At 55.7% G+C, this 57671-nt stretch carries 52 protein-coding genes and 1 riboswitch (1 of these 53 running past the window's edge); of the genes, 31 read left to right on the top strand and 21 right to left on the bottom strand.

The window, feature by feature from the left end; genetic code table 11:
* Both pip and typA read right to left on the bottom strand, forming a co-directional pair.
* A protein-coding gene (gene pip, locus QKW35_RS15235; protein WP_282354423.1) for a prolyl aminopeptidase crosses the window boundary here: on the bottom strand, nt 1–746 show its 5' portion. Its footprint begins 205 nt before the window's first position; only the first 746 of its 951 coding nucleotides appear in the window; it begins with the start codon at nt 744–746; its stop codon lies off the left edge, out of view.
* A 95-nt stretch (nt 747–841) separates the two neighbouring features.
* Nucleotides 842–2659, bottom strand: a complete 1818-nt coding sequence (gene typA / locus QKW35_RS15230) for a translational GTPase TypA (protein WP_282354421.1) — start codon at nt 2657–2659, stop codon at nt 842–844.
* Between the two features lie 509 nt (nt 2660–3168).
* Here typA and glnA point away from each other — a divergent pair.
* The 4 genes from glnA to trmL all read left to right on the top strand — a co-directional run bounded on the left by glnA (nt 3169) and on the right by trmL (nt 8029).
* Entirely contained in the window at nt 3169–4575 is a 1407-nt protein-coding gene (gene glnA, locus QKW35_RS15225) for a glutamate--ammonia ligase (protein ID WP_282354419.1), read from the top strand.
* A gap of 409 nt (nt 4576–4984) precedes the next feature.
* Entirely contained in the window at nt 4985–6052 is a 1068-nt protein-coding gene (glnL, locus tag QKW35_RS15220; protein ID WP_282354416.1) for a nitrogen regulation protein NR(II), read from the top strand.
* Complete coding sequence (gene glnG / locus QKW35_RS15215; RefSeq protein WP_282354414.1) at nt 6036–7469, top strand: nitrogen regulation protein NR(I); 1434 nt, start codon at nt 6036–6038, stop codon at nt 7467–7469. The genes glnL and glnG overlap by 17 nt, the downstream gene beginning before the upstream one ends.
* A 95-nt stretch (nt 7470–7564) precedes the next feature.
* The gene (trmL, locus tag QKW35_RS15210; RefSeq protein WP_282354412.1) at nt 7565–8029 is read left to right on the top strand and encodes a tRNA (uridine(34)/cytosine(34)/5-carboxymethylaminomethyluridine(34)-2'-O)-methyltransferase TrmL; all 465 of its coding nucleotides are present in this window, start codon (nt 7565–7567) and stop codon (nt 8027–8029) included.
* An 8-nt stretch (nt 8030–8037) separates the two neighbouring features.
* Here the strand turns inward: trmL and QKW35_RS15205 are convergent, their stop codons facing one another.
* On the bottom strand, nt 8038–8574 hold the full coding sequence (locus QKW35_RS15205) for an MEKHLA domain-containing protein (protein ID WP_282354409.1): 537 nt from the start codon (nt 8572–8574) through the stop codon (nt 8038–8040).
* Nucleotides 8575–8620: 46 nt separating this feature from the next.
* Here QKW35_RS15205 and QKW35_RS15200 point away from each other — a divergent pair, with 46 nt between their 5' ends.
* Both QKW35_RS15200 and QKW35_RS15195 read left to right on the top strand, forming a co-directional pair.
* On the top strand, nt 8621–8941 hold the full coding sequence (locus tag QKW35_RS15200; protein WP_282354406.1) for a hypothetical protein: 321 nt from the start codon (nt 8621–8623) through the stop codon (nt 8939–8941).
* A gap of 46 nt (nt 8942–8987) precedes the next feature.
* Nucleotides 8988–9863: a M14 family zinc carboxypeptidase gene (locus QKW35_RS15195; protein ID WP_282354405.1), complete on the top strand. Its 876-nt coding sequence runs from the start codon at nt 8988–8990 to the stop codon at nt 9861–9863.
* Between the two features lie 74 nt (nt 9864–9937).
* On the opposite strand, the gene secB is transcribed toward QKW35_RS15195, so the two are convergent.
* From secB to QKW35_RS15180, 3 genes are read right to left on the bottom strand one after another with little or no spacing between them, the layout of a single operon-like run.
* On the bottom strand, nt 9938–10417 hold the full coding sequence (secB, locus tag QKW35_RS15190; protein WP_282354404.1) for a protein-export chaperone SecB: 480 nt from the start codon (nt 10415–10417) through the stop codon (nt 9938–9940).
* Nucleotides 10418–10444: 27 nt separating this feature from the next.
* Nucleotides 10445–10699 carry a glutaredoxin 3 gene (gene grxC / locus QKW35_RS15185; RefSeq protein ID WP_282354403.1) on the bottom strand — a complete coding sequence of 85 codons (255 nt, stop codon included), beginning with the start codon at nt 10697–10699 and terminating at the stop codon, nt 10445–10447.
* A gap of 3 nt (nt 10700–10702) precedes the next feature.
* Entirely contained in the window at nt 10703–11116 is a 414-nt protein-coding gene (locus tag QKW35_RS15180; protein WP_282354402.1) for a rhodanese-like domain-containing protein, read from the bottom strand.
* A gap of 230 nt (nt 11117–11346) precedes the next feature.
* Between QKW35_RS15180 and gpmI the strand changes: the two genes are divergently transcribed.
* From gpmI to QKW35_RS15160, 4 genes are read left to right on the top strand one after another with little or no spacing between them, the layout of a single operon-like run.
* Nucleotides 11347–12900 (top strand): 2,3-bisphosphoglycerate-independent phosphoglycerate mutase, encoded by a 1554-nt coding sequence (gene gpmI, locus QKW35_RS15175; RefSeq protein WP_282354401.1) that lies wholly within the window; start codon nt 11347–11349, stop codon nt 12898–12900.
* Between the two features lie 30 nt (nt 12901–12930).
* On the top strand, nt 12931–14103 hold the full coding sequence (locus QKW35_RS15170; protein WP_282354399.1) for a murein hydrolase activator EnvC family protein: 1173 nt from the start codon (nt 12931–12933) through the stop codon (nt 14101–14103).
* A gap of 27 nt (nt 14104–14130) precedes the next feature.
* Nucleotides 14131–15441 (top strand): S41 family peptidase, encoded by a 1311-nt coding sequence (locus QKW35_RS15165; RefSeq protein ID WP_282354398.1) that lies wholly within the window; start codon nt 14131–14133, stop codon nt 15439–15441.
* Nucleotides 15442–15482: 41 nt separating this feature from the next.
* Nucleotides 15483–16295, top strand: coding sequence for a divergent polysaccharide deacetylase family protein (locus QKW35_RS15160; protein ID WP_282354396.1), 813 nt, complete (start codon nt 15483–15485; stop codon nt 16293–16295).
* Here QKW35_RS15160 and QKW35_RS15155 read toward each other — a convergent pair.
* The 6 genes from QKW35_RS15155 to coaBC form a co-directional block, all read right to left on the bottom strand.
* The gene (locus tag QKW35_RS15155) at nt 16263–17039 is read right to left on the bottom strand and encodes a sulfite exporter TauE/SafE family protein (RefSeq protein ID WP_282354394.1); all 777 of its coding nucleotides are present in this window, start codon (nt 17037–17039) and stop codon (nt 16263–16265) included. The genes QKW35_RS15160 and QKW35_RS15155 overlap by 33 nt on opposite strands.
* Nucleotides 17040–17127: 88 nt before the next feature.
* A complete protein-coding gene (gene slmA / locus QKW35_RS15150) occupies nt 17128–17733 on the bottom strand; it encodes a nucleoid occlusion factor SlmA (RefSeq protein ID WP_282354392.1) in 606 nt (201 codons plus the stop codon).
* A gap of 12 nt (nt 17734–17745) precedes the next feature.
* Nucleotides 17746–18645, bottom strand: a complete 900-nt coding sequence (argB, locus tag QKW35_RS15145; RefSeq protein ID WP_282354390.1) for an acetylglutamate kinase — start codon at nt 18643–18645, stop codon at nt 17746–17748.
* Nucleotides 18646–18711: 66 nt separating this feature from the next.
* On the bottom strand, nt 18712–20100 hold the full coding sequence (locus QKW35_RS15140; RefSeq protein ID WP_282354388.1) for a phosphomannomutase/phosphoglucomutase: 1389 nt from the start codon (nt 20098–20100) through the stop codon (nt 18712–18714).
* Nucleotides 20101–20125: 25 nt separating this feature from the next.
* Nucleotides 20126–20581 (bottom strand): dUTP diphosphatase, encoded by a 456-nt coding sequence (gene dut / locus QKW35_RS15135; protein WP_282354384.1) that lies wholly within the window; start codon nt 20579–20581, stop codon nt 20126–20128.
* Between the two features lie 10 nt (nt 20582–20591).
* The gene (gene coaBC / locus QKW35_RS15130) at nt 20592–21797 is read right to left on the bottom strand and encodes a bifunctional phosphopantothenoylcysteine decarboxylase/phosphopantothenate--cysteine ligase CoaBC (RefSeq protein ID WP_282354382.1); all 1206 of its coding nucleotides are present in this window, start codon (nt 21795–21797) and stop codon (nt 20592–20594) included.
* A gap of 442 nt (nt 21798–22239) precedes the next feature.
* Between coaBC and radC the strand changes: the two genes are divergently transcribed.
* The 3 genes from radC to QKW35_RS15115 all read left to right on the top strand — a co-directional run bounded on the left by radC (nt 22240) and on the right by QKW35_RS15115 (nt 27595).
* Nucleotides 22240–22914: a RadC family protein gene (radC, locus tag QKW35_RS15125; protein ID WP_282354380.1), complete on the top strand. Its 675-nt coding sequence runs from the start codon at nt 22240–22242 to the stop codon at nt 22912–22914.
* Nucleotides 22915–23072: 158 nt separating this feature from the next.
* Nucleotides 23073–24464 (top strand): efflux RND transporter periplasmic adaptor subunit, encoded by a 1392-nt coding sequence (locus tag QKW35_RS15120; RefSeq protein WP_282354379.1) that lies wholly within the window; start codon nt 23073–23075, stop codon nt 24462–24464.
* Entirely contained in the window at nt 24461–27595 is a 3135-nt protein-coding gene (locus QKW35_RS15115) for an efflux RND transporter permease subunit (RefSeq protein ID WP_282354376.1), read from the top strand. Before QKW35_RS15120 ends, QKW35_RS15115 begins: the two co-directional genes overlap by 4 nt.
* 54 nt (nt 27596–27649) lie before the next feature.
* On the opposite strand, the gene QKW35_RS15110 is transcribed toward QKW35_RS15115, so the two are convergent.
* Both QKW35_RS15110 and QKW35_RS15105 read right to left on the bottom strand, forming a co-directional pair.
* A complete protein-coding gene (locus tag QKW35_RS15110; protein ID WP_282354374.1) occupies nt 27650–28498 on the bottom strand; it encodes an HDOD domain-containing protein in 849 nt (282 codons plus the stop codon).
* Nucleotides 28495–31257 carry a bifunctional diguanylate cyclase/phosphodiesterase gene (locus tag QKW35_RS15105; protein ID WP_282354372.1) on the bottom strand — a complete coding sequence of 921 codons (2763 nt, stop codon included), beginning with the start codon at nt 31255–31257 and terminating at the stop codon, nt 28495–28497. The genes QKW35_RS15110 and QKW35_RS15105 overlap by 4 nt, the downstream gene beginning before the upstream one ends.
* Before the next feature lie 413 nt (nt 31258–31670).
* On the opposite strand from QKW35_RS15105, the gene rpmB reads away from it, so the two are divergent.
* Entirely contained in the window at nt 31671–31907 is a 237-nt protein-coding gene (gene rpmB, locus QKW35_RS15100) for a 50S ribosomal protein L28 (protein WP_282354370.1), read from the top strand.
* Nucleotides 31908–31918: 11 nt separating this feature from the next.
* Complete coding sequence (rpmG, locus tag QKW35_RS15095) at nt 31919–32086, top strand: 50S ribosomal protein L33 (protein WP_282354367.1); 168 nt, start codon at nt 31919–31921, stop codon at nt 32084–32086.
* 376 nt (nt 32087–32462) lie between these two features.
* Here rpmG and QKW35_RS15090 read toward each other — a convergent pair whose 3' ends face one another.
* Complete coding sequence (locus QKW35_RS15090) at nt 32463–32642, bottom strand: hypothetical protein (protein WP_282354365.1); 180 nt, start codon at nt 32640–32642, stop codon at nt 32463–32465.
* Between the two features lie 277 nt (nt 32643–32919).
* Between QKW35_RS15090 and QKW35_RS15085 the strand changes: the two genes are divergently transcribed.
* Nucleotides 32920–33345 carry a hypothetical protein gene (locus QKW35_RS15085; protein ID WP_282354363.1) on the top strand — a complete coding sequence of 142 codons (426 nt, stop codon included), beginning with the start codon at nt 32920–32922 and terminating at the stop codon, nt 33343–33345.
* A gap of 72 nt (nt 33346–33417) precedes the next feature.
* Complete coding sequence (gene rlmF, locus QKW35_RS15080; RefSeq protein ID WP_282354361.1) at nt 33418–34398, top strand: 23S rRNA (adenine(1618)-N(6))-methyltransferase RlmF; 981 nt, start codon at nt 33418–33420, stop codon at nt 34396–34398.
* 8 nt (nt 34399–34406) lie between these two features.
* Here the strand turns inward: rlmF and QKW35_RS15075 are convergent, their stop codons facing one another.
* Nucleotides 34407–35822: an aminotransferase-like domain-containing protein gene (locus QKW35_RS15075; protein WP_282354359.1), complete on the bottom strand. Its 1416-nt coding sequence runs from the start codon at nt 35820–35822 to the stop codon at nt 34407–34409.
* Between the two features lie 142 nt (nt 35823–35964).
* Here QKW35_RS15075 and QKW35_RS15070 point away from each other — a divergent pair, with 142 nt between their 5' ends.
* The 8 genes from QKW35_RS15070 (at nt 35965) to thiC (ending at nt 45002) form a co-directional block, all read left to right on the top strand.
* The gene (locus tag QKW35_RS15070; RefSeq protein WP_282354356.1) at nt 35965–36843 is read left to right on the top strand and encodes a DMT family transporter; all 879 of its coding nucleotides are present in this window, start codon (nt 35965–35967) and stop codon (nt 36841–36843) included.
* Nucleotides 36844–36898: 55 nt separating this feature from the next.
* The gene (gene mutM / locus QKW35_RS15065) at nt 36899–37711 is read left to right on the top strand and encodes a bifunctional DNA-formamidopyrimidine glycosylase/DNA-(apurinic or apyrimidinic site) lyase (RefSeq protein WP_282354354.1); all 813 of its coding nucleotides are present in this window, start codon (nt 36899–36901) and stop codon (nt 37709–37711) included.
* Nucleotides 37712–37722: 11 nt separating this feature from the next.
* Complete coding sequence (locus tag QKW35_RS15060; RefSeq protein ID WP_282354352.1) at nt 37723–38628, top strand: alpha/beta hydrolase; 906 nt, start codon at nt 37723–37725, stop codon at nt 38626–38628.
* Nucleotides 38629–38715: 87 nt separating this feature from the next.
* Nucleotides 38716–39243: a phosphatase PAP2 family protein gene (locus tag QKW35_RS15055; RefSeq protein WP_282354349.1), complete on the top strand. Its 528-nt coding sequence runs from the start codon at nt 38716–38718 to the stop codon at nt 39241–39243.
* 4 nt (nt 39244–39247) lie between these two features.
* Nucleotides 39248–40285: an MJ1255/VC2487 family glycosyltransferase gene (locus QKW35_RS15050; RefSeq protein WP_282354347.1), complete on the top strand. Its 1038-nt coding sequence runs from the start codon at nt 39248–39250 to the stop codon at nt 40283–40285.
* A 38-nt stretch (nt 40286–40323) separates the two neighbouring features.
* Nucleotides 40324–41253 (top strand): EamA family transporter, encoded by a 930-nt coding sequence (locus tag QKW35_RS15045; RefSeq protein ID WP_282354345.1) that lies wholly within the window; start codon nt 40324–40326, stop codon nt 41251–41253.
* Between the two features lie 843 nt (nt 41254–42096).
* Nucleotides 42097–42196, top strand: a riboswitch (TPP riboswitch).
* A gap of 61 nt (nt 42197–42257) precedes the next feature.
* Nucleotides 42258–43079 carry a bifunctional hydroxymethylpyrimidine kinase/phosphomethylpyrimidine kinase gene (thiD, locus tag QKW35_RS15040; protein ID WP_282354343.1) on the top strand — a complete coding sequence of 274 codons (822 nt, stop codon included), beginning with the start codon at nt 42258–42260 and terminating at the stop codon, nt 43077–43079.
* Between the two features lie 42 nt (nt 43080–43121).
* Complete coding sequence (gene thiC / locus QKW35_RS15035; RefSeq protein WP_282354341.1) at nt 43122–45002, top strand: phosphomethylpyrimidine synthase ThiC; 1881 nt, start codon at nt 43122–43124, stop codon at nt 45000–45002.
* A gap of 591 nt (nt 45003–45593) precedes the next feature.
* Here thiC and QKW35_RS15030 read toward each other — a convergent pair.
* Together QKW35_RS15030 and QKW35_RS15025 are read right to left on the bottom strand one after the other, a co-directional pair.
* Entirely contained in the window at nt 45594–45854 is a 261-nt protein-coding gene (locus QKW35_RS15030; RefSeq protein WP_282354340.1) for a DUF5062 family protein, read from the bottom strand.
* Nucleotides 45855–45993: 139 nt separating this feature from the next.
* Nucleotides 45994–46458 carry an aminoacyl-tRNA deacylase gene (locus QKW35_RS15025; protein ID WP_282354339.1) on the bottom strand — a complete coding sequence of 155 codons (465 nt, stop codon included), beginning with the start codon at nt 46456–46458 and terminating at the stop codon, nt 45994–45996.
* 112 nt (nt 46459–46570) lie between these two features.
* Between QKW35_RS15025 and QKW35_RS15020 the strand changes: the two genes are divergently transcribed.
* Nucleotides 46571–47461, top strand: coding sequence for a CHAD domain-containing protein (locus QKW35_RS15020; RefSeq protein WP_282354338.1), 891 nt, complete (start codon nt 46571–46573; stop codon nt 47459–47461).
* Nucleotides 47462–47542: 81 nt separating this feature from the next.
* Nucleotides 47543–48184 carry an MBL fold metallo-hydrolase gene (locus tag QKW35_RS15015; protein ID WP_282354337.1) on the top strand — a complete coding sequence of 214 codons (642 nt, stop codon included), beginning with the start codon at nt 47543–47545 and terminating at the stop codon, nt 48182–48184.
* On the opposite strand, the gene QKW35_RS15010 is transcribed toward QKW35_RS15015, so the two are convergent.
* The 3 genes from QKW35_RS15010 to pfkA form a co-directional block, all read right to left on the bottom strand.
* The gene (locus QKW35_RS15010) at nt 48185–48796 is read right to left on the bottom strand and encodes a DUF502 domain-containing protein (RefSeq protein ID WP_282354336.1); all 612 of its coding nucleotides are present in this window, start codon (nt 48794–48796) and stop codon (nt 48185–48187) included.
* Nucleotides 48797–48928: 132 nt separating this feature from the next.
* Entirely contained in the window at nt 48929–50083 is a 1155-nt protein-coding gene (zapE, locus tag QKW35_RS15005; protein WP_282354334.1) for a cell division protein ZapE, read from the bottom strand.
* A 34-nt stretch (nt 50084–50117) separates the two neighbouring features.
* Nucleotides 50118–51122 (bottom strand): 6-phosphofructokinase, encoded by a 1005-nt coding sequence (gene pfkA / locus QKW35_RS15000; RefSeq protein ID WP_282354332.1) that lies wholly within the window; start codon nt 51120–51122, stop codon nt 50118–50120.
* Nucleotides 51123–51296: 174 nt separating this feature from the next.
* On the opposite strand from pfkA, the gene aceK reads away from it, so the two are divergent.
* From aceK to QKW35_RS14980, 4 genes are all read left to right on the top strand, one after another.
* Nucleotides 51297–53024: a bifunctional isocitrate dehydrogenase kinase/phosphatase gene (gene aceK, locus QKW35_RS14995; RefSeq protein WP_282354330.1), complete on the top strand. Its 1728-nt coding sequence runs from the start codon at nt 51297–51299 to the stop codon at nt 53022–53024.
* Between the two features lie 192 nt (nt 53025–53216).
* Entirely contained in the window at nt 53217–54197 is a 981-nt protein-coding gene (locus tag QKW35_RS14990) for a TAXI family TRAP transporter solute-binding subunit (protein WP_282354329.1), read from the top strand.
* A 103-nt stretch (nt 54198–54300) separates the two neighbouring features.
* Nucleotides 54301–56829: a TRAP transporter permease gene (locus QKW35_RS14985; RefSeq protein WP_282354449.1), complete on the top strand. Its 2529-nt coding sequence runs from the start codon at nt 54301–54303 to the stop codon at nt 56827–56829.
* A gap of 20 nt (nt 56830–56849) precedes the next feature.
* The gene (locus QKW35_RS14980) at nt 56850–57275 is read left to right on the top strand and encodes a universal stress protein (protein WP_282354328.1); all 426 of its coding nucleotides are present in this window, start codon (nt 56850–56852) and stop codon (nt 57273–57275) included.
* The last annotated feature ends 396 nt before the right edge of the window (nt 57276–57671 follow it).

Below are 57671 nucleotides of genomic sequence, written 5' to 3'. Positions count from 1 at the left end.
GTGTTGTCCAGTAGCTGGTTCTCTTCCATAAAGGCGTGGTTGATGAAGTAGTGTGCCTCGATGCGGGCCATCGCCAGCGCCACATGCGGATCGGCAAAGTGGTCGACCATATCGCCGTTCGGATCCAGCGTTGAGCAGCGGCCTTCCCAGACCGACCAGGCTTTGGCGGCGGACATGCGGGCGATCTCGTTGTCCGATGTAAGCAGGTCGTAATAGGCGCTGAGCAGGTCGCCGCGCTTCTCTTCCGGAATCACTTTTTCGTACTCCTGCCAATAGTCCGGGAAGATAACACTGGCACCACGTTGATAGAACCAGTGCACATCCTGCCGGCGGCAGAGGAAGATGCCACGCAGGATCATACCGGAGACCCGTTCCGGATGGGTCTGGGCATAGAGAAGGCTGAGGGTGGAACCCCAGGAGCCACCAAACAGCAGCCACTGGTCGATCTTCAGCGTGGTACGGATCGTTTCCATATCGGCCACCAGAGCCTGGGAGTGGTTGTCGGTCAGTTCGGCGTGGGGCAGCGAACGGCCACAGCCGCGCTGGTCGAACAGAATGATCCGGTATTTTTCCGGATCGAAAAAGCTGCGGTGGGCAGGAGAGGTGCCGCCACCCGGGCCGCCGTGAACAAACAGGACCGGGATGCCGTGTGCATTGCCGCTTTCCTCCACATAGAGGGTGTGGCGCTCGTCGACGGCAATCATGTGTTCGGCGTAGGGGTGGATGTCGGGGTACAGCTTGCGCATGGGCTCTCCTTAGGCTTGTCTGGCTCAAGTATAGGCTGCGCCCCGGGCATAAAAAAGGCAACCGATTGGTTGCCTTTTCATGATGTAGAGTCTGCTTACTTCTTGGCGCGCTTACGCTCGTTCTCTTTCAGCAGTTTCTTACGCAGACGGATGTTGTTCGGCGTTACTTCTACCAACTCGTCGTCTTCGATGAAGTCCAGCGCCTGCTCCAGGGTGAAGCGTACCGGTGGGGTCAACTGGATGTTTTCATCCGAGCCAGACGCACGAACGTTGGTCAGCTGCTTGCCCTTGGTTGGGTTAACGGCCAGGTCGTTGTTGCGGCTGTGGATACCCAGGATCATACCTTCGTACACTTCGATGTTTGGATCGATCGCCAGGCGGCCACGGTCCTGTAGGTTCCACAGGGCATAACCCAAGGCCTTGCCGGTTACCATGGATACCAGTACACCGTTGATACGGCTGACCACGTCACCTTCCTTCACCGGACCGTAGTGGTCGAAGATGGAGGTCATGATGCCGGTACCGGAGGTCATGGTCAGGAACAGGGAGCGGAAACCGATCAGACCACGGGATGGGATCATGAAGGTCAGGCGTACGCGGCCTTTACCGTCCACTTCCATGTTGGTCATGTCGCCTTTACGTTTACCCAGCTCTTCGATCACAGAGCCCTGATGCTCGTCTTCAACGTCGATCATTACCAGCTCGTACGGCTCCTGAATCTCGCCGTCGATCTCTTTCTGGATAACTTCCGGACGGGATACACCCAGCTCGAAGCCTTCACGACGCATGGTTTCGATCAGTACGGACAGGTGCAGTTCACCACGGCCGGATACTTTGAATTTTTCTGGGGTTTCACCATCTTCAACACGCAGCGCCACGTTGTGGATAAGTTCACGCTCGAGACGGTCTTTGATGTTACGGCTGGTGATGAACTTACCGTCCTGACCTGCAAACGGAGAGTCGTTTACCTGGAAGGTCATGGAAACGGTTGGCTCATCTACACTCAGGGCCGGCAGTGCTTCAACGTTGTCCGGGTGGCAGATGGTGTCGGAGATGTTCAGCGCATCGATACCGGTGATACAGATGATGTCACCCGCAGTCGCCTTTTCAACTTCGACACGTTCCAGACCGTGGTAGCCCATGATCTTCAGTACACGGCCGGAACGGATCTTACCTTCGCGGTCGATCACTTTAACCGGGGTGTTGGTACTCACGCTACCGCGGGTCACACGGCCCACACCGATAACACCTACGTAGCTGTTGTAGTCCAGCGCGGAGATCTGCATCTGCAGCGGGCCGTCAACGTCTACTTTTGGTGCTTCTACGTGCTCAACGATCGCTTCGAACAGTGGCGTCATATCTTCCGCCATCTCTTCCGGGTCGTTACCGGCGATACCGTTCAGGGCGGATGCGTATACAACCGGGAAGTCCAGCTGTTCGTCGGTTGCACCAAGGCTGTCGAACAGGTCGAATACCTGATCCATTACCCAGTCAGGACGTGCGCCAGGACGGTCGATCTTGTTGATTACAACGATCGGACGCAGGCCCTGGTCAAACGCTTTCTGTGTTACGAAGCGGGTCTGAGGCATTGGGCCGTCTACGGCATCAACCAGCAGGCAGACGCAGTCAACCATGGACAGTACACGCTCTACTTCGCCACCGAAGTCCGCGTGCCCAGGAGTGTCCACAATGTTAATGCGGTAGTCATTCCATTTGATGGCGGTGTTTTTCGCCAGAATGGTGATGCCGCGCTCTTTCTCCTGGTCGTTGGAGTCCATGATGCGCTCGGTGCCCTCGTCGCGGCGACCCAAGGTGCCTGACTGAGAAAGCAGTCCATCGACCAGGGTGGTTTTACCGTGGTCAACGTGAGCGATGATTGCGATGTTACGCAAGTTGTCGATGTTAGAAGACATGTTAACTATTCAACCGGATAATGGAGTGAAATCAGTACACAGGTGTGTCTGTCATAAAAACGAACCCGGCACTGCCAAGCAGTACCGGGTGTTTATTTTGCGCGCATTATACATGGATTGTGATGACAGAACCTCATATCCGTAGCGCGAATGCTATTTTCCTGATCGCTTTTTGAGCGGCGGCTTTTGATGCAGGTAAACAAAACCCGATATCGATGCTGCAAAAGAGAGCACTTTAAAAAAGGTTGGAGTATTATATTTCCGCTACTACAAAGCGGATGTGTATGACAAATCCAGTGCTTTGCACCAATGTGGTGCGTCATGATTGGTCCTTGCATTGTATTGGTGCAAAGAAGGGCGGAGCGCTGGTTAGGAATGTCCCAAAAATAAGCACTTACGAGCGATTTCAGTGCTGGCACGCTACTTGCTAAGTGTATTGGCAAGTAACGAACATAAGCTCAGCACTGCATACTGCGAGTCTGGCAAATTCTAATAGTGGAGAAAGCCAAATGTCAGAGAAGACTCTGAATCTGATCAAAGAAAGCGAAGCGAAGTGGGTTGACCTGCGTTTCACCGATTCTCACGGTAAAGAGCAGCACGTAACGATCCCAGTTTCCGACATGGGTGACGACTTCTTCGAAGAAGGTAAAATGTTTGATGGTTCCTCCATCTCCGGTTGGAAAGGCATCAACGATTCCGACATGATCCTGTTGCCGGATGACAGTGCTTCTGTGCTGGATCCATTCTCTGAAGCAACCACTGTTATCGTACGTTGTGACATCGTAGAGCCTGCGACAGGCCAGGGTTACGAGCGTGACCCACGTTCCGTTGCTAAGCGTGCGGAAGAGTACCTGAAGTCTACCGGTATCGCTGACACCGCTATGTTTGGTCCAGAGCCAGAGTTCTTTGTATTCGACGAAGTTAAATGGCACGCTGACATCTCCGGTTGTGGTTACACCATTTCTTCCGAAGAAGCTGCTTGGGCGTCCAGCCACAACGTTGAAGGCGGCAACATCGGCCACCGTCCACGCGTTAAAGGCGGTTACTTCCCGGTTCCTCCAATCGATTCCCTGCACGACCTGCGTGCCGCTATGTGTGACGCGATGGAAGCGATGGACCTGACTGTAGAAGTACACCACCACGAAGTAGCAACTGCTGGTCAGTGTGAAATCGGTGTAGGTCCTAACACCCTGACTGCGAAAGCAGACGAAGTACAGGTACTGAAGTACTGCGTACACAACGTCGCTCACGCATACGGTAAAACTGCTACCTTCATGCCTAAGCCGCTGGTAGGCGACAACGGTTCCGGTATGCACGTACACATGTCCCTGTCTAAAGACGGTGTGAACCTGTTCTCTGGCGACGCTTACGCGGGTATGTCTGAAACTGCTCTGTACTACATTGGCGGTATCATCAAGCACGCTAAAGCACTGAACGCGCTGACCAACTCCTCTACTAACGCCTACAAGCGTCTGGTACCAGGTTTCGAAGCACCAGTAATGCTGGCGTACTCTGCACGTAACCGTTCTGCTTCCATCCGTATCCCATACGTGACCAACCCGAAAGCACGTCGTGTAGAAGCACGTTTCCCTGACCCATCTGCTAACCCATACCTGTGCTTCGCTGCACTGATGATGGCAGGTCTGGACGGAATCGAGAACAAGATCCACCCTGGTGATGCTGCTGATAAAGACCTGTACGACCTGCCAGCTGAAGAAGCGGCAGAGATCCCTCAGGTAGCGGCTTCCCTGGAAGAGGCTCTGAACGCTCTGGAAACAGACCGTGAGTTCCTGACTAAAGGTGGCGTATTCACTGACGACATGCTGGATGCATTCATCGCGCTGAAGCGTGAAGAAGTTGAGAAAGTGAACATGACTACTCACCCGGTAGAGTTCGACCTGTACTACTCCGTATAAGGTCTCGCTACTGAGTTAAGAAAGCCTCCTTCGGGAGGCTTTTTTTTCGTCCGTACAAAGCCAATTGTCCGATCTGTGAATCCAATGAAATATGGAGAGGATTCAATTCCGGCTGCAGTAGATCATGTTTGGCAGGGATTGCGGGGCAATTTCGGGGCAGGATTGTTTTTGTGCACTAAAATAGTGCATAAGATATGGGCGTGGTCATAGGGCTTGTGGCGACATGCTATGCAAAAGGGCTCGGAATGTACGCAGATTGGGCGGTTTTTGTCCTATTTGCGTGTTTGTGACCTTTAGGTCATGAAATGCATAAAGCTGGTTTGGTTTTTGCATTTTCATAAGTAACAGAAAACGGGGCGCTAGAGCGTACCGGGGTGAGAGAGGCTCAATACCGATGCTGGTTAGTGAGATGTACAAAAAGATACTGGAGAATCTGGGGACAGCCGTGGTGCTGCTCGATGGACAGCTGTATATCCAGTATATGAACCCGGCTGCCGAGATGTTATTGGCGGCTAGTGCGCGTCAGTTGCGCCGCAGGGATCTCACCGATTGGTTTGGTATCGAGCAATCGCAGATAGACGGTCTGCATGAGTCACTGCAGAGTGGCCATCCGTTTACGCGTCGAGAGGCAAAACTACGGAACCTCTCCGAGCAGATTCTCACGGTCGATTACACGGTGAATCCGCTACCGATGCCCGGTGAAAACTGGTTATTGCTGGAAATTGAGGCTCGTGATCGCCTGATCCGCATTGAGCGTGAAGAGGAACTCCTGACCCGTCATGCCACCGCGCAGATGCTGGTGCGAGGGCTGGCACACGAGATCAAGAACCCACTGGGTGGCTTGCGCGGTGCCGCACAGCTGCTCGAGCGGGAACTGGATGATATCTCTCTGCACGATTACACCCAGGTGATCATCGAAGAAGCCGATCGCCTGCGCAACCTGGTCGACCGGATGCTGGGGCCGCGTAAGTTGCCGGACATTGCTGATGTAAACATTCACGCCATCCTCGAGCGGGTGTGCAGTCTCGTGGCGGCTGAGAGTGGCGGCAGTGTCGAGCTGGTACGTGATTACGACCCAAGTATCCCAGAGTTCCGCGGTGATGCGGAGCAGTTGATCCAGGCCATTTTGAACATCGTGCGTAACAGCATGCAGGCCCTGCAGAGCAGCCATACGGAAAAGCCAGTAATCCGCTTACAGACCCGTACCTTGCGCCAGATTACCCTCGGCACCGAGAGGCATCGATTGGTGTGCAGCGTGCGTATCGAGGACAACGGCCCGGGTATCCCGGAGGAGCTGTTGAGTCAGATCTTTTATCCGATGGTTAGCGGTCGCGCGGATGGCTCCGGTTTGGGGTTGTCGATTGCCCAGTCGATCATCAACCAGCATCACGGTCTGATCGAGTGTGAGACCCGTCCTGGCCGAACCCTGTTTGAACTATTTATCCCTTTGGAGCTGAACCATGAGTCTGTCAGGTAGTGTTTGGGTCGTTGACGACGACCGCTCAATTCGTTGGGTGCTGGAAAAAGCACTGTCCGCAGAAGGTATCAATAACACCGTATTCGACAGTGCTGATGTGTTGATTCAGGCGTTGGAGCGCCAAAAGCCGGATGCGATCATTAGTGATATCCGTATGCCGGGTACAGATGGCCTCGCATTGCTGGATCATATCCAGACCCGTTATCCACAGATCCCGATCATTATCATGACGGCACATTCGGACCTGGATTCTGCCGTCGCTTCCTATCAGGGTGGGGCCTTCGAATACCTGCCGAAGCCGTTTGATGTGGATGAGGCCGTAGCCCTGGTTAAGCGTGCCCTTGAGCATGCCCTCGAGCAGCAGAAGCAGGTCGAGGCACAGTCGACAGAACCGGAAACCGAGATCATCGGTGAAGCGCCGGCGATGCAAGAGGTGTTTCGGGCGATCGGGCGATTATCCCAGTCCAATATCACTGTCCTGATCAACGGTGAATCGGGTACCGGTAAGGAACTGGTAGCCCACGCACTGCATACCCACAGTCCACGTCGTGATGCGCCGTTTATCCCGCTTAATATGGCGGCGATTCCCCACGATTTGATCGAGTCCGAGTTGTTTGGCCACGAGAAGGGGGCTTTTACCGGGGCGGCGGCTGCGCGCCGCGGGCGTTTCGAACAGGCTGACGGCGGCACCCTGTTCCTAGATGAGATCGGTGATATGCCGGCCGATGCCCAGACCCGTCTGCTGCGTGTGCTGGCGGACAGTGAGTTCTATCGCGTGGGTGGTCATACCCCGGTGAAGGTGGACGTGCGTATTATTGCCGCGACCCACCAGAACCTGGAAAAATTGGTGCAGGAAGGTCGCTTCCGTGAGGATTTGTTTCATCGCCTTAACGTGATTCGCATCCACCTGCCAACGTTGTCTGAGCGACGGGAAGACATTCCGCGCCTGACACGCCACTTTCTCAACAGCTCCGCCGAAGAGTTGGGGGTCGAGCCGAAGATTCTCAGCAGCGAAGCCGAAACCTATATGTGTGGCTTGCCCTGGGCAGGTAACGTGCGTCAGTTGGAAAACACCTGTCGCTGGCTTACCGTAATGGCCTCCGGGCGTGAGGTACTGGTCTCCGACCTGCCGCCTGAACTGCTGGAGGCGGAAGCGGCTCAGACCACGACCACGGGAAACAACTGGCAGGGCGCATTGCGCAACTGGGCTGATCAGCAGTTGTCGCTGGGGCAGAGTGGTTTGCTGGACGAAGCGGTGCCTGCCTTTGAGAAGATCATGATTGAGACTGCGCTCAAGCATACGGCAGGGCGTCGGCGTGATGCCGCCAACCTGCTGGGCTGGGGACGCAACACCCTGACCCGCAAGATCAAAGAGCTGGACATGGATGTGGGTCACAACAGCGCTGATCCTGAATAAGCATGCTCTCAACAGTCAGGGGCTGTTGAACCACGGCAGCCCCTGACTTACACTCCCGCCACATCTTTTTCTCTGCTATCACTGCGGGTATCACCATGTTGCACGTCGTCCTGTTTGAGCCTGAAATCCCACCTAACACCGGCAACATCATCCGTTTGTGTGCCAATACCGGGTTTCAACTTCATCTGGTCGAGCCGCTGGGTTTTGACTTTGACGATAAAAAACTGCGTCGGGCGGGACTCGACTATCACGAGTTTGCGGCAGTAAAAGTGCACAAGGATCTGGATGCGGCGTTGGCGGCGATCCAGCCCCAGAACGTCTGGGCGTTGACCACTAAAGGAAGTCGCAACCACTGTGACGCGCAGTTTCAGGCGGGTGATGTACTGCTGTTCGGTCCGGAGACCCGTGGCTTGCCTGCGGAGGTACGTGATGCACTGCCGCAGGAAACCCTGTTACGCCTGCCGATGAAGGAAGAAAGCCGCAGCCTCAATCTGTCCAATGCCTGCGCCATTGTGGTGTACGAGGCATGGCGTCAGCTTGATTTTGAAGGTGGTAAGTAAGTGTTTGCTTACTGCTCGCCGCTCTTTGAACTGGCTGCGGACGCTCCAAGCGCTGTCCACTCGCTGAAAGTGGCTGCCTGTCCGCAATAGTGGTCGTCTGCATCAGTCAGGTTCCAAACCACAGTTCTGCCCAGTGCGAAACGTTTCCCGGTTTTGCTGATGCGGATACCCTGATAGTCGTCGATATAACCATCGCGCTGCACCCGTTCCAACATCGCGGCGCGTACCTCGCGCAGGTCCGGTTCGGCGGAGTATCGTGAGGGCATGCCGATAATCTCCTCCCATTCCAGCTCCCACAGCTGCTGCGCAGCCCGGTTGGCGTAGGTAAAGCGTGGGTCACTGTCGCCGTCGTGGGTGAGTACCACATAAGGCGCGTCATAGAGCGCCCGGGCTAATGTCTCTGCGGATGCGTGAGCAGGCAATCCGGCTAATGGATACTGTAAACGCGCCTGGAAACTCCGGATAATGGTGTTGGAAAGTTGGATAATCAATTCGCTTTGCCAGGGCTGCATAGGGATCATGGAATCCTTGTCATGATTAAGCATGGACTGAGATACTACCGCTCTATATGAATAGAATGAACCTTAAATCATGAAGCAGGATGCTATAATCCTCACCCAGTTCGACCCTATAGCGTCGTCGCCAGACTGCCTTGCGGCAGTTGATCACCTCGGCGGACGGATTCTCTTTCAGGCAGGTGTTTCCCAGCGCGTGAATATTCTGGCGCTGCAGCAACAGCTACTACCCTGTGTAGTGCTGGTGGATGGATTGCAACAACTGGCCGACTTCAAACAGGCTTCAGCAGATAGCATGATCAGTATCCTGCCGATGACGGCGGGTGAAGTTAATGCTGTATTGCAGGCCGGGGCGGCAGACAAACTGTTGCGCATGGCGTGTGGAGAATCGGCCTGAACTCTCCTCAGGTTCGCGTTGATTGATTTTAGATGTAGGTACTAAGATGAGGGTGATCGTTTCCCTTCTCGCGCTGTTGTTGTTCAGTGTGCCGTTATATGCGGCACGGCCAGCTACCGGTGCCGATGAAGTGGAGCAGATGTGTAAGAAGATCAGTGACCGTCTGGCCAGTGTCTCTTACAAAGAGTGCTCCAGTGTTCATTTCTACCAGCCGCGTTTTTTCTCCGCCAATAACCTGCCGATTCTGGAAGCCCACTATGCGGCCAGGACCGGTACCAAGAATCCGGTGCGTGTCCTGTTTATCGGGGGGATTCACGGTGACGAGCTGTCCAGTGTCAGTGTGACGTTCAAGTGGCTGAACACCCTGAACAAACATCACAGCGGAGCGTTCGACTGGCACTTTGTGCCGCTGGCCAATCCGGACGGGTTGATGCGTCGTCCGGCGACCCGTGTAAACGCTAACAACATCGACCTCAACCGCAACTTCATTCCGGCCGAGGCTGAGTTGACTCCGTTGGAGTACTGGAAGCAGCAGGCGAAGATGCGTAAACGTTACTATCCGGGGCGGGCGCCGTTGAGTGAGCCGGAAAGTAAGATGATCCATAAGCTGATTGAGGAGTACCGTCCGACGGTAATCGTGTCGGTGCATGCGCCGCACGGTATGCTGGATTTCGACGGCGACAAGCAGCCGCCGCAGCGTTTGGGACCGTTGTACCTGCGTCACTTGGGGACCTACCCGGGCTCTCTGGGTAATTACGGCTGGTACGTTAAAAATACCCCGGTGCTGACCATCGAGTTGCAGCACGCGGGTATCATGCCGCCAGCACAGGATATCAGCAAGATGTGGGTGGATCTTGTGCGTTGGGTGCGTTACAAATCGAAGCCTGGGGATCAGCTCGCCGAAGGTGGTGAAGAGCAGTAAGTCTGCCCGCAGGCCATGCAGATACAAAAAAGCCGGCGCAGTAGCACCGGCTTTTTTATGGCGAACACGGACGCTTAGTGCGCGTTGCCTTCTGCCTGAGCCTGCTGCTGTGCCAGCTGCTGAGCGTACAGGGCATCGAAGTTTACCGGTGCCAGCATCAGCGGAGGAAAGCTTGCTTTGGATGCCATGTTGTCGACCGCTTCACGTGCGTATGGGAACAGGATGTTCGGGCAGAACGCACCCAGGGTGTGGTGCAGTTCGCCTTCTTCCAGGCCCGCGATAGTGAAGATACCTGCCTGCTGGATCTCTGCCAGGAAAGCAGTTTCGTTGTCGTTCTTCACCGTTACGGTCAGTGTCAGAACCACTTCGTACGCGCCTTCACCCAGCTGCTGGGTGCGGGAGTTCATGTCCAGGTTAACTTCTGGCTGCCAAGGCTTGGTGAATACTTCTGGCGCATTTGGGGATTCCAGAGACGCGTCTTTCAGGTATACACGCTGTACGGCAAACTGTGGTGCCTGTGCTTCAGCCTGCTGGTTCTGTTCGTTCTCAGACATCGTAAGATCCTTTCAATAGAAGTTGTGTTATTCGGCGAGCAAGGCGTCGAGTTTACCCTGATGCTCTAAGGCAAATAGGTCGTCGCAACCGCCCACATGGGTATCGCCGACAAAAATCTGCGGTACGGTGTGGCGCCGGGCACGGGCCATCATCTCCTGACGGGCACCGGCTTGGCGGTTTACGTCGATTTCGGTGTATTGCACGCCCTTGTGATCCAGCAGCATTTTGGCGCGGATGCAAAATGGGCAGATCGCAGTGGTGTAAATCAGCGTGTCTTTCATGGCTTATTTAACCACTGGCAGTGACTGGCCTTTCCATTCGGTCATACCACCGGACAGGCGCATTACATTGGTGAAACCTGACGCCTTCAGTTTCTTGGTTGCCGCACCCGCAGTCTGACCCAGGTTGCAGACAACAATGATCGGCTTCTCTTTGAATTTGTTCAGTTCGTCGATGCGACGATCCAACTCCGCCATCGGGATGTGGCGTGCGCCGGTAATGCGGCCGGTATCCCACTCTTTCTTTGGACGGATATCCAGGATTACTGCGTCTTCTTTATTGATCATCTGGGTGGCGATGGCCGGTGTTACGGCTTTGCCGGCACGGCGGCTTTCGTTCCACAGCAACATGGCCAGGGTCAGCAACCAGGCTGAAACCAGAAGGACATGGTTACCAATAAACTCAATCACTTGTTCCATCATTTTTCCCGACTCGGAGGACCGCTTGGGTCTGGCGTTAAATCAAAGCCGGTAAGTATACAACGCGATCAGGACCGGGATAAGACGGTTAGTCAATTTCTCTCCAATTGTCCGATCTTTTCTTTTATATAGGTCTTTTTCATGGTGTGAGTCGTTCGCGTTCAGGCACCGAAATGCGTAGAATAGCGGGCAATCTGAACTCATTTGATGGCGATAAAACAAGAACCGTTATGACGAACGCGCGCGCACCTAAAGCTCTTATCATCCTGGATGGTTTCGGTATCGAATCGTCCGAGTCTTCCGCAATCGAAGCTGCGAACACGCCGGTATGGGACAACCTGCTGGCAACCAGACCTGTTTCCCGTATTGCCACCTCCGGCATGGCGGTGGGTTTGCCGGAAGGACAGATGGGGAACTCCGAAGTAGGGCACATGAACATCGGTGCAGGCCGTACCGTGTACCAGAACTTCACCCGTATCTCCAAGGCGATCGACGACGGCGACTTCTTTGAAAATGAAGTGCTGGTCGCCGCGATGGACAAGGCGATTGCTGCGGGTAAAGCGGTTCACCTGCTGGGCCTGCTCTCTCCGGGTGGTGTGCACAGCCACGAAGAGCACATCCTGGCGCTGATCGATATGGCCGCCAAGCGCGGTGCCAAGGCGATCTACATGCATGCGATTCTGGATGGCCGTGATATGCCGCCACGTTCTGCCGAACCGTCCCTGCAGAAGGTGCAGGCTAAATTTGCAGAGCTGGGACTGGGTGGTATCGCCACCGTTGTCGGTCGCTACTTCGCCATGGACCGCGACAACCGTTGGGACCGTGTTCAGCTGGCCTTTGATGCGATGACCCAGGGTAAGGCGCCGCAGACTGCACAGTCGGGCACCGAAGCGCTGGCGGCGGCGTACGCGCGTGAAGAAAACGACGAATTCGTGCAGGCAACCGTGATTACCGATGCATCCGGCGCACCGCTGGCGACAGTGGAAGATGGCGATACCCTGATCTGCGCCAACTTCCGTCCGGACCGCGCCCGCGAAATCACCCGCAGCTTTGTGGAAGGTGACGCGTTCACCGGTTTCGAACGTGCCGTTAAACCGGCACTGAGCGAATACGTGATGATGACTGAGTACGCGGCTGATATCGACACGGCGTGTGCGTACCCTCCGCTGAAGATCTCCAACGATCTCGGGGAATACCTGTCCGGCCTGGGCAAAACCCAGCTGCGAATCGCCGAAACCGAGAAATATGCGCACGTCACCTTCTTCTTCAACGGCGGTCAGGAAGACGTCTACCCAGGTGAAGAGCGTATTCTGGTGCCAAGCCCAGACGTTGCAACCTACGACCTGCAGCCGGAGATGAGCGCACCGGAAGTGACCGCGAAGCTGGTTGAAGCGATCAAGAGCGGCAAATTCGACCTGATCGTCTGCAACTACGCCAACGGCGACATGGTCGGCCACACCGGTGTCTTTGACGCCGCAGTGAAAGCGGTTGAAACGGTGGACGACAGCATTCGTCAGGTACTGGAAGCAATGGCTGAAGTGGGGGGCGAAACCCTGATCACCGCCGACCACGGTAACGTGGAGATGATGGTTGACCCTAAATCCGGGCAGCCCCACACCGCGCACACCATCTGGCCGGTTGCGCTGGTATACGACGGCCCGCGTGCTGGCGAGATCAGCCTGAAAGACGGTGCTTTGTGTGATCTGGCGCCAACCCTGTTGGATCTGATGGCGCTGGAACCGCCGGCAGAGATGACCGGCAAGTCCCTGCTTGTTGCCAAATAAGCGGCAGGCCGGATCAGGATGGAGCCGTACTTGACCCGGCATGCAGGGGGAGGTGGAGCACTGAGCGTTTTCGCCAGAATCTGCCTGCCGCTGTTACTCCTCTTTTCCCTGACGTCTGTGGCGTACGCCGCAGACGGCCAGGCCTCCGAAGCCCAGATTCGCAAGCTGAAAAAGGATATTGCGAGCCTGCAGAAACAACTCTCCAAGAGCGAAGGAGAGGCGTCCAGCCTTAGCAGCCAGCTGCGTAAAAGCGAACTCTCGATCGCGCGTATCAGCAAGCAGATTCATGCCCTCGATAAGCAGCTTTCCCGTCTGGGGGCTCACGCAGGTTCCCTGGAGGGCAAGCGTGATGCCCTGCGCAAGGAGTTGAACAAGCGGGCAGTATCGATCAGCCAACAACTGCGCGAACAGTACAAACTGGGAGAACAACCCTGGTTGCAGGTGCTGCTGATGCAGAAGGACCCGGAAGAGCTGTCCCGTATGATGCGCTACTTCGGTGCGATCAACAGCGAACTGGCGGGGCAGATCAAAAGCTTCAAAATCCGTCTGGCACAGCTGAACAATACGGAAACCGAGCTGTCCGACACAGAGCAGAAGATGGTGGTGAAACGCCGTCAGCTGAAACTGGAAAAAAACGACCTCGAACAGAACCGTGCTGAGCGCGCTAAAACGCTGGCGGCGATTCGGGGTGAGATCAAGTCGGATCAACAACGGCTCACCCGCCTGAAGGCGGATCGTGAGCGTATGGAAAAAGTGCTGAAAGAGGTGCGGCGGGCCATCGATAAGGTTGCGCTCGACCGTGACGGCCAGGCGTTCCGCGAACTTAAGGGTAAACTGCCATGGCCGGTGAGCGGTAAGATCCGGCGTAGCTTTGGTAGCGTATCGGACAATATCCGTTATGATGGAGTCTGGATTGCGACGAAGGCGGGACGTGACGTTAAAGCTGCCCACCACGGACGAGTGGTGTTCTCTGACTGGCTGCGCGGCCATGGTTTGGTGATGATTATCGACCACGGTGGCAATTATCTTTCCCTTTACGGCTACAATGAAACACTACAGCGTGAAGTGGGGGATTGGGTCTCTGCCGGTGAAACCATTGCCACCGTTGGTGCTAGCGGTGGCCGCAGTGAGCCGGGGCTCTATTTTGCGATCCGATATAAAGGAAAGGCGACCAACCCGAAACGCTGGCTGGCAAAACAATAGCCGCTTCCGGATGATAAGGAACAGAATATGAAATTGCGCAAGGCAGTGCAGACCGCACTGCGTTCACTGGTGATGGCTTCCCTCTGTGGTGTGGCGTTTAACGCCGTAGCAGAAACTCCGGCTGCACCGCAGGAACCCGCCAAGCAGCTGCCACTGGAAGAGTTGCGTCTTTTTGCCGAAGTATATGACCGCATCAAAAATGCCTACGTAGAGCCGGTCGATGATGCCAAGCTGCTGCAGGATGCCGTGCGCGGTATGCTTGCAGGTCTGGATCCCCACTCCAACTACATGGACGCCGAAGAGTTTGAAAGCCTGCAGGTGCACACCAGCGGTGAGTTTGGTGGCCTGGGGATCGAAGTGGGTATGGAAGAGCCTTATATCCGCGTCATTACCCCTATCGACGATACCCCGGCGCAGCGTGCCGGTGTAAAAGCGGGGGACCTGATCACCCAACTGGACGACAAGCCCGTTGCCAGCATGACGCTGGAGGAAGCAATCAACCTGATGCGTGGTGAGCCGGGTGAGCCGATTATCCTGACCATCCTGCGTGAGGGGCGTGAAGCGCCGCTGCAGATCAAGGTGGTGCGTGACATTATCCACGTCGCGAGCGTGAAAAGCCGTCTGCTTGAGCCAGGTTACGGTTACCTGCGTATTACCCAGTTCCAGGTGAATACCGGTAAGGAACTGACGCGTCAGCTCGAGACGTTGCGGGAAGAGGGCGAACTCAACGGTCTGGTGCTGGATCTGCGCAACAACCCGGGTGGTGTGCTGCAGGCCGCGGTGGATGTGAGCAATGCGTTCCTGTCCGAAGGCACTATCGTATATACCGAAGGCCGTTTGCCGAACTCTGACCAGCTGTTTGAGGCCAACAGTCAGACCGTGGCGGCAGACCTGCCACTGGTGGTGTTGATCAACGGTGGCTCTGCGTCGGCATCCGAGATTGTCGCCGGTGCCCTGCAGGACCAGAAGCGTGCAGTGATCATGGGGACCGACAGCTTTGGTAAGGGGTCTGTACAGACGATTCTACCGCTGGCCAAGGACCGTGCGATCAAGCTGACGACGGCACGCTACTTCACCCCGAACGGTCGCTCCATTCAGGCACAGGGCATTGAGCCGGATATCGACGTGGCGAACGCCGAGCTGAAACCGCTGGACAGTGGCGTTGAGCACCTGAAAGAGAAAGACCTGAGTGGCCACTTGGAAAACGGCCAGAACAACGAGAGCGAAGCTAGCCTCAGCCGGGTGCAGGATAAAGCCCTGTTGCGGGACGATTTCCAGTTGTTTGAAGCGCTGAGCCTTCTGAAGGCGCTGTCGATTGTGAAGTTACAGGATAAGTAAACTTGATCTCATTAGGGACGCTGGGCCTAAGGCTCAGCTTTTTGCTGTGGATAACAGCTTTTTCAGGGCTCCTTCAGGCGGAGGAGTCCGACTTCGAACCACGGATGGTGCTGATCATTGATGATATGGGTTACAACCTGGCAAAAGGGGAGGCTGCTCTGGCCCTGCCTGGCGCAGTAACCTATTCAATCCTACCTTATACCCCCTACGCCAAACGTTTCGCCCAAGCCGCCCATGAGAGCGGACGTGAAGTGATGTTGCACGTGCCGATGGCCAATACCCGTGCTAAGGCGTTGGGGCCCGGTGCGCTCACAGTCGACATGCAGCGCGATGCGTTGCAGGCGGGCCTGAATGAGGCGCTGGATGCAACACCGTATGTCAGCGGTGTGAACAACCACATGGGGAGCCTGTTGACCAGTATGGAAGAGCCGATGAGCTGGGTGATGGAAACCCTGAAGGCACGGGATCTCTACTTTATTGATAGCCTGACCACGGTGAAAACCGTGGGCTGGAAGAAAGCGCGGGAGGCTCAGGTGCCCTACCTGAAACGCCACGTGTTCCTTGATCACCAGATCGATGAGGCGTTTATCGACGGACAGTTTAAGCGTGCACTGGGCGTTGCAGAACGGTTTGGTTTTGTGGTGGTGATCGGGCATCCTTACCCGGAGACCTCCAGCTATCTGGCGAAAACGCTGCCGACCCTGCGCGCCAAAGGTATCCGCCTGGTGCCGGCTTCGTCCATTGTGAATCCCAGCATCAAGCGATATTTGACGGAAAGGGCGCAAAATAAGGTCCAGCTGGCCGTGGCCACTCAGGTGTCGTCAGAACAGCAGGGCGAGACCGTCACCGATTAACTTGATCCCCACCATCACGGTCAGGGTCTCGAAGGCCCGTTTGACCAGTTTGTTACCACGGCTGATTGCCAGATGCGCCCCGGTGTAGGAGCCGATAACCGCCCCCACCAACAACGCCGGCAGCCAATCCCATTGGGGTGGCTGCTGCAGCGCCACGGTTAGCGCACCGGATGAGTTCCAGAACAACCCCACCAGAATCAGCACGTAGGTGACGGCACGTTTGTAGTCGAAGCCAAACCAGAACACCAGCCACAGGGTGACAAACAGGCCGGTGCCCGAGGTCAGAGAACCGTTCAGGAAGCCGATCAGAAACAGCGCCGCGCCACCGGCCATCAGACCGTTGCCTTCCCGGTTACGTGGCTGATACTCCATGCCCAATTGTTTCTTGGAAAAGGAGTAAACCCCTAATCCTGTCGTCAGGATGCCGAGCGCCAGAATGGTCCAGGCTTCCGGCAATTGCAGGATCACGTAGGCCCCCAGAACAACCCCCGGCAGGCCCCAGGCGAGGATATACCCGCAGAAGCGGTAGTCCAGCGAACCTTCGCGCAGGTGACGCAGGGTAGCGCCGATGCCCAGCGCGACACTGGCAATCTTATGGGTCGCCAGGGCCACCGGAAAACTCAGTCCCAGAAACAGTAATACCGGCAGCTGTAGCAATCCGGCGCCACCGCCCGCCATCGCCGAAAGGCCGTTGGCAAAGAGTGAGAGGGTGAATAGCAGTAGCTGATCCAGTATCAGATCCATGGGATATTGGGCCCGTCAGGTAGTTTGCGGTGGTGGTAAAGATAGATACGGGAGGCTGAGGCCTCCCGTATTGGATTGAGCTAAGCGGTTAAACCGCTGGGCGGAATACCGCAGCAGCCAGACGTGGCCACTGGTCATCCCATTGCTCGGTTGGGCTGCGCTTGAATTCGCTGCGCACAAACTGGCGGATACGGCCTTCAGCTGCGGCCATCAGCAGGTTGGCGCTGGCGCCCGGGGTGATCTGCGTACGCAGGCCTTCGCGGGCTTCCGCTTCGCGCAGTACCTGTTTGATCTGGGTTTCCAGGCGTTCGAAGAACTGGTTGACGCGGGTGCGCAAGCGATCGGTTTCGCCGGACAGAGCGTCGCCGGTCAGGATGCGGGCCATGCCGGGGTTCTTCTGTACGAAGGCCAGCAGCAGAGTGAGGATCTGCTCACACTGACGCACGCCGTCGGCCTCCGATTTGGTGATCATGCTCACGCGGGTGAAGACGGTGTCTTCAATGAAGCCGATCAGGCCTTCAAACATGCGTGCCTTGCTTGGAAAGTGGCGGTACAAAGCCGCTTCCGATACACCCACCTCTTTCGCCAGTGCGGCAGTGGTGATGCGGGCACCCGGGTTGACTTCCAGCATCTGGGCCAGGGCCTGCAGGATCTGCTCGTAACGGGATACTTTCTGTTTCTCTTGTGCGGTCATTCCCGGTCCTTACTACGAACGGTTGGTAATCAGCGTACCCACACCTTCATCGGTGAAGATCTCAAGCAGGCAGGAGTGTGCCACACGGCCGTCGATGATGTGGGAGCTGGTTACGCCGGATTTAACCGCACCCAGCGCGCAGTCGATCTTCGGCAGCATGCCGCCGTAGATGGTGCCGTCTTCGATCAGCTCGTCCACCTGCTTGGTGGTCAGGCCGGTCAGTACGTTGCCGTCCTTATCCAGCAGACCGGCGATGTTGGTCAGCAGGATCAGTTTTTCCGCCTGCAGCACCTCGGCAACCTTACCGGCTACCAAGTCAGCGTTGATGTTGTAGGAGTCGCCGTTTTCGTCCACACCGATCGGTGCAATCACCGGGATGATGTCGGACTGGGCCAGCATATCCAGCACCTTCACGTTCACCTGCGCAACTTCACCCACGTGACCGATATCGATGATTTCAGGGGCTTCCATCTCTGGGGTCTTGTGCTTCACTTTCAGCTTGCGGGCACGCAGCAGCTGGCCGTCTTTACCGGTCAGGCCGATGGCACTGCCGCCGTTGGCGTTGATCAGGCCTACGATCTCTTTGTTGACCATGCCGCCCAATACCATCTCCACCACGTCCATGGTTTTGGAGTCGGTGACACGCATGCCGTTGATGAAGTGGGATTCGATGCTCAGCTTGTCCAGCAGATTACCGATCTGCGGGCCACCGCCGTGAACCACGATCGGGTTGATACCGATCAGCTTCATCATCACGATGTCACGGGCAAAGCTGTTCTTCAGTTTTTCATCGGTCATGGCGTTGCCGCCGTATTTGATGACGATGGTCTTGCCGACGAAACGCTGGATGTATGGCATCGCTTCGCTGAGAACCTCAGCGGTGGTCATGGCTTCTATACGATTAAGAGGCATTTTTTATTGTCCTTCTGTACGCAGAAGTGCCCGGTACCTCAGAGTAGCGGGCACTTGGGATCAAACTCAGTCCTGTGGGATGGTCAGGGACGCATCAACCTGAGACAGGCGTTGTTGGAACTGGTCGCGAATACGCTCCAGGGCGGTTTCTGATTCTGCCTCAAAACGCAGCACCAGAACCGGTGTGGTGTTGGACGCACGGATCAGGCCCCAACCGTCCGGGTAGTCGACGCGCACACCGTCTATACGGTTGGCCTCACCACCTTCAAACTCCAGGGCCTGCAGACCTTCGATGATGCTGAACTTGCCTTCGTCGGTCACATCGATGTTCAGCTCCGGGGTGCTCACATCTTCCGGATACGCATCAAACAGGGCGTCGGCGTCCTCCTCACGGCTGGCGAGGATCTCCAGCAGGCGCACAGCGCTGTAGAGACCGTCGTCGAAGCCGAACCAGCGTTCCTTGAAGAAGATGTGGCCGCTCATTTCGCCTGCCAGCAGGGCGCCGGTCTCTTTCATTTTGCCCTTGATCAGGGAGTGGCCGGTTTTCCACATGGTGGCCTTACCGCCTGCGTCGCGAATCACGTTGGCCAGTAGACGAGAGCATTTCACGTCGAAGATGATCTCTGCGCCCGGGTTGCGGCTCAGGATGTCTTCGGCAAACAGCATCATGACGCGATCCGGGTAGATGATCTTGCCCTGAGGGGTGATGACGCCCACACGGTCACCGTCGCCGTCAAACGCCAGGCCCAGGTCGGCGCCGATCTCTTTCACCTTGGCGATTGCATCCACCAGGTTCTTCGGCTTGCCCGGATCCGGGTGGTGGTTCGGGAAGGTGCCATCCACTTCACAGTACAGCGGCGTGACGTCGCAGCCCAGTTTCTCGATCAGGCCCGGTGCGATGTCGCCCGGGATGCCGTTACCGCAGTCCACAACCACTTTCAGTGGGCGCGCCAGTTTTACGTCGGACAGCACGCGCTCCTGGTACTGCGGGCGCACATCCTGCTCACGTATGCTGCCTTCGCCTTCGGAGTAATCCTTTTCGATAATGCGGCGTTTCAGTGTCTGGATATCGTCGCCGGACAGGGTGTGGCCGTTGATCATCATCTTGAAGCCGTTGTAGTCACTTGGGTTGTGACTGCCGGTGATCATCACGCCGGTGCACTGCTCGTCGTGATTGGCGGCGAAGTAGAGCAGTGGGGTTGGCACGTAGCCGTTGTCGATTACGTTGCAGCCACCATCGGTCAGGCCCTGGCTCAGCAGGTTTTTCAGGTGGGGGCTGGACAGGCGACCGTCGGCTGCCACATTGATGGTGTTGACCTTTTGGCTCAGCGCTTCGGCCGCGAATGCTCGACCCAGGTGGTACACGGTATCGTCGGTCAGTGCGGTGCCTACAATGCCGCGAATGTCGTAGGCCCGAAAGATGGTCTGATCGAGATCCTTAAGTTGGTAACGCATGGTGCAATGTCCTTTTGAAAAATGATTAATGGCGACCCGAGGAGCCAAAGCCGCCTTCACCGCGGTGGCTGTCACTGAATTCGTCTACAACTTCAAAGTCAGCCTGGACCACAGGGACCAGTACCAACTGGGCAATCCGTTCGCCCGGCGTAACTTCAAATGTGGTGTGGCCACGGTTCCAGCAGGAAACAAACAGCTGGCCCTGGTAGTCGGAATCGATCAGGCCCACCAGGTTGCCCAGCACGATGCCGTGTTTATGACCCAGGCCGGAACGCGGCAGGATCATCGCGCACAGGTTGGGGTCTTCGATATGGATCGACAGGCCGGTTGGGATCAGCTCGGTCTGACCCGGTTCCAGGGTCAGGGTCTCATCCAGACACGCGCGCAGGTCGAGGCCGGCTGAACCCGGTGTGGCGTATTCTGGCAGGGGAAACTCGGAGCCAATGCGAGGGTCGAGCAGTTTAACTTGTAGTTTCTTCATGGCCTGACAATCAGCGTACTTTGTAATAAGACTGGGCGATATGGGCGATCAGCTGACCGGCCAGCTGGCGTTTGGAGGCCTGAGGCAGTTCCAGGTCGGCATCGGCGGTTACCAGGGTGACGGCGTTCTCGTCGCTGTTGAAGCCGATATCGCTGCGGGATACGTCGTTGGCCACGATCATGTCCAGGTTTTTGCGCTCCAGCTTGCCGCGGGCGTAACTGAGAACATCCTGGGTCTCGGCGGCAAAACCGACGGTAAACGGTTTATCTGCGCGGGAGGCCACGGTTGCCACGATGTCCGGGTTTTTCACCAGGTGCAACTCCATGATCTCTTCATTACCCTTCTTGATTTTGTGCTCGGCAATCGCTGTGGGGCGATAGTCGGCGACGGCAGCGGAGGCGATAAAAATATCGCACTGCTCCAGACCGTCCAGGGAGGCGGCCAGCATATCTTCAGCCGACTGTACGGATACGCGCTCGACGCGGTCAGGGGCGGCCAGGTTGACCGGTCCACTGATCAGCTTCACTTTGGCGCCGGCGTCGATTGCGGCCTCTGCCAGCGCGTAACCCATCTTGCCGGAGCTGTGGTTGGAGATGTAACGCACCGGATCCAGCGGTTCGCGGGTTGGGCCGGCGGTGATAAAGACAGTCTTACCGGTCAGTAAACCACGCTCGAATTGGTGCGCGGCCAGCTCGGCCAGTTCAACCGGCTCCATCATGCGGCCTGGGCCGGTGTCGCCACAGGCCTGTTCGCCGCTGGCTGGGCCGAACAGCTTCACGCCACGGGCTTCCAGTTTCTTCGCGTTTTCCTGGGTCGTATCGTCACGCCACATCGCCTGGTTCATAGCCGGCGCCAGACAGATCGGCGCATCGGTGGCCAGGCATAGGGTGGTCAGCAGGTCGTTGCCCTGACCGGCGGCCATACGGGCCATAAAGTCGGCACTGGCAGGGGCGATCAATACCAGGTCGGCCCACTTGGCCAGCTCGATGTGGCCCATGCCCGCTTCCGCTTCGGTATCCAGCAGGTGCAGATGCACCGGATTGCCGGACAGTGCCTGTAGCGTCAGTGGGGTGATAAACTCGGTCGCTGCCGGGGTCATCACTACCCGAACATCAGCACCGGCGCCCTTCAGCAAACGGGTCAGTTCAGCGCTTTTATAGGCGGCAATTCCACCGGTAATACCTAAAACAATTTGTCGGTTAGTAAGTCTCTGCATACCGTGCAACCACGATCAACTGTGAATTCTGTAAAGAGCGTGTAAGATACCATTTCAGCGTAGGGCCTGTTAATACTCATTGTATTTATTGCTGCTGGAGATCATTTTTGTCTCCGGCAAGGCGAAAGGAGCGAGGTTTAGTGTTCTAAATAAGCGAGTTTCAACGCAGCAGGAGGCAAAAATGACCCCAGCCCTTCGGGTTGCGGCTAAAAAAGCGCCCCTCATCGTAGCTCGTCTCTTATTTGGAATAACCAAACCACGTTCCTCGTGCCTTGATGGACGCTTTTTTAGTCACAACAGCAGCAAATCAATGAGTGTTAAAAGGCCCATGTAGAGCAGGAAGCCTATTAATACGCAGCAGGTGGTGTCCATCGGGTCGCAATGACCGGTATCAAATTTGTTTGGGCACAGTCTCCCTGCAGACCATGACAAGGAGGTGAATATGTCAATTCGTGACTGGCCGGAAGGTGAGCGGCCCCGTGAAAAACTACTCAATCTGGGCGCGCATGCCCTGTCGGATGCCGAACTGCTGGCTATCTTTCTACGTACCGGGGTGGCCGGGAAAAGTGCTGTCGATCTGGCGCGGGAGCTGTTGACCTCGTTTGGTGGTTTGCGCCCGTTGCTGGAGAGTGGTGCGGATGATTTCTGTGCTGCCCACGGGCTGGGGCCAGCTAAATACGTGCAATTGCAGGCAGTGCTGGAGATGGGAAGGCGACACCTGGCCGCCTCTCTGGAGCGGGATTCTGCGCTGGAAAGCCCCGACGCCGTGCGCGCATATCTTTCCTCCCGCCTGCGTCATGAGGCCCGTGAAGTCTTTGCCTGCCTGTTTCTCGACAACCGCCACCGGGTGATCCGCTTTGAACCGATGTTCTTTGGCACCATCGATGCCGCGTCGGTCTATCCGCGTGAAGTGGTGCGACGGGCGTTGGAGCACAATGCGGCCGCTCTGATTCTGGCCCATAACCACCCCTCTGGTGTAGCGGAGCCGAGCCGTGCCGACAAGCAGATCACCGACCGCCTGGTACAGGCATTGGGGTTGGTGGATATCCGGGTGCTGGATCATATGGTGGTGGGTGACGCCGAGGTGGTGTCGTTTGCCGAGCGTGGACTGATCTAAGAATAGGTCTGAGGATCGCTTGATTCAGCGCATCGGGGTGTTCCTCAACGATGTAAAGTTTAGTTAAAACAGAGATATTTAAGCGCCCGCTGATATATAACTATGCTGAACTATGTGCTGTTACTCCCTTTTTCGGCTGCTGTTGATTGGAATCGACGATGAAAAAACTGCTGCAAACCCCTGCTATCCTGCTGATTGTCCTGGCCTTGGGCATTGGTCTCACGGTCATGATGGTGAAGAGCAAACCTCCAGTGCAGCACAACAACACCCAGATGAAACCCCGTACGGTGGAGGTGATCTCGGTTGAACCCGTGCCGTTCCGCGCCCGTGTGCGTGCCTACGGTAACGTTGAGCCAGCCATCAGTTTGCAGAGCAAGGCTGAGCTGAACGGAAAAATTACCTATCTGCACCCGGAGCTGAAGCAGGGTGGCAGTATTGCCGCCGGTACCGTGGTGGTGCGGATCGAGGTGGATGACTTCCTGGTTTCCCTCAAGCAGAGTGAGGCAGATCTGCAGTCCAGTGAGTCGGCGCTGAAGCAGATCCAGGAGGAGCAGCGCACCACGGCCCGGTCCCTCAAGCTGGCACAGGAAAATCTGCGGGTGGGTGAGAAAGAACTGGCCCGTGTGCAGGATATCTGGAACAAACGCCTGATCGCCCGTTCCACCCTGGATGCGGAGGAGCAGAAGGTGATCCAGCTGCGTCAGTCGGTGAGTGATCTGCAGGGCCAGATGAACACCTACGCCAGCCGGATTGCCGCCGAGAAAGCCAAGATCACCCGCGCCCAGGAGCAGGTTAAAGGTCAGAAGACAACCCTGGGACGCACCGAGGTCACCATGCCGTTTGATGCCCGTGTCGGCGATGTGCCGGTGGAGCAGGGTGAGTTTGTCACTGCGGGTACCTTGTTGTTTGAAGCCCTTAACCTGGACGGCGTAGAGATCAACGCCCAGGTGCCGGTGAGCCAGATGCGCGGTTTGGTGGCCCCGCTGGGTAACCGGGAGGTCAATCTGGATGTGACCAATCTGTCCAACATCCTGAAGGCGATGCAGCTGCAGGCGGAGGTGACGTTGGTGGGGGATCCGCAGCAGGCCCGCTGGCAGGCTGAGGTGCTGCGCCTGTCCGAGTCGATTGATCCCCAGCGCCGTACCCTCGGCATCGTGGTGGCTGTGGATAAACCCTACGAAAAAGTGATTCCGGGAGTGCGTCCGCCGCTGATCAAAGGGATGTTCACCCGCGTTGAAATCTACACGCCCCCCCGCGATGCGTTGGTAATCCCATACAAGGCGCTGCATCAGGGGCGGGTGTACCTGGTGGATGCAGAGGGCAAGCTGGAGATCCGCCCGGTTGAGGTGGCACTGTTGCAGGGGGAGCTGGCGCTGATCAAAAGTGGCCTCAGCGCTGGCGAGCACCTGATCGTTAATGACCTGATTCCGGTTATTCCGGGTATGCCGCTGACCGCACAGGTGGATGAACAGCTACAGCGAAATCTGCGGGAACAGGCGTCCGGTACCGGCTCACAGGGTGAACCGGCTGAAGGAGCGGTGGCACAATGATCCGCTATTTCACAGCCCATCCAACCGCCGCCAACATTCTGATGGTGGTGATTTTGCTGTTGGGCGCGGTGGCGCTGCCATCGTTGAATAAAGAGACCTTCCCGGAAGTGAAGCAGAATAAGGTGCAGGTGACGGTGCCCTATCCGGGGGCCAGTCCATCCGAAGTGGAAGAGGGGATCTGCAACCGTCTGGAGGACGCCACCGACGGCATCAGCTTTCTGGAAGAGCAAGCGTGTGAGGCTCGTGATGGCCTAGGCACCCTGACCCTGGATATGCAGGAAGCGGGTGACATTAAGCAGTTCCTGGATGACGTTAACGCGGCCGTCGATGGAATCACCGAGTTTCCGGATAATGTGGAAAAGGCAGTGGTGAAAGAGCTGGGCCGTACCGAAGCGGTGCTGAGTGTGGCAATCACCGCCGACCTGACCCAGCCGGAGCTGAAAGCGTTGGCGGAGTATTACCGTAACCGCTTGCTGGCCTTGCCAGACGTGCCGATCGTTACCGTGAGTGGGTTCTCCGATCACGAACTCAGCGTGCTGCTAAAGCCCGAAGTGTTACGCCAGTACAACCTCAGCGTACAGGATGTGGCCGACCTGATCAGTGCTCAGGCGCTGGATCTGCCGGCCGGTGTGCTGGATGCCAGCGCGGGTTCCTATCAGGTCCGTTTTGAAAACGAGCGCCGTACTATCCGGGAGCTGGAGGAGCTGATTATCCTCAACAGCGAAAAAGGCGGTCAGCTGCGTTTGGCGGATATTGCCCGCATCGAGGATAACTTCTCCGACGAGGAGAAACGCACCGAGCTGAACGGCCACCCCGCGGCACTGATCCAGGTGAGCAAGAACAAAACCGACGATACGCTCACCGTCTACAACGCGGTTAAAGCCTTTGTGGATCAGGAGAACGCTCGCCTGCCGGAGGGTGCCCGCTTGGTAATCACCCAGGATGCGGCCTCTATCGTAAAGGACCGTCTCAATCTACTGCTCACCAATGGCTGGCAGGGTTTGCTCCTAGCCACGTTGGCCCTGTTTATGTTCTTCGCCTGGCGCTATACCTTCTGGGTGGCGATGGGGCTGCCGATCTCCTTCCTGGGTGGGTTGGTGGTGATGAGCACCTTTGGTATCAGCATCAATATGATCTCGATGGTGGCGCTGCTGATGGCGATCGGCATCCTGATGGACGATGCGATCGTGTTGTCGGAGAGTATCGAGAGCGAATTCCGCAAAGGCAAAGACGCGCTGAATGCTGCAATCGACGGCGTGAAAAAGGTGGCGCGGGGGGTGTTCTCCTCCTTTGTTACCTCTGCCATCCTGTTTGGTAGCCTGCTGTTCCTGAAAGGGGATATGGGGCAGATCCTCGGTGTGCTGCCGGTGGTGCTGCTGTCGGTGTTGACGATCAGTCTGGTGGAAGCCTTCCTGATCCTGCCGCACCACCTCAAACACTCATTGGAACACCGCGCCCAGGACCAAAAATCTATGTGGCGTGACAAGTTTGAACGTGGCTTTGAACATCTGTGTGAGCGTGTCGGGCGCCTGGCCGATCTGGCAATTGCCTACCGTTATCTCGTGGTGGGGCTGGTGTTGGTGAGCTTTGTTTTCTCGGTGGGTTTGATGGCTGCCGGGGTGGTGAAGTTCAAGGGGTTCCCGGATATCGAGGGTAACCGGCTGGAAGCGCGGGTGCTGATGCCGCAGGGCACACCGTTTGTCCGTACCGAAACCGTGGTCAGCGAACTGTTGCTCAGCCTGGATCGTTCCCTGGCTCAGTTGCCGCCGGAACCGCAGGGGGAGCTGGTTAAAAATGTACAGGCCTCCTTCAGCCAGAACGCTGATGCTAACGAGGAGGGCGGTCATCTGGCCACGATCAGCCTGGACCTGCTGGATGCGGAGAAACGTCAGACCTCGCTGGTGGAGTTGATGCGTCTGTGGCGTGAAAGCTCGCCGCTGTTCCCGGACGCGGTGGCGATCCAGTTTAAGGAACCGCAGTTTGGCCCGGCCGGGCAGGCTATCTCGATCCGCCTGCAGGGTGATGATTTGCAGCAGCTATCGCACGCCAGTTGGGCGCTGCAGACCTGGCTCAAGGGGTACGACGGCGTTTCCAACATCATGGATGACCTGCGACCAGGAAAGCCACAGCTTAACGTGCGCTTGCTGCCCGGGGCGCTGGATTCAGGCATTGATGCCCGCGATCTGGCCAACCAGCTGCGTGCTGCCTATCAGGGGGTGAAGGTCAGTGATATCTATCAGGGGCGCGAAGCCTACGAAGTGACCGTTAAGCTGGATAGTGACGAAGCACAGGCGCTGAGCGACTTTGAAAACCTGGTGCTGTTTAACAAGTCAGGCGTTGATATCCCGCTCAGTGCGGTGGCGTCAGTACAGGAAGAGCGTGAATTCTCTCGTATTAAACGTATCAATCATCAGCGTACAGTGACGATATCCGGCGATGTGGACGCGGAGATCGCCAACACCGGCGAGATCATCACTGATACCCGCAACCGCTTTTTGTCCACGTTGCAGCAGCGTTACCCGGATCTGACCTTCAGCCTGGAGGGCGAAGTAAAGAACAATCAGGAGACCAGCGGATCGGTGTTGATCGGTTTTGTGTTGGGCATCGTGGGGGTATTCCTGCTGCTCAGCCTGCAGTTCCGTAATTACAAGGAACCGCTCATCGTCCTGCTGAATATCCCGCTGGCGCTGATCGGGGTCATCTGGGGCCATATGCTGATGGGGCTTAATCTGAGCCTGCCCAGTATGATTGGTTTTGTCTCCCTGGCCGGAGTGGTGGTGAACGACTCGATCCTGCTGGTGGAGTTTGTAAAGATCCGCTCGCGCGAAGGGTTGAGCCTGCATGATGCGGCCGGTCAGGCGGTGCGTGATCGCTTCCGTGCCATCTTCCTTACCTCGGTGACCACGGTGGCAGGCATGTTGCCGCTGTTGTCGGAAACCAGTCTGCAAGCACAGGTGCTGGTGCCGCTGGTGGCCAGCGTAGTGTTTGGCATGATCACCTCCACCCTGCTGTTGTTGCTGGTATTGCCGGCGGCCTATGCGATCCTTGAGGACTTTGGTTTTACCGAGATCGACGAGTCGGGCACGGGCAATCCCGATGCAGAGAATGCATCGGGGCTGACCACTGCCTGACGCTGTGGTCAGCCGTGTGAACGGGAGCAGAGAGTGGGTTTGAATCGATAAGGATTAAGCCAGGAACAGCGTGCTGGCCAGCTCGTTGATGTGTGGATGCAGTTTTTCCAGGCGGCGGTACTCGGCACGCAGGTCACCGAAGCTGATGCCCAACGCGTCGTTCTCCAGCGGGGCCAGGCTGTCCGGTGTGGCCTTACCCAGCTGTCTGATCAGTGCTTTGCTCAGACGGAGCAGTTCCGAGCCTTGCCACAGATCATCCCGGTAGTGTGGATCATTCTGGTGGGCCAGAACCCGAGTGATCGTATCCGGCAGTTGCCAGGCGTCGCAAAGGGCTTCGGCAGCTACGGCATAATCAAATCCACAAGTGCGGATCAAAGCTTCGCTGACGCTGATGCCGTTGTCCTCCAATGCAAGTGTCAGGGCTGCCTGGGTCTCCTCCGGCATACTGTCTGCCAACCAGAGCAATCCCAGGTTGTGCAGCAGTCCCATGGTACGCATCGTTTGGCTGCATAGCGGTTCAGGCAGCTCCGTGGTACTGAGTCCGAATGCTGCTTCCGCGATTAACATTGAATCCTGCCAGTACTGCACCGGCGAGAACAGCGGGCAGCGGTTGGGATTAAACGGTGCCGAGACGATCAGTGCGATGCTGGTGCTGCGCACCACATTAAAGCCAAGACGCGTGCAGGCATCGGGCAGGCTGGTAACTTCACGGGTAGTCGCGGCCCAGGCAGAGTTGGCTAAGGCGATCAGACGTGCACTGATGGTGGGGAATCGCTCAATGACGGCTGCCAGTTGGTCAAAAGGAATGGTGTCATCTGACAGCTGCTGCATCAGTGTGGCCGCCCCTGGCGAGATAACAGGCAGGCGCAGAGTTTTGCCCCGCAGGGTGAGCGTGTCGGTCATATGATATGGATTCCTTTCTCGGCCGTATCGACAGCGGATTCTTTCGGATAGAGTGATTGATCGCCTGACGGCAGTTCCAGTGCCGGAACCGGGTGGCAGAAGTAATAACCTTGTACCAGATTGCAGCCCACGCCATGCAGAATGCGCGCTTGTTCCAGGGTTTCTACTCCCTCGGCGACTACCTTAGCGCCAAATGCGTGTGCCGCACCGACAATCGTGCCCAAAAGAATAGCAGCCTCTGGTTGTTCTGCGAGTGGTGTAATGAACGAACGGTCTATTTTAATCGTGTCGATCTCCAGTTGCTGCAGCAGCTGCAGCGATGAATAGCCGGTGCCAAAGTCGTCAACGGCTACGTGCACACCCATGCGGCGTAGGGCCGATGCATTGGCCTGACCGGCCTGAGTTTGCAGGATGCGGGTCTCGGTGATCTCCAGTTCCAAATACTCCGGGGGCAGCCCGGAGCGGAGTAATGCGTTTCTTACTGTGGGAAGCAGTTCCGGATCTTCAAAATGCAGCGGGGATATATTGACCGCGATGGTGAAACGCTCGCGACCACTCTGGGACCAGCGCTGCGCTTGAGTACAGGCGGTATTAAGCACCCACTCGCCTAAGGCGTCGATAATGCGAAGTCGTTCGGCGGTTTCGATAAACTGCAACGGCATAATCAGCCCCTTTTCCGGATGGCGCCAGCGCACCAGGGCCTCCACCCCTTTCAGGGTGCCGGTCTGCAGGCAGATCTGCGGCTGATAATGCAGCTCCAGCTGGTTGTGCTCGATAGCGTACCGCAGTTCCTGCTCCATCTGCAGGCGTTCCATGGCCGCTTCGGTCATATGGGGTTGGTAGCAGGCGTATCGGTGTTTACCGGCAAACTTGGCAGAGTACATGGCGCTGTCGGCTGCTCTGAGCAGGCTGGTGCTGTCTTCACCGTCTTCCGGGAAGTAGGCGATGCCAATGCTGGCCCGCGGCGTGACGGTGCGAATACCCAGGTCAACCGGGCTGCTGATCTCCTGTAAGATACGTTGCGCCGCGGCCGGGGCGGAATAATCGCCGGACAGGTCGTTGATCAGAATACAGAACTCATCACCGCCCAGGCGGGCCGCGAAGTCGGAACTTCGCAGTTCCAATCGAAGACGCTCGGCTACCTGTTGCAGTAAAACGTCGCCGGTTTCGTGCCCCATACTGTCATTAACGTCTTTGAAACCGTCCAGATCGATGTAGAAGATCGCCAGCCTGTTGTGCTGACGTCGGGCCAGGGAAATCTCCCGGTGTAACTGGTCCATAAAGTTGGAGCGGTTGGCCAGCTCGGTCAGCGGGTCGAAATAGGCCAGCTTTTGTATCCGCTTTTCGTTTGCCATCTTAGTGGTGACATCCCGAGCCACGGCGAAGATCAGGCGGTCACCAGGTGCGGCGGTGCCGCGCCAGCTCAGCCAGCGGTATTCACCGCTGCGGGTGCGGTAACGGTTGCGGAAGTCGGTGATGGTTTCGCCTTGCTGCAGGCGGTGCATCACTTGCTGGGAGCTGAGCAGGTCGTCAGGGTGGATCAGTTCCTTGAGCGGTGTCTGTAGCAGATATTCCTGATCGAACTTTAAACCGGATACCCAGGCTCGGTTGATCTGTTTGAAGTAGCCGTCGAAGCTCACCACGCAGAACATATCCACCGACATGTCAAAAAACGCGTCCACTTCGCTTTCTGCAAACTGGAGGCGTTTTCGCGTGTCTCGGGAGGCAAGGATGTCTTCCAGCAGTCTTGCAGCACCAGCCCCCAGTGCTAAACCCAACAACACAATCAGGACCGCTGTGGCGTATTGCTCCATCCAGGTCAGTACTAGTGGGCGTGCAGTGATCAAATGCCAGTAGCGTCCACCCACGGTGAAGGTTACAGATGCTTCCTGCGGTGGTTGGTCGTGTGTACTGTGGTCTGCGGGGGCGGTTACGGTGCTGTAGAGCAGGTCGGCCGCGGCGAGAGGATTTGGTTGCGCCAGCTCGGTGCTGCCCGCGTCATACAGGCTGAACGGCAGGATCTGTTGACTTTCCTGGGTCAGGATTTGCTGCAACGCATAGCTGATGGTGAAACCCGCAGGAATGAAGCCTATGTGGGCGTCCCTGCGTTCCTGAAGGGTTTGTGTCGGCATTCCTGCCGCGTAAACAGGGTTGAGCAGTAAGACGCTCTTGATATCACTGTCAGCATCCTGGGAGAGTACCACCGGCGCTGACATGATCGGGCGGCCGCTGTCACGAGCGCGCTCAGCAGCATGGCGGCGTGTGGGCAAGGCCCATAGATCGAATCCATAGACTTTATCGTTCCCTGCGCGGGGTTCTACCAGTGTGGCGGGGAAGTACTCTTGCCGCAGACCTTCAGGCGCCACCGTGAACGTTGGATATCGCAAGTATTGGCGTTCCGGGTCCCTGGCGAGACGTTTAATCAGTAACGGTAGGTCGTCAACACCGATACGCGGAGCGTAAGCAACGGCGCGCACTGCCGGGAATTGCCCGAAAAGGTCGGCATTGTAGAGGTAATTTCGAAACTCGTATGCGCTGAGATCTGGGTGGGTGGATGCCAATCCCCGTATCCCATCGATAGCGACAAAAAAGCGTTTCATCTGGGTCTGGATATGGCCTGCGAGGGATTCGGCCTGGTAACGAAATTCGCGCGCGTGTGCATCCTTTTCATAGCTGTATGCTACATGGGCCACCCACGCTGAGACCACTAAGAACAAGGTGACCACGGATAGCTGGCGCAGAAACTTTGAACTAGGCATACAGCGAAACATCCTGCTTGTCGATGATTGTTACCTGGCTGGATCAGGCGCAAATGGCTGGTCGAAATCTGCGCTAATGTTGCTACCGAGTCTACATCAAATGGGGGTATCCCCGCACGTTACATTTGTATAAGGAACGATAAGACGCTGATCTCAGTCAGGGATGCAGAGTTCAGTACCGCGACACCAAATGCGGTGTCGACGATAAATCATGCGGAAAGACTGGTGCTAACCATTGGATCGTGTATAATTTGCCGCCTTCTTGCCCCACTCCGGTATGGTATTCTGTCTCCGTATAGGACGCTCCGCCTGAGAAATAGCATGTTGTGAGCCTGAGAGTGCAGGTGTTGAACGCTGTTTCAATAAATATCCGGTGAGAAGTATACGAAACATTTATAAAAGGGTTTTTAGCAATGGCTAAAGTATGCATGGTAACTGGCAAGCGTCCAGTAACCGGGAACAACGTTTCCCACTCTCAGCGTAAGACTCGTCGTCGTTTCCTGCCTAACCTGCACTGGCACCGTTTCTGGGTAGAAAGCGAAAACAAATTCGTACGCCTGCGTGTATCTTCTAAAGGTATGCGTATCATCGATAAAAAAGGTATCGATGTTGTTCTGGCTGACATCCGTGCCAACGGCATCAAAGTTTAAGGAGCTGGATCATGGCTAAAGGTACTGTTGATAAGATCAAACTGGTTTCCTCTGCGGGCACCGGTCACTTCTACACCACTACTAAGAACAAGCGTAACACTCCGGACAAGTTCGAATTCAAGAAATACGACCCGGTTGTTCGCAAACACGTGATCTACAAAGAAGCTAAAATCAAATAAGATTTTTCTTCAGTTAAAAAGCCCGGCCATGGTCGGGTTTTTTTGTGCCTGAAAGACAGGGGCTGACACCGGGATGCAGGGAATAAGCAAGACCGGGAGCTAGATTGCTATGCGGGTCACAAGGGGTGGCTGTACCAGAGGCAAATAAAAAGGAGTGGATACAGCACCACTCCTTTTTACGTTCACTACTGAAGCGACTTACTTCGCTTTTTTCAGCAGCTTTTTCAGCTTTTTCAGTTTGCCTTCGTGCTTAGCGATTTTAGCCTGGCGTGCTTTGATATCTTTCTTTACTGCTTTAACTTTAATCTTAGCCATGATCTAGAGCTCCTTAGTGTGAGTTGCGTCAAGCATTGGTAAAGGCAGCTGAAACGGTGCTTCAGCTGCCGGAATCGGTACCATGTTCCGCGACAAAGTCGCGAATGAATCGACGTATTTCACGAGCAGCACTGGTATCCAACTCTTCACACAACGAAACGAAGTTGTCTCGTTCCTGATCATTGATACGAATGACCAGTTGGCTATTCTTCTTTGCTTTCTTCTTTTTTGTTCCTGGCATCTAATTCTGACCTCAGGCCGGTGTCCTTGCAGTGGCTAAAGAATAAAGCAAATCGTGTAGATACCCAACGTATATCGTTTGTACATCGAATGTATATACGTTTTATAGCAATAGGTTTTTGCTATTTCAAACCTTTCAGGCAGGTTTCATGAAACTGTAGTAAAGGTTGATCGATATTCAACCTGGTCTTTGGCCTTGCATTCTCGCACTTCGGGTTTTGGCCTATATTGAGGCTGTTTGGCACCGGGGATCAGCAGTTAAGGTGAGGCATTAAAAAATGGAGCTGGGACGTAAGTTAAAAGTTTACTATTTCACGGCCGTATTCAGTGTGGCCTTCTCGCTGGTCGGGTTTAGTTATAACGCTTGGCGGCTGGAGGCGACAGAGGATAACAGCAATATCCGCATGGCAGCGTTTGAGGTACTGAATAACCTGTCTGAGCTGGAGCAACTGGTATTTGCTGCACACTACGATCATGACCGGGTCGCGGGGAATCCGCGCAAAGGCTGGGTCAAGGTAGGGCTGATACACGACCTGAGCAGTCTGATCAGCCCCGAAGTGGGGAATAAGGCGGAGCAGCTGCGTAAAACCTGGGGCGGAAGTTGGGATGCGCTGGGCCGTGACGATGCTGCAGCCAACGCGGTTGTGGGGGAAATTGATGCGGTGCGGGCAGAGATCAAGATGGTGATCAAGGATCTGAAGTAAACCGGGGGCGTTCCGGTATCCTTGCCCCCCCCCTTTCCCAAGCGATGGCTGGTACAATAGGAGTCTGTCTGTTTGAGCGGTAATCCAATGGCCCCCCGAGCTTCCAAACCAGTATCCCGCAAACCGGGTTTACATTCCCGCAATCCACATGCGGGACGCTACGACCTACCAAAATTGATTGCAGCCTGTCCCGAGCTGGAGCCGTTTGTGGCTGAAAACCGGTGTGGCGACCTGTCGGTTGATTTCGCCGATCCTGCTGCGGTGAAAGTCCTGAACAAAGCGCTGTTAATCCACCACTACGGTTTGCTGCACTGGGATATTCCGCCCGGTTATCTGTGCCCGCCGGTGCCGGGGCGCGCCGACTATATTCACCATCTGGCAGATCTACTGGCCCGCGACAACGGTGGCGAGGTTCCGGTGGGACGTGGCATCCGGGGGCTGGATATCGGTACCGGTGCCAACCTGATCTATCCGATTGTCGGCCAACGCAGTTACGGCTGGGCTTTTGTGGGAACGGAGATCGACCCGCTGGCAACGGCTTCTGCGAAACTGATCAGTGAGGCCAATCCGGTATTGAAAGGTGCTATTCGCCTGCGGCAGCAGAAGCAACCGCAGCAGATCTTCAACGGTGTGATTAAGCGTGATGAGCTGTTCGACTTCACCCTCTGTAACCCACCGTTTCATGCCTCTGCAGAGACAGCGGCCGCTGGAACCCGTCGCAAGCTAAAGAATCTGGGCCTGGATAAGACTGCGAAGGCTAAACCCACGCTGAACTTTGGCGGTCAGAACAACGAGCTATGGTGTCCGGGGGGCGAGTTGGCTTTTGTGCGTACCATGGTGGAGGAAAGCCAGGCTTTTGCCGGCCAGGTGTGCTGGTTTACCAGCCTGATCGCCAATGGGGATAACCTCTCACCCCTGAAAAAAACACTCAAGCAGGCGGGGGCGGTCTCTGTTGAAGTGATTCCGATGGGGCAGGGCAACAAGGTCAGTCGTATCCTGGTGTGGAGCTTCCTGAGTGAGGACGACCGCCGGCAATGGGCGGCATCCCGCTAACGATGCTGTCAGCCTGCACGCTGTATCTCCGAACGGACCAATTCACTCACCCGGATCAGGGCGTTACGGATCTCGCTACTGCCGTTATACACCGAGAAATTCAGGCGGATGCAGTGGCGGTAGATCCCCTCGGTTGAAAACAGGCTACCCGGTGTAATGGCGATCTTTTCGGCCAGTGCCTGTTGGTAGATGCGGTCACCGTCACAGCCTTTGGGTAGCTCCAGCCAGCACAGGTAACCGCCCTCCGGGTGGGAGTAGATCAACTCGCTTGGCATGCAGCGGTTCATATCTCCTGCAAACAGTTCCCAGCGTTGTTTATAAGTGCGCTTAATCCGGCGCAGGTGTCGGGCAAAGCGGCGCTCGGCCATAAACTCCGCGCACGCTTCCTGAATCAGACCGGAGGAGGCCAACGTGGTGACGTATTTGAAGTAGTTCACCTCCTCGTAGAACTTGCCGGGAATTACCCAGCCCAGGCGGATATCGGTGTCCAGCGTCTTGGAGAAGGAGCTGCACAGAATCACCCGGCCATCACTGTCCAGTGCCTTGAGAGGCGGTGCGCGGTGGCTTTGGTAGTTGAGTTCACCAAACACATCGTCCTCGATAATGGGCAGTTGATACGGGGCAGTGAGTGCCATCAGCTTTTCCTGATGACTGCGCTGCACCTGGAAGCCCAGCGGGTTGTTGATGTTGGGGTTGAGCAGCAGGGCCTTGACCGGCCACGCCTTCAATAGTTTTTCCAACAAAGACAGGTTGATCCCCTCACCGGGAATCGTGGGCACTTCCAGCACTTTCAGGCCCAGGGCTTCGATACACTGCAGGGTGCCGTAAAAGCTGGGTGATTCCACGGCGATGATGTCACCGGGCTGGGCCACAGCCCGCAGGCTCAGACTGATCCCCTCCTGGGTGCCGTTGCAGATGATGATCTCCTGCGGCTGGCAGCTAAAGGCGGTCTCGCTTATATGGTGTGCCAGTCGGGCACGCAGCAGATCACTGCCGGGTGGAGGCTGGTAGTGACTGATCGCAGGCTGGAAATGGGCGCGGGCCCGGGCGTTGCGCGCCACGGTTTTATACAGCTGGGTACGCGCCGGAAAGCGGGTGTCCGGATCGGCGCTGCCGAGCGGTTGCAGATCAGACTGGGACGCTGCACGGATCACGTTCAGTGCCAGCGCACCCAATGTAACCGGGCGGGGTGTCGCCGACAGCTCCGGTTGAGGCTGACTGTGGCTGACAAAGAAGCCCTGGCGGGAACGGGGCTCGATCAGTCCCTCGGCTTCCAGCTGCTGGTAGGCATGGATCACCGTGTTTTTGCTGACCGCCAGACGCTCGCTCAGGCTGCGCAGGGAGGGCAGAGGTTCGCCTGGACGCAGTTGGCTGCTCTTGATCTGCTCCCGAAGGTGGTGGGTGACCTGTTCATAACGTTTCATGGGTACAGTAGGTCATTAATGTTTATAAATGGCAATTAATAAGTGTCTGTACCCATGTTTTTAGATTGGTGCTGTGCCTTTAAAGCAGTCCTCGCAGCCCGTACATTGGCGGCTGAGTTCAATATTTGCAGCGGATTGGGTTATGGGTGAATTACAGAAACGTTGGGTACAGGCAGTGCCCTTTGTGTTTGTCGTGCTTTGGAGCACCGGTTTTATCGGTGCCAAGTACGCCGGCCCCTATATCGAACCGTTTCATGTTCTGCTGATCCGCATGCTGCTCACGTTGATGGCCTTTGGTGCCCTGGCGCTGGTCCTGAAATCGCGCTGGCCGTCGCCGGTACAGGCGATGCACCAGATGGTGACCGGCTTTCTGGTACATGCGACCTATCTGGGGGGGGTGTTTGCAGCGATTGAATGGGGCATGCCTGCGGGGGTGACTTCCCTCATCATGGGGCTGCAGCCCCTGCTGACGGCGCTGATGAGCTGGCAGTTGATGGGCGAAACCCTGCGTCCCAAGCAGTGGTCGGGCCTGGTGATCGGTTTTATCGGCGTTGCGCTGGTGCTGGCCTCAGGTGAACAGGGCGGGCAGTTCGAAGTGGAGTGGTCGACCATGAGCGCAGCCATTGCCGCGCTGGTAGCGATCTCCGTGGGTACGCTCTACCAGAAGCGCTTTGGCGGCGGCACCGACCTGATCACGGGGGCGTTCTACCAGTACCTGATGACCGCAATCGCCATGGCGGTGCTGGCGTTCAGTTTCGAAACCGGTCATATCGACTGGCAGCCCGAATTGATTGCTGCGTTGCTGTGGATGGTGTTTGGTTTGTCGGTCAGCGCCATCCTGCTGTTGATGCTGATGATCCGCGAGGGGGAATCTGCGAAGGTGGCCAGTTACTTCTATCTGGTGCCGCCGCTCACCGCGATCGAGGCCTGGTTGCTGTTTGATGAGACTCTCAACCTGATGGGGATGATGGCAATCGGCATTACCGTACTGGGGATCTACCTGGTGCTGCGCCGCGCCTGACGTTGTCATATAGATCGGGTATGATGGCCTGCCATTGTTCATTTCATGATCCATCATGCCCGAATTACCTGAAGTAGAAACCACCCGACGGGGCATTGAACCCCATGTGGTGGGGCGAAAAGTTTCCACTCTTGATGTGCGCCAACCCCGTTTGCGTTGGCCCGTTCCTGCTGAACTCAGCGCTCTGTTACCCGGCAAAACAGTAGAAGCGGTGAAGCGCCGGGGTAAATACCTGATCCTTCAGTTTGATTGCGGTTGCCTGATGGTGCATCTAGGCATGTCCGGCAGCTTGCGCGTCGTGGAACGCAGCAAAGAGCCCGGCAAGCACGACCATGTGGATCTATGTCTGAGTGACGGCAAGGCCCTGCGTCTGACCGATCCGCGCCGCTTTGGTGCAGTGCTGTGGCAGGGTGCGAATGAGGTGCACGAGCTGCTTGCCCATCTGGGGCCGGAGCCGCTCAGCGATGAATTTGATGATCAATACCTTCTGGCCAAAGCCAAAGGGCGCAAGACCGCGATCAAAACCTTCCTGATGGACAGCAAGATTGTGGTGGGTGTGGGTAACATCTACGCCAACGAGGCGCTGTTTGCCGCCGGTATCCACCCCAAACGTGCTGCCGGTCAGATATCAGCAGCACGTATAAACCGGCTGGTGTACGAGGTCAAACGTGTACTGGCCGCCGCGATAGCGCAGGGTGGTACAACCCTGAAGGACTTTGTCGGTGGGGATGGTAAACCGGGGTACTTCAAGCAACAACTGAACGTCTATGGCCGGGCAGGTGAGCCCTGTGTGAGCTGTAAGAACCCCTTAAAAGAGATTCGTCTGGGGCAGCGGTCTACGGTCTACTGTAGCCACTGTCAGCGCTAGGAACTGAACATATGAACGTACGTGTACGCCACGCGGCGCTGACGCAGGAAGGAAGTGAGGATCGGGAACGCCTGCGGGATAAACTACAACTACAGCCCTGGCTGGAGAAACGCCAGGCCTTCCGGCTGGGCAGCGATGGGGTGCACTGCGAACTGTACGAATATGACGTGGCGGCGCCAACGGTTATTTTCCTGCCGGGCATCGGAACCTACTGTGAACTGTACGCCGAGATGCTGGGAAAACTCAGCGCGCGTGGTTTCAATGTGGTGGGTATCGACCTGCCGGGGCACGGTTATTCCGGTGGGCCACGCGGCCTGTACACAGTGCCTCAGGTATGTGACTACGTTTCCCAGTTAATCGATCATCTGCAGCAGCGTTTTGATGGCCCGTTTGCGGTGTTTGGTTACTCTATAGGTGCTTTGCTGGGGCTGGCGGCAGCGGAGCAGGACGAGCGTCTGAACGCGGTCCTGTGCGGTACGTTGCTGCTGCCGGATATCGCCCCGGACTTTGTGCATCAGATGGGTTGGCAGTGGACCCATGCCAGCGCCATGTTCTTCCCGTTACTGAAAGTGCCACTGCGGACGTTTGTCGACTTCGAACTGCTGCTGGCCAGTCATCCTGCCGGTGAGGAGATCAACAATGACCCGCTGGTGGTGTTCGACTATCCCCTGCGTACCCTCTCCAGTGTGTTTTCCCAAACCTGTGGCGTGCTGAAGCGAGTGTATCCGTTCAGGAGTGCAATCATCCACGGCGACCGTGATGAAGTGTTGCCGCTGATGTACTCAAAACGGGTGGTGGAGCAGTGCAAACACCCGTTTGAGCTGCTGGAAATGGAGCGCTCCGGGCACATGGTGCCCTGGCTGCGTACCGATAAGCTGGTTGATATCGCCGCTAACTGGTTGTTGGATAACCTGTAATCAAAGCGTAAGAAGGGATTCACCGGACTGTCACCTGTGTGAACCACACTGCTCACCAAATACACAAGGTTATATTTGGTGGCAGCCATGAATACCCTGCGCAAAATTACCAGCTACGACGCCATTGCTTTCTACTGGTGTCACGGCTTCACCCAGATGCCACGCCTGGCAACCATCAGTCGCCTGATCTCCCGCCTGGGTGACGGAGGCCTGTATCTGGCGCTTGGCCTCTCCCTGGCCCTGCTGGAAGTGCAGGACGGTGAAGCGTTCCTGATGGCCGGTCTGCTGGCCTTTGTAATTGAGCTGCCACTCTATCTGGTTCTCAAGAACACCATCAAGCGGGACCGTCCGTGTCACCGCTTCGACAACTTTGACGCGTTTATCGTACCGTCCGACAAGTTCAGCTTCCCATCCGGTCACGCTGCTGCGGCCTTTGTCTTTGCAACTGTTTTCAGCCACTTCTACCCATCCATGCTGGAGTTGAGCTACAGCATTGCTGTATTGATCGGCCTGTCGCGCGTGATGTTGGGGGTGCACTACCCAACCGACATCGCTGCCGGTGCCGTACTCGGTGTGAGTTGTGCGGTGGTGGCGCTGAGTCTATTCGGAATCTGATCGTATGCGAGTTCTTTACGGGGTACAGGCGACAGGTAATGGGCATATTACCCGTGCGCGCGTGATGGCACCTGCGTTGAAAGCCGCCGGTGTGGAAGTGGACTACCTGTTCAGCGGCCGCCCGGCGGATCAGCTGTTCAATATGGAACCGTTTGGCGATTACCTGACGCGTGAAGGGCTCACCTTCGTGCAGCGTGACGGCCAGGTAAAGGTCTGGGATACCCTGCGTAAGAACAATGTTTTGCGCTGCTGGCGGGATGCCAATGCCCTCGACCTGAGCAGCTACGATCTGGTGATCACCGACTTTGAGCCCGTTACCGCCTGGGCGGCTAAACGTAAAGGGGTACCGTCGGTCGGCATCGCGCATCAGTATGCGCTTTGTTACCCGATACCGGGTCATAACCACCATGTGCTGTCTCGCCTGATCCAGCTGTTTGCACCCGCCAAGACGGCCATCGGTGTGCACTGGCACCATTACGATTATCCGGTCCTGCCACCGCTGATTCAGCCGCCCCTTTTTGAGCCATCGGTAGAACAGGATAAGGTGCTGGTCTATCTGCCGGTGAATCCCATTGAGGAGCTGGAAACCCGCTTTGCCGGGATCACCGATTACCGTTTTTACATCTATTGCGCGATTGATGAACCTTATCAGCGTGACAACCTCTACTTCATGCCGTTTTCCCGTGAAGGCTTCCAGCGTGACCTCTCCAGCTGCAGCGGTGTGGTAACCAACTGTGGTTTTGGTCTGATCAGCGAAGCGCTGCAGTTGGGTAAAAAGGTATTTTCCATGCCGGTCAAAGGGCAGGTGGAGCAGCAATCCAACGCCCATGTGCTGGATGAGCTGGGACTGGCAACTATCGCCAGGGATTACGACGAAGCGCTGCTCAGTGACTGGCTGGAACTGCCGCAACCTGAGCCGCGCATGAACCCGGATGTCGCCGGGCAGTTGGCGCAGTGGATTGCCAGTGGTTGTGGCGAAAGTGCCGATGTGCTGGCAAAACGGCTGTGGCAGAACGAGCCGGGGATCGTCGTCGGCGTCTGATACCGTTCATTTGCCCAAACCAATCGGGAGCTGGCACAATGCCGGCTTCTTTTCTTTTGGGTCTTCCAAACCTACAGCTTATGTTATCCGGTGTTCTCTACGGCTTTGCTGCTGCCCTGATGCAGTCGATCTCCTACGTCTTTTCTGCACAGTTTATCCTGCAGTACAGGGCAACCCCGCTGACCCTGCTGATCCTGATGCATCTGGTATTGGGTGGTGTGTGTCTGTTGGTCCTGCCGTTTCTCTGGCACCCCAAGCTGCTCAGCGTAAGTGATTACATCGGACCGTTGCTCTGTACTACGTTCTTTTATTGCGTGGGACAGATCTCCCTGTTCAAGGCGATCCGTGCATCTGAAGCTTCACGGGTAAGCCCGCTGTTGGGGCTAAAGGTGCTGGTGCTGGCGACCATGGGGCTGTTTTGGTTTGGTGAGAGCTATCAGTGGGTGCAATGGCTGGCGATTGCCCTGTGTGCGTTGGGGGCGATCTGGTTGAGTGCCAGTGGCGGTCGCATCAGCCTGTCGGCTCTACTCTGGGTGGTGCTGGCTTGTGTGGGGTATGCCCTGTCGGATCTCTCGATCCTCTATACCATGCGCAGCTTGGAACCGCTGTCGTTGATTCATGCCGCTGCGGTGGGAGTCTGTCTCTGTTACGTGATCTGCGGGGTTCTGAGTGTGCTGTTCTATCCGGGTTTGAAGGACAAGCAACTGCTGCTTCAGAGTGCTCCGTCTGCGTTGACCTGGCTGTTGGCGATGGTGTGCTTGTTTGCCTGCTTTGCGGAGATCGGCGTGGTGTTTGGCGGTATCGTGCAATCAAGCCGGGGGGTAGTTTCGATCTTGCTGGGTGTCTTTTTGACCTGGATGGGTTTCAAATATGCGGAGAAGATGCCTGCGCGTTCGGTGTTTATGCAGCGCTTTGCCGCGTCGAGCCTGATGCTGGTTGCGATCGCGATGTTTTCGCTGGGGCAGTAGGGTAATTCATTGCCGAACGGCAGAAAAAGTGAAGGGGGCGCTCAGTTCCCTTGAGACGCCCCCCTCGTTGGCTTCCATTTTCCGTGCGATGAGTTGTTCAAATCCGGTTAGGGGATCCGAATCAACCTGGCTTCCAGCCGCGGCATCATGCCTTCCCTTTCGCTTGTCTAGGCCTTCCTTGCTATTCGTTCCATGAACAGGAGATCCACAAGACGCATTATGCTGAAGCGGTGGGTTGGGATATATAGGAAAAATTCCTAATTTTCAGGAAATTAGACTTAAGTCGCAGCAGGAGAAAGGTCGTGTGACAGGCCGGAAGCCAGAAACGAAAAAGGGCGCCTCGATCCGTCGAAGCGCCCTTCATTGGCAATCCTAATCCGTGCAATAAATCCTTGAGCGTCCAGCTATCGGCGTCCTGCCAGTCCGTTCTGCTTTCCTATGCCATCCGATATATTCGTTCCATGAACAGGAGATCCACGAGACTTATTATGGCTCGGCGGTATCTCGGTTGATATAGGAAAAATTCTTAATTTTTCCTGTGTTTTGATCAATATGGCATAAGAAAATGTGCTTCTAATGCCTCATGGTTATTTAAACAGGTATTTGTATTGAATTATTTCATATCCGTCATTTTTATTAGTGCAGTGCGAAAACACGAGCCCTGCTGGAGGCTGCAGAGCTGAAATCTATGTTTATGGCTTCGGAGCCGTATTCATAGAGCGTCACACCGGTGTGTTTGGTACAGAGTCATTCCCGGAATCTGGACCTATACGCAGCTGTTTGCATTGAAATATGCTGGCAGAGTGGACAAGCCTGGTGGGTGACACATACACTTAGCGCTTAATGTCTTGGTCGGGGTGCCCCTGCAGTTGCGAGGGCTGAGAGTAAACCCGCTGAACCTGATCCGGTTAACACCGGCGTAGGAAATCGAGATTGATAATGTATTTGGCAAACCATTTTTCAGGCAACTGCGTAGCCTTCCGAACTGATCTGGAGGTGCGTTGATGTCCCATTCTTCCCAAACCCCCATTGCCCTGACCATCGCGGGTTCCGATTCCGGTGGTGGCGCGGGTATCCAAGCGGATCTCAAGACGTTTTCTGCGCTGGGTGCCTATGGCGCATCGGTCATTACTGCGCTGACGGCGCAAAATACCCGCGAAGTGCGTGCGATTCATCCGGTGCCGGTACCGTTTATCCAACAGCAACTGGAAACCGTTTTTGACGACCTCAATGTAAATGCGGTGAAAACCGGCATGCTGGGTGATGCCAGTATCGTTTCGGCGGTGGCTGAATTCCTGCGTGGCCAACCCCAGGTCAAGCTGGTGGTCGACCCGGTCATGCTCTCCAAGGGAGGTGATGCGTTGCTGCGGGCCGATGCGGTATCCGCGCTGGTGTCGGAACTGATTCCACTGGCAACCCTGATTACACCTAATCTACCGGAAGCCGCTGCAATTTTGGGCTGCGACGAGCCGGATGATCTGGCGGGTATGGAGCAGATGGTGCGGGACTTGAAAGCGCTGGGGCCGGGTGCGGTGCTGCTGAAAGGCGGGCACCTGAATGACAGTGAACAGAGCCCCGATATCTTCTTTGACGGTGAGCAGTGCATCACGCTGAACACCAAACGAATCAACACAAAAAATACCCACGGTACGGGATGTACATTAGCGTCTGCGATCGCCGCACTGCTGGCGAAGGGTGAGCTGCCGTTAGCGGCAGTAGAGCAGGCCAAGCAGTATATTTCCGATGCAATCGCGGTAGCCGATACGCTTGAGGTGGGCAGTGGTCATGGACCGGTGCATCACTTCCATGCGTTTTGGCGGCATTGATTGGCAGACAGGGTGCAATAACGAAAAGCAAGCAGGCGACTTATGGCAGATAATATGAAACACCTCAGTGAAAGTGCACAGGTAGACGGCGATTCCGTTCAGCCATTCCCGAAATCCCGCAAGGTCTATGTTGAAGGCAGCCGTCCGGATATCCGCGTACCAATGCGTGAGATCACCCTGGACGACACGCCAACCGGTTTCGGTGGTGAGCAGAACGATCCGCTGTACGTTTATGACACCTCCGGCCCGTACACCGATCCGGAAGCGACCATCGATATCCGTCAGGGCCTGGCACCGCTGCGTGAGAAGTGGATTCTGGAGCGTGAAGACACCGAACAGTTGGACGGTATGACCTCCGAGTACGGCCGTGCCCGTGAAGCAGACCTGCGCCTGGATCACCTGCGTTTCGACCTGCAGCGTAAACCACGCCGTGCTGCACCAGGCAAGAACGTAACCCAGCTGCACTACGCGCGTCAGGGCATCATCACCCCTGAGATGGAATACATCGCGATCCGCGAAAACATGAAGCTGGCGAAAGCTAAAGCGGAAGGCAACGTGGTTGCTCAGCAGCACCCGGGCCACAACTTCGGAGCGTACCTGCCGGATGAGATCACTCCGGAATTTGTACGTAAGGAAGTGGCGGAGGGTCGCGCAATTATCCCTTGTAACATCAACCACCCGGAACTGGAGCCGATGATCATCGGTCGCAATTTCCTGGTGAAAATCAACGGCAACATCGGTAACTCCGCGGTAACCTCCTCCATCGAAGAGGAAGTGGAAAAGATGACCTGGGGTACCCGTTGGGGTGCTGACACCATCATGGATCTGTCCACCGGTGACAACATCCACGAGACCCGTGAGTGGATCCTGCGCAACTCCCCTGTGCCAATCGGTACTGTGCCGATCTACCAGGCGCTGGAGAAAGTTAAAGGTGTTGCAGAAGACCTGAACTGGGAAGTCTTCCGAGACACCCTGATCGAGCAGGCTGAGCAGGGTGTGGACTACTTCACCATCCACGCCGGTGTTCTGCTGCGTTATGTACCGCTGACCGCTAAGCGTATGACCGGTATCGTCTCCCGTGGTGGTTCCATCATGGCGAAATGGTGTCTGGCGCACCATAAAGAGAACTTCCTCTACACCCACTTTGAAGAGATCTGTCAGATCTGTAAAGACTACGACGTGGCGTTCTCCCTGGGTGACGGCCTGCGTCCTGGTTCCGTCTACGATGCCAACGACGAAGCACAGTTTGCTGAGCTGGAAACCCTGGGTGAGCTGACCAAGATAGCCTGGAAACACGACGTGCAGGTCATGATCGAAGGCCCAGGTCACGTGCCGATGCACATGATCAAAGAGAACATGGACAAGCAGCTGAAGGAGTGTCACGAAGCGCCGTTCTACACGCTTGGCCCATTGACCACCGATATTGCGCCGGGTTACGACCACATCACCTCCGGTATCGGTGCAGCGATGATTGGTTGGTACGGCTGTGCCATGCTCTGCTACGTAACACCAAAAGAGCACCTGGGGCTGCCGAATAAAGACGATGTGAAGACCGGTATCATCACCTACAAGATCGCTGCCCACGCGGCTGACCTGGCAAAAGGTCACCCGGGTGCACAGATCCGTGATAACGCGATGTCCAAGGCTCGATTTGAGTTCCGTTGGGAAGACCAGTTCAACATCGGTCTGGATCCGGACACTGCCCGTGCCTACCACGATGAGACCCTGCCGAAAGAGTCTGCAAAAGTGGCGCACTTCTGCTCCATGTGTGGACCGAAGTTCTGCTCCATGAAGATCTCCCAGGAGGTGCGTGAGCTGGACGAAGAGCAGGTGGCTGCGATCAATGCGCAGGCGGAAGAAGGGATGCAGGCCAAGTCGGCCGAGTTCAAGGAAACCGGCGCTGAGATATACCACAAAGTGTAAATCGCTCTAAAAGCAAAAAAGCCGCCCCTATGGGCGGCTTTTTTGTGTGTGGATCTCCCGTTATGTCCCTGCGGGGAGAATTCGTTATCGCAACGTTACAGCTAAGCGATGAGGCGATTATGTTTCAGTGAATTTGGCTTTACAACAGATTTTCGGTAAACGGCTGTTTGAAAAGTAAACATTTCAGAAATTCGTCGTAGCAATAACACTTAAAATCAGAGCCGCGGCATATTTCAAAAGCTGAGTCGGAGTTTCGAAGTAATTCCTGCAGGGTTCAGGCGTTGACTGTCATTCAGGAGAAGCAAACTGGAGATTGGATGTACACGGTGAGGACATTGTGGAACGTACAGTGACTGTCAAACCAGGCGTGATCGTTTAACCGTATAAGGTGCCTATTGTGAGGCAGAATTGAGCCGATCATCTAAGGTGCTGGATGACGGCGCCGGGATTTTTCGCAGTGGGATATTAAATCTTTTTGGTAGCCTGGCCGGGTGGCCATTGAGGATTCAGGCTTTCTTCGAAAGCGCCTCTAAAGAGAGCGGGGATAGCCAAAGAGGTTCAGAGCGTGCGCCTCTTTGGCCCTTAACGCGGTTAGCTTTTTAGTGCATGTCCTTCGGGTAGCTGTTTCTCCATCCAGATCGCCAGTTTGTGTTTCATATTAGGTTCGTTCTCCTGGTCTTTTGCCAGGGGATGAATCAGACCGTCATTGACCAGCAAACGGTAAAGGGCCGTGATCTTGCTGTTGGCGCTGTCAGTGGGCTCAAACTTGCCCGCACCACGTTTTTCAAAGTAAACCGATCCGACCACTAATGCCTGGCGCACCAGGTCCGCTTCGTGTTTGAGTTTTTTCATGCTGCCGCATCCTTCCGCTTGGCTGGGGAGTTCTTCCATTTATGCGGAAATCCGCTGGCGCTGTAAAGTGAAACAGGGATTAAAGTAAGCGACGACCGGAGTGTCGCCGCTTACAAGAGGGCTATGTGGAGGCAAAGAATCAGTAGCTGATTCTGCCGTGGGGCTGATTTTTCATGGAGTCCAGGAAGCTGTCCCGACTCATGCGGACCAGTTCACGGTGGTCGCCCGCTTCGAGATAGCATTCAGGCTCTTCACCGAGGTGGTCATCCCAGATGACGGGCAGATTGTAAGTCTGGCCCAAGCTGGGTACGGCACCCTGAGCACAGTCCCGGAACAGGATTTTTACATCGTTCTGACGGGCCGTGGTCAACAGGCGATTGGTAAAGTGATTAACAGCGCGTAGGTCGACCTGGCGGTCGGCGGGTACAACGGCCATCACAAAGCCTTCGTCGTCTCTCAACACTACACCTTTTGCAACCCGTTTAGGGGGAACTTTGGCTGCCAGTGCACAGCCCATAGCGGTTTCGGCGTAAGGGTGAAAAACGCGCTTGTACGCGATGTGTTGACTATCCAGGAAGCGCTGAATGGTTGGCGCAAGGGACATGAGGTTTACCTCTGTTTGAGGCTCCTGCCAGTTAGGGCTCCTGCACCTCTCAGTGTAGCTCATCTGGTGGTCTATTCTTGAAAGGAGATGTGAACAGAAAGTGAGGTAGACCATGGCTATTGCACTGCATGCGTCTTCCCGGTTGGGAGGTGCAGCCCATAAGGCGGTAGATAAGCACTTGAATAGCCTGGATAAAATGCTGGCCGGTGCGACCGAAGCAGACGTGGATGAGGTGATTCACGATACCCGTACCGGGATGAAACGGATGCGTGCCTTTTTGCGCCTGATCCGCCCCGCCATCGGAAAGCATGCCTACTTTGACGCCAACGCCCACAGCAAAGCACTTGCGGGTGCCCTGTCCGGTAGCCGCGATGCACGTGTGCTGTTGGATACCGTGGATCTGCTATTGCTAGAGGTTGAGGACAGGGAGTGTCGCGCCCGATTACGTGAGCCTTTTTCGAAAAACTACAGCCAGACTTGTGACATCGCCGCTGGTACACAGCCGCTCAGGCAGGCGCGGCAACGGCTGCGCAGTTTGCAGCACAGAGCCCGCCACTGGCGCCTGAAACGTTACGATTATCAGGCTCTGATGCTTGCCATCGAAACCGAGTATGGACAGGGGCGCAGGCACTGGTTGCAGATTCAGCAGCACCCGGACGCAGAGGCGTTGCACGCGTGGCGTAAGGAGGTGAAACGTTTTTATTATCAGGTGTCACTGCTGTTTCCCCGCGGTAAAAAAACGCAGCGCGCACGCCTGAAGGATCTGGGCGAGTATCTGGGACAGCTGCATGACCTGCATATCCTGCTGGAGTACATCGCCAGCCACCGATCGCTTTTCTGGGCTGAAGACCTGTCACTCCTGGAGTTGACTGCACAGCGGCGCGAGCAGGCCCTGATGGATCTGATCTGGCGTCTTGCGCCCAAAGCCTACGGTGAGCCTGCACCGAGCTACAGCCGCAAGCTGATCAAAGGCTGGCGTGACCTGCGTCAGAAAAAGCATTGACGGGAAGCGGGCTGCAGTTGTGCCGCCGTCAAATTGCCTCTGATATACTCGGGCTATCTTTCAGTGAGGCAGCGTATTTCTATGAAATTCCGAATTATTCCTGTGACCCCGTTTCAGCAGAACTGCACCCTGATCTGGTGTGAAGAAACCAATAAAGCCGCGGTGGTTGATCCGGGCGGTGACGTGGATCGCATACTGGCGGCCGTTGAGGAGGAGGGCGTAGAGCTGGAGAAGATTCTGCTGACCCATGCGCACCTGGACCATGTTGGTGGTACGGCTGAATTGGCCAAGCGCACGGGGGTGCCGGTGGAAGGTCCCCATATCGACGACAAATTCTGGATCGATGGCCTGGACCAGCAGTGCACGATGTTCGGATTTCCGCCGGTGGAAGGGTTTGAGCCGGATCGTTGGCTGGATGAAGGCAACGACATCGAAGTGGGTAATCAACACCTGAGCGTGTTGCACACGCCGGGGCATACCCCGGGCCATGTGGTGTTCTTCCATCCGGGGGATTTGTTGGCAATGGTGGGTGATGTGTTGTTCCAGGGTTCAATCGGCCGCACAGATTTCCCGAAAGGCGACCATTCAACCCTGATCGCCTCCATCCGTGAAAAGCTGTTCCCGTTGGGCGACGATGTGGATTTCATTCCGGGGCACGGTCCGATGTCGACGTTTGGTCGTGAGCGCATCAGCAACCCGTTTGTATCCGATCACCGCGGCTGATCAGTTGCCGGTGTTGCGCTCAGTGGAGACCCCACCGCTGACCACAAAGGCCGTCACCTGACTGGCGGCCACCTCCAGGGGTTCCACCTGCGATCTAGGTACGATGATCAGGTTGCCGGCAAAGTTGTATGACTGTGGCAGATAAACCGCGACCTGATCCTCCAAACCAAAGCTCTCCATACTTTCCCGGGTCATAAAGCCCATCGCTTTGATTCGCTTGTCCTCGGTCAGGTATACCAACACCGGTTTGTCGAAGCTTTTGGCATCCCCCAAAAAAGCATGAAACAGGTCCTTGAGTGCGTTGTAGAGCAGCTTAACCAGCGGGATGCGCTCTAGAAAACGGTCCACATAACCCATCATATAGCGCCCCAGATAGAGAGAACCTGCGACACCGGTGGCGGTAATGACTATCAGGGTGACGGCGGTGCCGATCAATGTAGCGGTGAGGCCCGGCTCCAGCGCCGGAGAGAAGTAGGCCAGCAGGCTGCCGATGGCGGAAAAAACGGTTTCGTTAAGTGCGGTGAAGATCAGGTACACCAGGTAGATGGTGAGCACCACTGGCAGCAGGATCAGCAGACCCTGGAAGAAAAATCGCATCAGGCTTCGTATCATCATAGGCTCCTTGTGCTTGGCCTGAGATTAAGTGTTGATGACTGAGTGAAAGCTTAACAGCGTAAACTTTACCCGCCTGTTTCACGCCTATGGCCCTACACCCCAGTCATCGCAGCGCTATGAATCGTGAGCTTATGGCTGGTGCGGAGCCTGCTGATACTCCAGTGACGCCATCTCGGTGAGGCGGCTGATGGTGCGCTGAAATTCAAAGGCCAGCAGGTCACCCTGATACAGTGAATCCAGGCTGGTGGCTGCGTTGAGAAACAGGTTGACGCGGCGGTCGTACAATTCATCCACCAAAGCGATAAAACGACGCGCCGGATCATCCGAGCGGCCAACCATCACCTGGCGTTCTCCCGTTGTTTGTGACCCCACTGCACCGTCTTCCGTCCCGCGCGCCTTGATACGTTCAAACTGCTTGCCGCCCAGTAGCGGTACGTTGCTAAGAAACAGAGTGTGGAAGCGCTTTGCAAGATCGATGTAGTCGAGATGGCTGCGCGGACCTTCGCACAGAGCCTGGAAATCAAACCACGCCACCTGTTCTGTTGCAGCGATACAGGAGATTGGTCGGTTGCAGACCAGGATATCCTCGTCGCGATTGAGCTGTGCATCATTGTGTGGCGCGAACAGATCATGCAGTGGCGAGTGGTCGCCAACAAAATACGCTGCACTGTGGGTCAGGCTGCGCAAACGGTGGTCCTTCTCGCCTTCCATCGCGACCACGTTCAGGTGCTGGCGTAGCAGTTGGACGGTGGGCTCAAAACGATCCCTGTGGATATCTCCGCGGTACAGCTCTTCCGGTGGGCGGTTGGAGGTGCATACCAGGGATACCCCCAGGCTGAACAGGTGTCGGATCAAACGGCCTAACAGCATCGCATCGCCAATCTCGGCGACCAGAAACTCGTCAAAGCAGAGTACACGGTAACGTTGGGCAAGCCCCTGGGCGACAAAGAGCAGTGGATCTTCCTGGCCCGAGTTTTCCTGCAGTTGCTGGTGGATCAGTGCCATAAAGCGGTGGAAGTGCAGGCGCAAGGTGCAGTCGTTGCCGAAATCCTCTCGGAGGGAATCGCAGAACAGATCCATCAGAAAGGTTTTACCGCGGCCAACCGGTCCCCAAAGATAGAGGCCTTTAGGGGGCGTGCGCTGCTGCTGGGCCAGTTGTGGCTGCAGTTCAGCCAGGTAGGTCAGTGCCTGACGTTGCACCGGGTCGTCGTCATAGCCGTCGGCCAGAAGCGCGTTGTAACGCTTTTGCAGCGGCTGCTCTTGGGTCGAGTTGGTAGGGATCATGGGGACGCATCTTAACGCCCCCATCCACAGGATGCTACTTGTGAAGCAGCCGGGTCATCTCAATCCACTCGTGATCAAGACTCTTATTGCGTTCCAGTACCTCCCGCAGTGGCACATCCAGAATCTCTCCTTTCTGTACACCCACCATGATGCTGGAGTAACCCGCACGCAGATAATCGACTGCGGAGGCGCCCATGCAGGACGCCAGTACACGGTCGTGCCCGGTTGGACTGCCGCCGCGCTGGATGTGGCCCAGAATGCATACCCTTGGCGCCTGGTCGTGTTCTTCCAGTTGCTGGGCGATGCGGTAGGTCAAACCGGGGCGTGGGCCTTCCGCCACTACAATGATGCCGCTGGAACCTTCGCCCCTAACCCGGTTGTTGGCCAGCTGGAAACAGAGGGATTCGATTTTGAATTCCACTTCCGGAATCACCACCATCTCAGCGCCACAGGCGATGCCTACCTGGGTGGCGATGAAGCCGGAATCGCGACCCATCACCTCCACCAGGAACAGGCGTTCGTGGGAGAGGGCGGTATCACGGATTTTATCGATAGCGTCCAGCGCGGTGTTGACGGCGGTATCAAAACCGATGGTGTCTTCGGTGCCGTGAATATCGTTGTCGATGGTGCCCGGCAGGCCGACGACGGGAATGCCGCTCTCTTCGGTAAGCAGGGCCGCGCCGGTCAGAGAGCCGTCACCGCCGATTACTACCAGGCCTTCGATATCGCGTTCACGCAAAATAGCTGCCGCCTGCTTACGCACGGCCGGATCTTTAAACGCTTCGCAACGGTCACTTTTCAGCATGGTGCCGCCACGCTGAATGATGTTGGATACGGAGCGGGAGTTCATCTCCCAGATATCGCCAATGATCAGGCCACTGTAACCACGATTGACGCCATATACGCGAATTCCGTGGCTGAGTGCGGCCCGGACCACTCCACGGATCGCAGGGTTCATGCCGGGCGCGTCGCCGCCACTGGTCAGTACGGCGATCGCTTTTAGCTCCTTGACTGGGTCCATAGCAGGTAGCTTATACATCAAATCTCTCCTATCGTGTAATCCACAGACAGTTCACCTATCGCTCAAGCGTACTGCCATTTATTGACGCTTGTATGGCAGCGATTGGGTTCTTGGGAAAGGACTGTGGCATGTCATCCATACCCTTCATTATAGGGTTATGCTGAGGTTAGGCAGCAACGGGAGAGTCGCAATATGACGTTAGCGGAACAGATCGCTCATGACATTCTGCGAAGTTTTTCTAACTACCGCGGGCATTTTCAGTGTATTACCGATGGTGCCCGTGCGCGCTTTGAGCTGGCCGACTGGCAGGCGGTGCAACGTACAGCAGCTGAGCGGATCAATCTGTACGAACGTATGTGTCAGGATGCGGCGGATGCACTGCAACTTAAGATCAAACAGGATCTGCACAATTCCGAACTCTGGCGCCAAGCCAAGCTTGCCTATATCGAGCTGATCACCCAGCGCGACGACTTTGAACTAGCAGAAACCTACTACAACTCCATCTATTGCCGGGTATACGCGCATAGCCAGTTAGATGACCTGCATATGTTTATCCACAGCTCCATGGCCGGGCGTATCGTGCACTCGGGCGACCAGATCTATCACACCTATGACCTGAATAACGGTGTACAAAGTATGCTGTCGCGGTTGCTGGACGATGTGCCATTTGATATTCCCTGGGAGAACAAGCGCCGCGACATTCGCAATATCCTGCGCTACGTGCGCAATAATCTGACCGAGCAGTTTGAGAGCCCTGCCAATACCCGCATCGACGTGGTCAAGAGTGTGTTTTACCGCAATAAAGGGGCCTATATCGTTGGTCGTGTGCGCACCGATCACAAACAGCTACCCTTTGTCCTGCCGATACTCAATAACGAGGCGGGAGGTGTCTATGTGGATACCTTGATTACCGAAGAGAACGATGTCTCGGTGATCTTCAGCTTTACCCGTGCTTATTTTATGGCAGATGTGAACGTGCCCTCCGAGTTTGTGCGGTTTATGCAGTCGATCCTACCGATGAAGTCGGTGGCCGAGCTATATAGTTCAGTGGGTTTTTATAAGCAGGGTAAGGCGGAATTCTACCGCAACTTTGTCGAACATCTGAACAACTCAGACGACGCCTTTATGATCGCTCCCGGGATCAAAGGGATGGTGATGACGGTGTTTACCCTGCCCAGTTATCCACTGGTGTTCAAGATCATCAAGGATCATTTTTCCTCGTCCAAATACATCTCGCGCAGCACCGTGATTGAGAAATACCAATTGGTAAAACGGCATGATCGGGTGGGGCGAATGGCCGATACGATGGAGTTCACCAACTTCAGCTTTCCGCGAGATCGATTTTCCGACGAGCTGATCCAAGAGCTGCAACGGGTAGCGGCATCCAGTGTGGAGGTGCGCGATGATGTGGTGCTGATCCGTCACCTCTGGACGGAACGTCGCATGACACCGTTAAACATCCATATCAACGAAGCACTGGCGAAAAAGGATGAATACGCCGTATTTCACGCGATCAACGAGTTTGGTAAATGCATCAAGCAGCTGGCCGCTGCCAATATTTTTGCCGGTGATATGTTATTCAAAAATTTCGGCATCACCCGGCATGGTCGTGTGGTGTTCTACGACTACGATGAGATCATGTACCTGACCGAGTGCAACTTCCGCGAGATTCCCGAGGCGATCTACCCTGAACAGGAGATGATGGATGAACCCTGGTATTCGGTGGGGCCAAATGACGTGTTTCCGGAAGAATTCCGTATGCTGACCCGCTGTGACCGGACGGTACGGCGGATCTTTAATGAGCTGCATCAGGATCTGCTGGAGGTTGGTTTCTGGCGTGAGATGCAGGCGCAGGTGCGGGCAGGAAATGTGATGGATGTATTCCCGTACCGAAAAGTGAAACGTTTTCTGCGTAACTGATTGCTTTTTAAGTGTATTAGTCATGTTTCGACTCCAGAATAGATAGTATGTAGATCAGAGGTTCAGTGGTTTGACTGGATGTTAGGCAGATAGAAATGTGCGGGATCCTTGAACCGTCGCTTGAACTGTCTACTATTTAACCATTGAGCGTTTTAAAGAACGTAAGCTCGGAACAAGAACAGGGAGACTGCTATGACGATCAAAAAGACTGTTACCTCAGCTCTACTGGCAATGGGGGTGGGCGTCGCAGCCATGGGAGTATCAACCACCGCTTCTGCAGAGCAATTCATTACCATTGGTACCGGTGGCGTTACCGGGGTGTACTATCCAACTGGCGGTGCGATCTGTCGTTTGGTGAATAAGGGGCGTAAAGATCACGGAATCCGTTGTTCGGTTGAGTCGACCGGTGGTTCGATCTACAACCTAAATACGATTCGCTCCGGTGAGCTGGATATGGGAGTTGCTCAGTCTGACTGGCAGTATCACGCCTACAACGGGACCTCCCAGTTTGAGGACAAAGGTGCCAACAAAGAACTACGCGCAGTGTTCTCTGTGCATGCAGAGCCGTTTACCGTGGTTGCCCGTGCGGATGCCGACATCAAGTCGTTTGATGACCTGAAGGGGAAGCGCGTTAATATCGGGAATCCGGGCTCCGGTCAGCGTGGTACGCTGGAAGTGGTGATGGAAGCCAAAGGCTGGACCATGGATGATTTCGCGCTGGCATCCGAGCTGAAGGCATCGGAGCAGGCCAGTGCGCTGTGCGATAACAAGATCGACGCAATGGTGTATACCGTTGGCCATCCGAGCGGAGCAATCAAAGAAGCCACCACCTCATGCGACAGCAAGCTGGTGACTGTCAGCGATGATGTAATCAACGGCCTTATCAAGCAGCATCCGTACTACCGCTCAGCGACTATTCCGGGTGGTATGTACCGTGGTAACGGAGATGATGTGGAAACCTTTGGTGTGGGTGCCACCTTTGTCACTTCGACGTCCGTACCGGAAGAGGTGGTGTACCAGGTGGTGAAAGCAGTATTCGAAAACTTCGATACGTTCCGTAACCTGCACCCTGCTTTCCGTCACCTTAAGAAAGAGGACATGGTCAAGAGTGGTCTGTCCGCACCACTGCATCCAGGTGCAGCCAAGTATTACAAAGAAGCTGGTCTGATGTGATCTGAAATCAGAAACGCGGGGGTATTTGCCCCCGTTGTTCCTCTGTTAAGGAGGTCCCGTGACAGATAAGCCAACTCCTCAGATTGATACTGATGTACAGGAGATGGTTGCGCAGGCCGATAGCGGTGCCCGCGCTCCCCAAGGCATGCCCGGCAAGGTGCTCTGGCTGGTCGCGCTGGCCTGGTCCCTGTTCCAGCTCTGGTATGCGTCGCCTCTACCCTTTACCCTGAATTTTGGCGTGTTTAACGACACCCAGGCGCGGTCGATCCATCTGGCATTTGCGATCTTTCTGGCCTACACCGCCTTTCCGGCGCTGAAGCATTCCCCTCGATTTTATATCCCACTGCAAGATTGGATTATGGGGTTGGCCGGATCCTTCTGTGCTGCCTATCTGGTGATCTTCCATGCGGAACTGGCCAATCGTGCCGGTGATCCGACAACTCTGGATCTGGTTGTGGCCGTTGCCGGTATGTTGATCCTGCTGGAGGCTACACGCCGTGCTTTGGGACCACCGTTGATGGTGGTTGCCTTGGTCTTTCTGATCTATACCTTTGGCGGTCCGTACATGCCGGATGTGATCGCACACAAAGGTGCGAGCCTGAACAAGACCATGTCGCACCAGTGGCTCAGCAGCGAGGGCGTGTTTGGTGTGGCGCTGGGGGTATCCACCAGTTTTGTATTCCTGTTTGTGTTGTTCGGATCCCTGCTGGACAAGGCCGGGGCGGGTAACTATTTCACGCAAGTTGCTTTTTCTCTGCTGGGGCACATGAAGGGTGGGCCGGCGAAAGCAGCGGTGGTGTCGTCAGGCCTGAGTGGTTTGGTATCGGGTTCTTCGATTGCAAACGTCGTGACCACCGGTACGTTTACTATCCCGCTGATGAAACGGGTTGGTTTTCCCGGCCAGAAAGCCGGTGCAGTAGAAGTTGCCGCCTCAACCAACGGCCAGCTCACGCCACCGATCATGGGGGCCGCCGCCTTCCTGATGGTGGAGTACGTAGGCGTTGCATACATAGAGGTGATCAAGCACGCCATCCTGCCCGCACTGATCTCTTATGTGGCACTGATCTACATCGTGCACCTGGAAGCGCTGAAAGCCGGGATGCGTGGATTGGAGCGGCCTCACAAACCCACTTTGGTTCAGGCGTTGATGACCTGGAGCATGATCATCTCGGGCATCTGCATTCTGTCGCTGGTCCTGTATTACGGCATGGGATGGTCCAAAGAGGTGTTGGGTAATGGCACCTACCTGCTGATCGGTGGACTGATGCTGGTGGTCTATCTGGCATTGATCCGCTTTGCCGCGCGGTATCCAGAGCTGCATATGGACGATCCGAACGCGGCGATTGTGACGCTACCTGAGGTGGGACCGACGGTGAAATCCGGTCTCTACTTCCTGTTACCCGTGGTGGTGTTGGTTTGGTGTCTGACAGTTGAGCGTCTGTCGCCGGGATTGTCCGCATTCTGGGCAACGGTGTTTATGACGCTGGTGGTACTGACCCACAAGCCGTTGAAGTCGATGTTCCGCGGTGATCATAACTGGCAGGAAAACAGTAGCATCGGTATCCATGACCTGCTGGATGGTCTGGTGAGTGGTGCGCGCAACATGATCGGCATCGGTGTGGCGACCGCGGCGGCTGGTATTGTGGTTGGTACGGTAACGCTAACCGGCATCGGTCTGGTGATGACCGAGTTTGTCGAATTCATCTCCGGCGGTAATGTGATGTTGATGCTGATCTTTACCGCCATTATCAGTTTGGTACTGGGCATGGGCTTGCCAACCACCGCGAACTATATCGTTGTCTCTACCCTGATGGCGCCGGTGATTGTCACGCTAGGGGCGGAGCATGGTTTGTTGGTACCGCTTATCGCGGTACACCTGTTTGTTTTCTATTTTGGCATCCTGGCGGATGACACACCGCCGGTGGGGTTGGCCGCTTATGCTGCCGCTGCAATTGCTCGCTCCGATCCCATTAAAACCGGTATCCAGGGTTTCGCCTACGATATCCGTACGGCGGTGTTGCCGTTCATGTTTATCTTTAACACCGAGTTGTTGTTGATCGGAGTGGAAGGGCCTTTCCATCTGTTAATGACAGTCGTCTCGGCGACCGGCGCGATGCTGATATTTGCAGCAGCCACCCAAGGCTATTGGTTAGTCAAAAACCGCTGGTATGAAACTGTATTGCTGCTGCTTGTGGCCTTCTCGCTGTTCCGGCCTGGTTTTTGGTGGGATGAGATATACCCGCCAATCGAGCGCAATCCTGCTACCGCGCTAGAGCAGATCGCGGATAGTCTGCCTGCCAACGATAAGCTGCGTCTGGCTGTGGCAGGCGAAACCATCGATGGCGATTATGTGAAGAAGATTGTTGAGCTGCAGGTCGGCGGTAGTGAAGGTGGTGCCCGGCGGTTGCAGGAATTGGGGTTGACGCTTTCTGTGTCCGACGACAAGGTGATGGTCGATATGGTGGGCTTTGATAGTCCTGCCCAGAAAGTCGGGATCGATTTTGGCTGGGAGATCCTGGCGGTTGAAACCGAAACCGACCGTCCACCCAAACAGTTGGTGTATATCCCTGTCATACTGTTGTTGGCAGGCATGGCTGCATTGCAACTGCGCCGCCGTACACATGAGGTGTAAATACACAATAGGTGAAGATCATGTTTAGCAAGGTTCTGTTTCCCGTCGACCTTGAAGATGTTGTAACCGCGGAGCACGCATTACGATATTTGAATGGCATGCTGTCCAACGGACAAGAGTTGCATATTCTGGGGGTGTTGCCTGGTTTCAATATGCCGCTGGTCGCCTCCTATTTTCCTGAAGGTACCGTGGAGCATGCGATAAACGCCATGGAGCAACAGTTGAATGAGCTAGCCGAACAAAACCTGAGTAGCAAGCTGAGTTGGTTTATTCATGTAGCAGAAGGTGTACCTCATAAAGAGATTGTGAAAAAAGCCCGCAAACTCAATTGTGATTTGATTGCGATTCCAAGTCGAAACCATGGATTTGTGGAGAAAGTCTTATTAGGTTCGGTGACAGCAAAAGTTGTGGAGCAGGCGGGATGTTCGGTATTTGTTATGCGTTAAGCAGCCGATCAGATTATAAATATGGGATATAAAGGCGCCGACAGGCGCCTTTTTTACAGCGAGGGCTAATAGTGCTGTTTAATTAATGATCTGCGCTGTGTGTTTTTTGATCAAAAACACATGTTTTTTCACTTTTTTTAAGTTTTTTTCAAAAGGCTGTTGACGCTCAAACTGAGGTCTGTAGAATGCGCCTCCTCGCTTGAGAGAACAGCCTTCAACGGCCCGGTCACTCAGGCAGAGAGGCTTAAATAAGTCGCTGATTTACAAAGTGAATTAGCACAAGGCTTTTAAGCCGTCGGCGTCACCGGCAAGCTTCAAAAACTTTTGAAAAACTTGCAAATAAACGGTTGACAACGACACGGCGCGAAGTAAAATATGCGCCTCGCTTGAGACAAC

The sequence above is a fragment of the Pontibacterium granulatum genome (assembly GCF_029961155.1).
Lineage (GTDB): Bacteria > Pseudomonadota > Gammaproteobacteria > Pseudomonadales > Balneatricaceae > Pontibacterium > Pontibacterium granulatum.
This window is presented reverse-complemented; position numbering and strand designations above follow the sequence as displayed.

Excerpts from the sequence above, each read along its gene's own strand:
- typA (WP_282354421.1), bottom strand. The coding sequence starts at position 2,659 with ATGTCTTCTAACATCGACAACTTGCGTAACATCGCAATCATCGCTCAC.
- glnA (WP_282354419.1), top strand. The coding sequence starts at position 3,169 with ATGTCAGAGAAGACTCTGAATCTGATCAAAGAAAGCGAAGCGAAGTGG.
- glnL (WP_282354416.1), top strand. The coding sequence starts at position 4,985 with ATGTACAAAAAGATACTGGAGAATCTGGGGACAGCCGTGGTGCTGCTC.
- glnG (WP_282354414.1), top strand. The coding sequence starts at position 6,036 with ATGAGTCTGTCAGGTAGTGTTTGGGTCGTTGACGACGACCGCTCAATT.
- trmL (WP_282354412.1), top strand. The coding sequence starts at position 7,565 with ATGTTGCACGTCGTCCTGTTTGAGCCTGAAATCCCACCTAACACCGGC.
- QKW35_RS15205 (WP_282354409.1), bottom strand. The coding sequence starts at position 8,574 with ATGCTTAATCATGACAAGGATTCCATGATCCCTATGCAGCCCTGGCAA.
- QKW35_RS15200 (WP_282354406.1), top strand. The coding sequence starts at position 8,621 with ATGAAGCAGGATGCTATAATCCTCACCCAGTTCGACCCTATAGCGTCG.
- QKW35_RS15195 (WP_282354405.1), top strand. The coding sequence starts at position 8,988 with ATGAGGGTGATCGTTTCCCTTCTCGCGCTGTTGTTGTTCAGTGTGCCG.
- secB (WP_282354404.1), bottom strand. The coding sequence starts at position 10,417 with ATGTCTGAGAACGAACAGAACCAGCAGGCTGAAGCACAGGCACCACAG.
- grxC (WP_282354403.1), bottom strand. The coding sequence starts at position 10,699 with ATGAAAGACACGCTGATTTACACCACTGCGATCTGCCCATTTTGCATC.
- QKW35_RS15180 (WP_282354402.1), bottom strand. The coding sequence starts at position 11,116 with ATGGAACAAGTGATTGAGTTTATTGGTAACCATGTCCTTCTGGTTTCA.
- gpmI (WP_282354401.1), top strand. The coding sequence starts at position 11,347 with ATGACGAACGCGCGCGCACCTAAAGCTCTTATCATCCTGGATGGTTTC.
- QKW35_RS15165 (WP_282354398.1), top strand. The coding sequence starts at position 14,131 with ATGAAATTGCGCAAGGCAGTGCAGACCGCACTGCGTTCACTGGTGATG.
- QKW35_RS15155 (WP_282354394.1), bottom strand. The coding sequence starts at position 17,039 with ATGGATCTGATACTGGATCAGCTACTGCTATTCACCCTCTCACTCTTT.
- slmA (WP_282354392.1), bottom strand. The coding sequence starts at position 17,733 with ATGACCGCACAAGAGAAACAGAAAGTATCCCGTTACGAGCAGATCCTG.
- argB (WP_282354390.1), bottom strand. The coding sequence starts at position 18,645 with ATGCCTCTTAATCGTATAGAAGCCATGACCACCGCTGAGGTTCTCAGC.
- QKW35_RS15140 (WP_282354388.1), bottom strand. The coding sequence starts at position 20,100 with ATGCGTTACCAACTTAAGGATCTCGATCAGACCATCTTTCGGGCCTAC.
- dut (WP_282354384.1), bottom strand. The coding sequence starts at position 20,581 with ATGAAGAAACTACAAGTTAAACTGCTCGACCCTCGCATTGGCTCCGAG.
- coaBC (WP_282354382.1), bottom strand. The coding sequence starts at position 21,797 with ATGCAGAGACTTACTAACCGACAAATTGTTTTAGGTATTACCGGTGGA.
- radC (WP_282354380.1), top strand. The coding sequence starts at position 22,240 with ATGTCAATTCGTGACTGGCCGGAAGGTGAGCGGCCCCGTGAAAAACTA.
- QKW35_RS15120 (WP_282354379.1), top strand. The coding sequence starts at position 23,073 with ATGAAAAAACTGCTGCAAACCCCTGCTATCCTGCTGATTGTCCTGGCC.
- QKW35_RS15115 (WP_282354376.1), top strand. The coding sequence starts at position 24,461 with ATGATCCGCTATTTCACAGCCCATCCAACCGCCGCCAACATTCTGATG.
- QKW35_RS15110 (WP_282354374.1), bottom strand. The coding sequence starts at position 28,498 with ATGACCGACACGCTCACCCTGCGGGGCAAAACTCTGCGCCTGCCTGTT.
- QKW35_RS15105 (WP_282354372.1), bottom strand. The coding sequence starts at position 31,257 with ATGCCTAGTTCAAAGTTTCTGCGCCAGCTATCCGTGGTCACCTTGTTC.
- rpmB (WP_282354370.1), top strand. The coding sequence starts at position 31,671 with ATGGCTAAAGTATGCATGGTAACTGGCAAGCGTCCAGTAACCGGGAAC.
- rpmG (WP_282354367.1), top strand. The coding sequence starts at position 31,919 with ATGGCTAAAGGTACTGTTGATAAGATCAAACTGGTTTCCTCTGCGGGC.
- QKW35_RS15090 (WP_282354365.1), bottom strand. The coding sequence starts at position 32,642 with ATGCCAGGAACAAAAAAGAAGAAAGCAAAGAAGAATAGCCAACTGGTC.
- QKW35_RS15085 (WP_282354363.1), top strand. The coding sequence starts at position 32,920 with ATGGAGCTGGGACGTAAGTTAAAAGTTTACTATTTCACGGCCGTATTC.
- QKW35_RS15075 (WP_282354359.1), bottom strand. The coding sequence starts at position 35,822 with ATGAAACGTTATGAACAGGTCACCCACCACCTTCGGGAGCAGATCAAG.
- QKW35_RS15070 (WP_282354356.1), top strand. The coding sequence starts at position 35,965 with ATGGGTGAATTACAGAAACGTTGGGTACAGGCAGTGCCCTTTGTGTTT.
- mutM (WP_282354354.1), top strand. The coding sequence starts at position 36,899 with ATGCCCGAATTACCTGAAGTAGAAACCACCCGACGGGGCATTGAACCC.
- QKW35_RS15060 (WP_282354352.1), top strand. The coding sequence starts at position 37,723 with ATGAACGTACGTGTACGCCACGCGGCGCTGACGCAGGAAGGAAGTGAG.
- QKW35_RS15055 (WP_282354349.1), top strand. The coding sequence starts at position 38,716 with ATGAATACCCTGCGCAAAATTACCAGCTACGACGCCATTGCTTTCTAC.
- QKW35_RS15050 (WP_282354347.1), top strand. The coding sequence starts at position 39,248 with ATGCGAGTTCTTTACGGGGTACAGGCGACAGGTAATGGGCATATTACC.
- QKW35_RS15045 (WP_282354345.1), top strand. The coding sequence starts at position 40,324 with ATGCCGGCTTCTTTTCTTTTGGGTCTTCCAAACCTACAGCTTATGTTA.
- thiD (WP_282354343.1), top strand. The coding sequence starts at position 42,258 with ATGTCCCATTCTTCCCAAACCCCCATTGCCCTGACCATCGCGGGTTCC.
- thiC (WP_282354341.1), top strand. The coding sequence starts at position 43,122 with ATGGCAGATAATATGAAACACCTCAGTGAAAGTGCACAGGTAGACGGC.
- QKW35_RS15030 (WP_282354340.1), bottom strand. The coding sequence starts at position 45,854 with ATGAAAAAACTCAAACACGAAGCGGACCTGGTGCGCCAGGCATTAGTG.
- QKW35_RS15025 (WP_282354339.1), bottom strand. The coding sequence starts at position 46,458 with ATGTCCCTTGCGCCAACCATTCAGCGCTTCCTGGATAGTCAACACATC.
- QKW35_RS15020 (WP_282354338.1), top strand. The coding sequence starts at position 46,571 with ATGGCTATTGCACTGCATGCGTCTTCCCGGTTGGGAGGTGCAGCCCAT.
- QKW35_RS15015 (WP_282354337.1), top strand. The coding sequence starts at position 47,543 with ATGAAATTCCGAATTATTCCTGTGACCCCGTTTCAGCAGAACTGCACC.
- QKW35_RS15010 (WP_282354336.1), bottom strand. The coding sequence starts at position 48,796 with ATGATACGAAGCCTGATGCGATTTTTCTTCCAGGGTCTGCTGATCCTG.
- zapE (WP_282354334.1), bottom strand. The coding sequence starts at position 50,083 with ATGATCCCTACCAACTCGACCCAAGAGCAGCCGCTGCAAAAGCGTTAC.
- pfkA (WP_282354332.1), bottom strand. The coding sequence starts at position 51,122 with ATGTATAAGCTACCTGCTATGGACCCAGTCAAGGAGCTAAAAGCGATC.
- aceK (WP_282354330.1), top strand. The coding sequence starts at position 51,297 with ATGACGTTAGCGGAACAGATCGCTCATGACATTCTGCGAAGTTTTTCT.
- QKW35_RS14990 (WP_282354329.1), top strand. The coding sequence starts at position 53,217 with ATGACGATCAAAAAGACTGTTACCTCAGCTCTACTGGCAATGGGGGTG.
- QKW35_RS14985 (WP_282354449.1), top strand. The coding sequence starts at position 54,301 with ATGGTTGCGCAGGCCGATAGCGGTGCCCGCGCTCCCCAAGGCATGCCC.
- QKW35_RS14980 (WP_282354328.1), top strand. The coding sequence starts at position 56,850 with ATGTTTAGCAAGGTTCTGTTTCCCGTCGACCTTGAAGATGTTGTAACC.